This window comes from Colwellia sp. TT2012 (genome assembly GCF_001440345.1).
Classification (GTDB): domain Bacteria; phylum Pseudomonadota; class Gammaproteobacteria; order Enterobacterales; family Alteromonadaceae; genus Colwellia.
On record NZ_LJYX01000021.1, the window covers coordinates 173,014 to 230,684 of the forward strand.

A 57,671-nucleotide genomic window follows, 5' to 3' on the forward strand; every position below is an offset into this window, starting at 1 on the left:
TGTCCAACTACCGCCTTATTGGTTTTAGGCGTAGATGATGATGGGTCGTTTTCTCTCACGATGAATCCTTGGTAAGCGAGTAAGATACTACTAATGGGCTACTTGCTAGCCTTAAAAGAAGCTTGATTTTATTAACAAATGCGCATAATAGCTAATAATTTATTACCTTAGCGAGTTAAATAATATAAAGTCAGCTCTTCTTATTTATTATATGACATATTATGAAGCATTTATTGATCTTAATCGTAGCGGTGGCACTCTATTTACATTTTTACCCAAATGAAGAAGTGACTCAATTTTATAATGAGCAGAAACAAGTGTTACTTGATGGTTTCAGTGAGCTCAGTGATACCAAAGTAAGGTTAAAAGCCGATAAAATTTATCTAGATTTAGAACATGATTTGGCCGCGTTTTCAGAAAAAGAAGTGGCACGCTTAAAAGAAATCACCTCATCAAGAGAAAATGTTAAAACATTTTATTTCACCATTTGTAAAACCGAACAAAGAGATGTTGATTTTCATATCAACAATGAAAAGAAAGTCTGCTCAACCATAAATCGCTATGTCAATATGTTTTAACCACTTGAGTTAAAACACCTGCCGATAACGCTATTAACTAGCAGATAACCTCACTAATAATTTGGCAAAGTTCTCACTGGCTTGCTCTTGCTCAACATGCTGTTGAGCTCTTATCTGCCACAAACCATTTACCATTACATCAAAGACTGGATTTTGCTGACTGGCAAAAATCATACTATCTAATAAATGTTGGTTGGCATTAGCAAATAACTTAGTTTTATCACTATCTAGTACCAATAAATCAGCTTGTTTGCCAATGGCTAAACAGCCGGTATTACTATTGGTACTTTGCGCGCCACCTATGGCCGCTCGCTGCCATAAATTTTGCCCTACAGATGCTTGTTCATCTGTTGCTAAAATAGCGCGTTGCTGCTTTATCAGGCGCTGTACATATTCAAGCCAGCGTAATTCCTCAATAGGGTTCACTGAAATATGACTATCAGAGCCAATGGCAATAGTGCCCTGCTGTGCTAAAAATTCTGCAGTCGGAAAAATACCATCACCTAAATTAGCTTCCGTGGTTGGACAAATTCCGGCAATGGCTTGTTTAGCAATAATGCCTTTTATTTCTGCCTCATCAATATGAGTGGCATGAATTAAACACCAATATTTATCAAGTTCAATATTATCAAGTAACCATTGCACCGGTCTTTTGCCATAATGGTTCAAGCAATCGTCAACTTCTTTTTGTTGCTCCGCTATATGAATATGAATAGGAGCTTGCTTATCTAAACTACGAACATGCGCTACCGCACTGAGTAGTGAGGTTTTATTAACGGCACGTAAAGAATGTGGCGCGATACCAACATTGGTATTTGCATATTGTTCACTTAAGGCAAAGCAGTCACTGACTAATTGATTAAACTGCTCCGTTGAGTTGATAAAGCGCTTTTGACCATCACTCGGCGCTTGTTCACCAAAACCACTGTGTTGATATAGGACTGGTAATAAGGTTAAACCTATACCTGACTCTTTTGCCGCCTCAAAAATGGCTTGCGCCATAGTCGCAAGGTTTGCTGGTTTTTCTTCAGAAGAAATAGCGGCATAAGTTTTACCCTCATAGGTACTGCCATCAATATCATGATGTAAATAATGAAACTCTGCGACTCGGGTATAACCCATTTTGAGCATTTCAATATAGAGTTGTTTAGCAATATTTTTAGCATCAAGGACGGTTAGCTCGGCTAAAAATTGGTACATGATCTTTCGCCAAGTCCAAAAACTATCTTGCCCTTCACTGCCTTGCTCACTAAAACCGGCAAAAGCCCGTTGAAAAGCGTGCGAATGACAATTTACCATGCCTGGAATAACAGCACCTTGGGCGATTTCAGCGCCGGCAATCATGCCAGCGTCAATGGCCGTAATGATACCTTGTTCAATAGTAAGAGTTTGCTTACTGGCCCAACCATCTTTTAATAAAATATTTTCTGCGTATAGTTTCATATTGCTCTACTAATGAGGGGCTTAAATTATTGACTTAAACCCTTTACAAAAAAGACCAGCCCATGGCTAAACCAGCTAGCATTAACGTGCATATTCTTTACTTTTGCTGAGTAAAGTCAACCAAGCATTGCACAAATGCTTGTAACTTTTCTTTTACCTTAGCGGCTTTTTTTTCATTGTAACGATCACTTGGTTCATCCATATAGGTATGCTGTGATAACTCTAACTGCACCGCATGAATATTTTCTCTTGGCTTGCCATAACCTCGGGTGATATAGCCACCTTTAAAGCGACCATTTACCACACTCGTGTAAGGAGATAAATCAAGTTGTGCTATTTTATTGATCAGTTCGCTGCCGCAGCTTGCACCATTAGCATTACCAAAATTAAAGTCCGGTAATTGCCCATCAAAAAAACGTGGCACGTGTGACAAAATTGAGTGGGCATCCAATAACACCACTTTAGCAAACTGTGCTTTCATCTGGGTTAAGGTAGCGTTTAATGCTTGATGATAGGGTTGCCAGTAAAGCTCAATTCTGCGCTGAATTTCTGCCTCATTGGGCTCTTGCCCAGCTTTATATAATGGTGATAAATCAAAAGCTGTCGTGGGACAAAGCTCGGTACTATTTGCTCCGGGGTATAAATTTATGCCATCTATATTGCGGTTCAAATCGATAACATAGCGACTGTATCTAGGTTTAATAATCGCAATACCAAGACCTTGGGCAAAGTCATAAAGTTTATCCATATACCAGTCAGTATCAGCAACCTGATGGCCAATGTTTGTCATGGTGCTGGCTATACTGTCAGGGATTAATTGCCCGTTATGCGGCATGCTAATGAGCAGACCCATATTGCCCGTGACCAAGTCATAACTTCTATTCATACTATCCCTCAAAATTGGCTGCTATTCAAATTGTATATACAACTTAAGCGCTACTAATTTATCATGCGTTGGTTACTCTGAGCAAGGATAGATGGAATTTTTTATCTTAGCCAAGGTTAAGCTGAGTTTTTAATTCGTTTCTTAACAACTTAGTTAAATAGGTTTTACCTATTGTAATGATAGATTTAATGCGTTTTACTTAACTAAGTTGAGCTAGCATAATAGCTTCATCTTAACGAGTTAAGCGACTCGGCAAAAAAAACACCATTAACCCCCGAAAGGATTTTCATTATGTTTAACGATATTACCGGTCAAAAAGTCCCTGCAGTTACTTTTCCAATCATAGCTGATGACACCTGGAGTACACGTAATTACCAGGATATTTTTGCTAACAAAACAGTGGTGGTTTTTTCATTACCCGGTGCATTTACCCCAACCTGCTCATCATCTCACTTACCTCGCTATAACGAATTAGCACCGAAGTTTTTTGCCAATGGTGTTGATGAGATTATTTGTATCTCAGTAAACGATACCTTTGTCATGAATGCGTGGGCAAAAGACCAAGATGCCGACAACATTAGTTTTATTCCCGATGGTAATGGTGAGTTTACCCAAGGCATGGGCTTGTTAGTTGATAAAGCAGAGATTGGTTTTGGTAAACGAAGCTGGCGTTACGCCATGTTAGTTAAAAATGGCATAGTTGAAAAAATGTTTATTGAGCCCGATTTACCCGGCGACCCCTTTGAAGTTTCCGATGCCGATACCATGCTTAATTTCATCAACCCTGCAGCAGTGCAAAGCACAGAAGTGGCTATATTCACCAAACACGGTTGTTCACATTGTGCAAAAACCAAAGCATTATTAGCCGAGCAAGGTTTACAATATGAAGAGATGATATTAGGTGAAGACGTCAGTATTACCGCAATGCGCGCCATTACCCAAGCGGATACCACACCACAGATATTTATTGATGGTAAACATATTGGTGGCAATGATGAGCTAACTAAATACTTTAGCTAGTCGCCCTTTACTTGCTTTAAGCCTAAAGCCTTAAAGCAAGCAATACCCCAATAAAAACACAGTAATGATATACTCTCGTTATTGTGTTTTTGTTTACAGCTACTGCTGCACCTTAGCGCTAGCACGAATATTACTTATTGGAATTAATAATGGATAACCAGCCTTATAACCCGCTTCATGGTATTAATTTAAAGACCATAGTCACTGAATTAGAAGCCCATTTTGGCTTTGAGACCTTAGGTAAAACCATTAAAATAAAATGCTTTACTGACAATCCCAGTATTCAATCAAGCTTGAAATTTTTACGTAAAACTCCCTGGGCGAGAGAGAAGGTTGAGCAGCTTTACCTTAACAATAAAAATAAAATCCACACTTAAGCATAAATAATCACTCTCTTAGCCGACTAGTAGTAATAACATTAATGCAGATACTCTCTGATGACTTTTGTCAGCAATTATCAGGCCGAGCAATGAATATCCATCACTCTTTTTTACCAAGTTTTAAAGGTGCTCGCCCTTATCATCAAGCACATGCTCGTGGTGTTAAAGTCATTGGCGCTACCGCTCATTATGTTACTGCTCACCTTGACGAAGGTCCTATTATCGCTCAGGAAGTAAAACCCATTAATCACACGTTCACCATAGAGCAGATGGTACATATGGGACATGATTTAGAAGCCACGGCTTTAAGCCATGCGGTAAGGCTGCATGCTGAACAGCGAGTCTGTCTAAATGGTGATAAAACGGTAATTCTTGCTTAACTTTAGCTGAGCGAATACCTAGCGAATTAATTCGACTGTAAGTAATTATTTACAGCCGTCAACTCCCCCTGACGTATAGCAAGGCACTAAATGGCGCTAAAATTCGCCTAATTGTCCACTTTATGATTAAAATTACACTATAACCTATTTTAATAAAAGTCCTCATTATGATTAATGTTGAAAAAATTCATCACGTTGCCTATCGCTGCAAAGATGCCAAAGAAACGACTGACTGGTACAAAGATAAGTTAAACATGGACTTAGTGCTTGCTATTGCTGAAAATGAAGTGCCTTCTACCAAGGCACCAGATCCTTACATGCACATTTTTCTTGATGCGGGTAATGAGAATGTTTTAGCCTTTTTTGAACTGCCTAATTCGCCAGCCATGGACAGAGATCAAAATACTCCTACTTGGGTGCAACATATTGCCCTAAGAGTTGCTAGTTATGATGCCTTGGTATCAGCGAAAGAAGAGCTTGAAAGTAAAGGTGTTGACGTTTTAGGCCCGGTAAATCACGGCGTATTTAAGTCTATTTATTTTTTCGATCCAAACGGCCATCGTTTAGAGCTTGCGACCAATACCGGTACTGCCGAACAGTTTAAAGAACTGAATAGAGTGGCTTATGAGATGATTGAAGAATGGTCGGTAACTAAACGTGCACCTAGTCATGCGGCTTGGTTACACCAGCAAGATTAAACTGCTGTGGGAAAAATGAACTACCTTTCAGTACGGGACTCTCTTTTTAACACCGAGACCTAGCACTAAAAAGCCCCCAATTTTCACTAGCGGGCTTTTTATTTTGCCATTAGCTTTTAGCTAACTCAAGCTAAGCCTGATACTCTTTACGCAATTGCTTAGCGGCATTGACCCTATTTTCCAAGGCCAGCTTAGTTTCTGTCCAGCCACGTGTTTTTAAGCCAAAATCTGGGTTTACCCATAAAATAAATTCATTATATTCGAAATAAAACATTTAAAAACACTGACACCCCTTGCCAATACTGGAAATATCCGTAAAGCGGCGGAGGTTTTATTTAGTAGTCAATCGGCTTTATCTCATCAAATAAAAGACTTAGAGCAAAGATTAAATACGCCATTATTTATTCGTAACACTTCGCCGGTAGAATTTACCAAGGCGGGTAAACTGCTCCTGAATCTTGGCGAAGAGATATTACCTAAGATTAAACAAGTAAATGCCGTATTAAAGGCTCCGTCACTATTTCATTGTATGCGCTTAGGCGAGACCTGCATTCATAAAAAGCTCTTGCCTGAAGCGATCAAGGAATTTGCTAACTTATACCCGTTACCATTCAAAGTGCTAGATTTCAGTGGGAATTAAAATGACTTTAGGCAAGATAAATCATTGAAGCATAGTCATTCTATGGTTTCATTATTTAACGTGGTATAAAGTCATGTTAAACCCATCGAAGAAGCGTTTGAGCAACATCACTTCATCGTTGCTGTAACTCATAATGATGCTGCATGGATGCAGCTTGTTAGATAATGCAGACGGTACAGGAAGTACCTTATACGGATAATGCAGGAGCAATTATCCGGAGCATATTCTCCTGAACAACCATTATTTCATCACAGCGCCTGGAATTGAAATTGCTCAAGCACTCTGAAACATGCATATTGAATGGTAACGGGTATATATGCGAAGAAGACTTAGACAATTAAATTAAATTATTGGAGTAAGCTATGTGGCAGCAAACTGAATTAATATTAAAAGCAAGAAAGCGTGGTTTTCACTTAATCACCGAGGAGGTCCTAAGCCAGCTGCCTGAGCTAAATAAAGTGAACTGCGGCATTCTGCACCTTTTTATAAAACACAGTTCCGCTTCCATTACCCTGAATGAAAATGCTGACCCAACTGTACGCAGTGATATGGAAGCGCACTTTAATCATTTTGTCCCAGAAAGAGCACCGTATTATCAACATACTTATGAAGGTGATGATGATATGCCTGCCCATATAAAAGCTAGCCTGCTAGGTAATAGTTTGAGTTTACCCATTAGCGGCGGGCAATTAAATATAGGTATTTGGCAGGGAATATATTTAGGTGAACATAGAAACCATGCCAGTAGCCGCACTATTGTAGCGACCATCAATGGCGAGTAGCACTTAAATAGCAAAAAATTAAAGACTTTAAAACGTTAAGGCGTCATTCCCGAAATTACTTGTCGGGAATCTATGGTTTGAGAATATCAGGGGGTTAAGTTGGGAAACTAAGGGATTAACAAAATGGATCCCCGACTCAAACCGCACGGGATGAAAACTTAAAAGATAATGATTAAGAGTCTACTTATCGATATAGCATTCACCTTTAAATTGTATTGTTCAAGTTAAAGGATGGAGCACGGAATTGACGTTAGTCAATGAGTCCTTCAGACGCATAAATTGAGCTATACAATGACAAGGTGAATGTTATTCAGCTATTCATTTAGTCTTCTTCTAATACATGTGGTCCGGCGTAATTGTCAAAGCGCGAGTACTTACCTTGGAAGGTTAGTGCGATACGAGCTGAACTAGTTTATTCCATTACTTTGTTTACCACTTTGAACACACCAAGTATGACCATATTAATCTTCTTCTAATACATGCGGTCCGGCGTAATTATCAAAACGCGAGTACTTACCTTGGAAGGTTAGTGCGATACGACCAATAGGTCCATTACGCTGTTTACCAATAATGATTTCTGCCATACCTTTAAATTCACTATCATCGTTATAAACCTCATCACGGTAAATAAACATGATTAAATCGGCATCTTGCTCAATTGAACCCGACTCACGTAAATCAGAGTTAATAGGGCGTTTATCAGAGCGTTGTTCCAAGCCACGGTTTAACTGAGAGAGCGCGACAACAGGTACTTTTAATTCTTTCGCTAAGGCTTTCAGTGAACGAGATATTTCAGCAATTTCTAACGTTCGGTTATCCGAAAACTGCGGTGCGCGCATCAGTTGTAAATAATCAATCATGATCATAGAGATACCGCCATGATCGCGGTAAATCCTACGTGCTCTGGCTCGTAATTCTGTCGGCGTTAACGCAGACGCATCATCAATGAACATTTTACCTTTTTCCATCAACAAGCCCATGGTTGATGATAACCGCGCCCAATCTTCATCTTCTAGTTGACCGGTACGGATTTTAGTTTGGTCGATACGACCTAATGAGGCTAACATACGCATCATTAACTGCTCCGCGGGCATCTCCAAACTAAACACTAATGCGGGGTATTCTTGTGTCATCGCAGCGTGCTCGACCAAGTTCATGGCAAAGGTGGTTTTACCCATGGATGGACGCGCGGCAATAATAATAAGATCAGATTTTTGTAAACCAGCAGTCATTTTATCTAAGTCTGCATAGCCACTGGGGACGCCGGTAACACCACCTGATGGTGTTGAACAAAGCTTTTCAATACGGTCAACGGTTTTTTCTAAGACCGAATTTAGGCTTTCTGGACCTTGAGATTTAATGGCACGTTTTTCTGCAATAGCGAAAACTTTGGTTTCAGCAAAATCGAGCAAGTCTGCGCTGCTACGCCCTTGGGGATCATAACCCGCTTCGGCAATTTCATTGGCAACACTGATCATTTCACGGGTTACCGCTCGTTCGCGAACAATGTCGGCATAAGCGGTAATGTTCGCGGCACTTGGGGTGTTTTTCATCATCTCGGCGAGATAAACAAAACCGCCGGCATCCTCAAGTTTTTGATCGTTTTCTAAGGCTTCCGACAGGGTAATTAAATCAACTGGTTCACTTAACTCAATTAAGCTAGCGATAGTTTCAAAGATAAGGCGATGAGAGCGACTATAAAAGTCATCGGCAACCACTTTTTCCGCCACACGGTCCCAGGTTTCATTATCAAGTAACAAACCACCAAGCACCGACTGTTCAGCCTCTAACGAGTGCGGAGGTACTTTTAACTCATCAATTTGTTTATCTCTAATAAATTGCTGTTCTTTCGCAAATTTACGTGGCTTTTTGTCGGCCATTACCTTAACCCTACTCTGTTACATTACTATACTCGCGCTGGTTTTAACGCTAGCTTTAACTAGCTTTAAACAGCAATAACGAGTATCTAAAAAGGAGTGCTAATGTAGCAGAAATTGCCTTATGGGAATATAAAATATTTCCCTTAAAGGGCTTAAAGAGTAAATAGGTTATTTACTACTAACCTCGATATTACCGCTAACGGTTGACACTCTAACTAAGGCACTACCGTTTAGGGTTTGAAAATTTAACTTAGCACCCGGACCATATTCTGCATGTTCGGTTTTTGCCTTGGTAATATTATTGTCTATGTCACCGCCAACACTCGATTTTAGGGAAAAATCAGCATCAACACCTTTTTGAAAGGTGAAGGCTAAGTCGCCACTGACCGTGGATACTTTTAGTAGCGCTTTTTCAACTAAAGTGAGTTTTGCTTGTATATCGCCACTGACCGTTCTGATACGCAACTCAATAACTTCAGCTAAATTAAGCTCACTATTGCCGGAAACATTATTAAAAAAGACTTCTTTAGCTTGGCTATTAATAACAACTTCACCACTAACCGATCTAATTTCTAAACGCCCCGTAGAGTTATTATCTTGAATATCACCACTGACCGCAGCTAACGACACCTTGCCAGCTAAGTTATGACTATTGATATTGCCACTAATACTATTTAGCTCAACACTTTGTGTTAGATTTTTCGCCAAAATATCACCACTTACCGTGTTAACTTCGACACCACCATGTAAGTTTGATACCTGTATATCGCTAGAAATACTTGAAGATTTCATGCGAATATTTTTAGGCATAAAGACGATGATTTTTGAACCATCCGCGCGCCAATTATCCATTCTTGGATATTCAACCTCGATAATAACTTGTCCGCCTTTTTGTTCAAAAATAAGTTTTTCTGCATCGTCGTCTAAAGTGCCGGAAACCGATATTTTATCTTTATCCCAGCCGATAACCGTAATAAAACCACCGTGATTACTGATAGCTACGTTAGTAACCGTTTCACTGGGTAAGCTTTGCGCTATCTCGATGGCGGCGAGTAATTGGCTACTGAATAGCAGACAAGTCGCCATTGTGATGATATTGGCGCATTGATGTACTTTTCTGCTTAATCTGTTCATAGAAACCTCTTCTGTTGGGTATTTTACTGTGTTTAACTCACTCGGCTTTAAATTAACCTTGCTCGTTATTAAAGAGCCTTTAGCTAAATCACTTGATATTGGCGATATAATTGTTGTAATAACTTCAATTCTTGTTGTTGGGTAAAGTCTAATAAATTCAATAAGTCGGTATTATTTTCATCCCCTAACAGTGCTTTTCTTATGGATGCTCTAGCCTCTGCTAATTGCGTTAACTCTTGTTGCATCGCCGCTGGCAATCTATCAACCATGGGTTGGCCGTAACTGGCGAGTAATATCTGCTTTTGTTGTATAAAGTTTTGCTGCATAAAATTGACTAACTGTGCTGATGTCGGGCTAGCTTGTTTGGGTATTTTCACCAGTGCCGGCACGGTCTTTTCATTTGTCTCGGGTGAAAAAGTAAACCACGACATCAGCATAACCATGGCCATAGATGCCGCCCAAGCACTTGGCACAAAAACATTACGGTGTTTATCAGCTGATATTTGTTGTCTTTTAGCGTTAATGGCACGTTCAATACCCGGCCATAAATCTCTTTCGGGGGTCATTTCATCAGGTAACTTTGCCACCTGCTCGGCAAGTGCTTTATCTGCAAGCACCTTGTCTTGAGGTAAATGGCATTGGGATGTGTGCTTAGTCATGATTCATCTCCTGTTCACCCGATGAAAACTCAAGTTCTTTTAATGATGCTTGTAATAAATTTCTTGCTCTGTGGTATTGCGACTTACTTGAACCAACCGCCATATTCAACATGTTGGCAATTTCCTCATGGCGATAACCTTCAACGGCAAATAAAACAAACACTAAACGTGCTCGTTCCGGTAATCGAGCAATGTGCTGGTCTAACAACATTAAGGTTGAGTCATCCGTTAAACTGACACTTGGCTCGACAAAATTTGTCCCTGGCTCTTCAATACTAAACACCCGCTGCAGCCAGTTTTTGTGTTTCCGTAAATGTCCCAGTACTACATTGGTCGCTACACTATGCAGCCAGGTACTAAACTTACTTTCGCCGCGAAAGTTATTAATTTTTTGCCAGAGCACAACAAAGACTTCCTGACAAACATCCTCGGCGCTGTCTTTATCTGCCAACATGCGCCAGCACAAGGCATAAATGGGCTTATGGTGTTTTTCATAGAGACGGTAGAAAGCACTTTGACTACCTTGTTTAGCTTGTGCTATCCACACTTGCTCGCCGTCAATTACACCTAAATCCTCGGCATGATTGGCACTAAATAGCGCCTGCCCATCGATAACTTTTTTATGGTGCTTATCATGTATTACTTGGCTATCCAAATGCTAAAGCCTCTATTAGGTTCAAGGTAAATATCGAAAATAGTTATCCAATATAACTGGCTAACATAACTTGCTAAAGTGATGTCCAATATTAACTAAGATACCGAAGGTGATAAAAAGGTTTAAAGGGTATTTAATAAATTAGCTTTATAAAACTTAAAAATATTATCAGATATTTAGCTAGTCACAACACAGCTTGTCACATCTTGTTACGCTTTGCTTATTCTGCTTAGTTACTTTAGCTATAATCATGTGTAAATTAGCATAAGTATTTCAAGAACTATAACAACAGCCGCCCCTTAAGGAAATCCCAATGAAATTAACCAGTCTCGCTATCGCGCTTACTCTAGCGCTTTGCACCAGCCAATATGCATTAGCCGAAGATGATAAAAAAGAAAAATCAAAGGATGATGATAAAACCATTGCTCAAATGATAGAGAATAAAACAGCAACCTTAGGTTTGTTTGATTTTTACCAAGATAAAGAGACTGGCGAAACGTTAATGTTGCTTGATGAAAGTCAATTAGACACGCCTTTTTTACATTTTGCCCAAACTATTGATGGTCTTGCTGATGCGGGACATTTCCGTGGCGGTTATCGAGGTGTAAAAATCATTGAGTTTAGACGTTACTTTGACCGTATCGACATCATCACAAAAACACAACGCTATCAGTTTGATGAAAATAATCCCATCAGCCGTGCTAAAGATGCCAATATTAGTGAAGCAGTACTCGCCAGTATAAAAATTGAAAAAGTAGAAAATGGCAAAATCGTCTTAAAAGTCGATAAACTTTTCTTAAGTGAAGCACTGCATAAAGTTTCGCCATGGGCGCGAGTTGATGATAAAGATGCTAAAAAACGTTTTAAATTAGGTAAGTTAAACAGTAAAAAATCACGCATCCTATCCAAACGAGCTTACGATAATAATGTTGATATTGTTGTCGATTATGTTTTCAATAACCCTAACCCTAGTGTTTATGGCTCTAAAGCGGTTTCAGATCCACGTTCGGTCTCAATTAAACTACAACACTCTTTTATAGAACTTCCTAAAAATAAATTTACCCCGCGTTATCAAGATGCTCGTATTGGTTACTTTGGTCAACAATATGATCAAATGACCTCAAGTAGTTGGGCGCCTTATAAAGATGTCATTAACCGCTGGAATTTAGTCAAAAAAGATCCAAGTTCAGCATTATCTGAGCCTGTAGAGCCAATAGTGTGGTGGATTGAAAATACCACCCCTGTTGAGTGGCGTAACACCATTAGCGAAGCGGTATTAGCGTGGAATTCATCTTTTGAAAAAGCTGGCTTTAAAAATGCCCTACAAGTTAAAATTCAGCCCGATGATGCCACTTGGCAAGCTGGCGACCTAAATTACAATGTCCTACGCTGGACCTCTTCACCACAACCACGCTTTGGTGGCTACGGGCCATCTTTAGCCAACCCCTTAACCGGTCAGCTGCTCGGCGCTGATATCATGCTTGAATTTGTTTTTATGAAAAACCGTTGGATATATAATAGCTTATATAGTCAAGGCGCGGTGAGTGTTGGCTTTAGTGACGTAGAGCAATTGCATCAAGGACCGGGGTCAATCGGTGCACTCAACTGTAGTGCTGGTTATGAATTGCAACAAGGCTTGTTACTTAGCCAAGCCATGTCAAAGGGTAGCGATATAGAAAATAAAGCCGTGCTAAAAGAAGGCTTACGTCATTTGGTACTACATGAAGTAGGCCATACCCTAGGATTAAACCACAATATGAAAGCATCCATTTTGTGGGATGAAAAAGAAATTCACGATAAATCACTGACCCAGGGTGCGCTAACCGGCTCAGTAATGGATTATGCCCCCATTAATGTTGCCCCTAGAGGCACGACCCAAGGTGATTACTTTCAAACAGAGCCGGGTTTATATGATGATTGGGCCATTGAATATGGTTATTCCATTGCTCTTGATGACTCAATAGAAGAAGCCGAACGCTTAGCAACAATATTAGCGCGCTCAAATGAAAAGGGTTTAGCTTTTGGTAATGATGCCGATGATATGCGCGCCCCAGGTCGTCATATAGATCCACGTATTATGACCAGCGATTTATCATCTAACCCTGTTGCTTACGCCAGCGATCGTATGGCTTTAATCCAAAGTTTACTTAGCGAGCTAAAAGATAAAACACTTATTGACGGTCAGTCACATCAGCAGTTATTAATTTCAGTCAATTCACTTTTTGGTCAATATCGACGCCAAGCCGAGGTTATTTCACGCCAAATTGGCGGTGTTTATATTGAGCGTAACGTGGTTGATAGTAGCCAAAAACAAAGTCTGCCTTATACGCCAGTACCAAAGGAAAAACAGCAAGCCGCTATGCAAGCGCTTACTAACTATGTCTTTGCCGGTGATACCTTAGCAAGCATGCAGCCTCTTTATAACTACATGCAACACCAACGCCGTGGTTTTAATCATTTTGATAAAAATGAAGATCCGAAAGCGCACGATATGATCTTAAATATGCAAAAGTCGGTATTAAACCAATTACTGCATAAAAAGGTCTTAAAACGTATTTCGGATACTAGCTTGTACGGCAATGATTATTCATTAACAGCAGTACTGTCAGATTTAACTGCGGCTATTTTTGTGGCGAGTAAAAAAGCTAGCTCTATTAGTCGTAACATTCAAGTAGAGTATGTCGAGCGCTTAATTGCGATTGCCGGTGTTGCTAAATCATCCGCTTACGACAACCTAGCAAAAGCTGCCGCACTAGGCCAGCTTAGCGAAATTTTGGATAATAGCTCGTCAATGAGCTTTGGTAAGAGTGTAGAAGCAAAGGCACAAGATGCTTATATCAGCTTGATGATAAACAAAGCACTGAAAGTTTAATTACTTAGCACTGCTAACAACAAAGCCCAACAAACACGGTAAATAAAAAGTTTGTTGGGCTTTTTTATGGCTATTAATTTATCGGCCAGAGTTTAGCGATAAGAACTGTCCTCAACTTGCAGGCACAAAAACGCTGGTCATTTATTGCCGGGCTTTTTATCTCTAGTTTGTCTGGCTATTAATTTATCGGCCAGAGTTTAGCGATAAGAACTGTCCTCAACTTGCAGACACAAAAACGCTCGTCATTTATTGCCGGGCTTTTTATCTCTAGTTTGTCTGGCTATTAATTTATCGGCCAGAGTTTAGCGATAAGAACTGTCCTCAACTTGCAGGCACAAAAACGCTGGTCATTTATTGCCGGGCTTTTTATCTCTAGTTTGTCTGGCTATTAATTTATCGGCCAGAGTTTAGCGATAAGAACTGTCCTCAACTTGCAGGCACAAAAAAAGCGCCAGAGGCGCTTTTTACGTTTATTGCAAATACGCAGAATTTACTTCTTGCTAAGTGCACCAAAACGTTTGTTGAATTTATCAACACGACCACCGCTCTCGGCAGATTTTTGCTTACCAGTGTAGAATGGGTGACAAGCAGAACATACGTCAAGGTGAATATTTTTACTTAAAGTAGAACGCGTTGTTATCACATTACCACAAGAACAATTTGCAGTGAACTCAGTGTACTTAGGATGAATACCGTCTTTCATGGGGACCTCTATCTCTTTATGAGAATTTGGGCGCATCGCCACTCAGCCATTTCCTGTTGTCTATTTTATCATAGACGAAATGCTAAGCACCATACGTAGTTAAGAATTAATGGGGGCGAATTGTAAAGGATAGTTTCAGTAACTTCAACATAAAAGAGCGTAATTCGGCTAAAAAAAGACTTATTGGCATTATTTAGTAACAAAACAATAATGTTACTTGGCAGGCTCCATTACAGCGGGCAAAATAGCCTCAACAATTACTCGCCACATCAACTCATTAAAAGTGCCAGAACATTATATTCAAGTTGCTATTCCTGTGCCTATGCGGCAGTTATTTACTTATCAAGTACCAGAGGCACTCGGCTCGCCCCCGATTGAAGTCGGTGAACGGGTCGTGGTACCTTTTGGTCACCGCAAGGTTATTGGCATTGTTATTGATGAACAAGCACAATGTAATTTCGACGTCAGTCGAGTTAAAAGTATTGCTGAGCGCCTCAATGATAACTTTAATTTAAGTACACCATTAGTTAAATTTTTACAATTATGCGCTCATTACTATCACCACCCCATAGGTGATGTTTTTCAACAAGCCTTACCTATACTGCTGCGAAAAATAGAAAACATTACCTTAAGTCCACCCATGGTATGGCTAGCAGAATCGCGAGAGGAAAAGGCTAATGACATACTGGCTAAATTAGCCAAAAAAGCCGCTAAACAGTATGCTTTATATCAAATAATACAGAGCCACCATGGTATCAGCTGGGTAGAACTTCGCATGTTAGGCTATAATAAAGCCCAGTTAAATGCCCTACAGAGCAAAGGTTTAATCATTGAGCAAGAACAAATTGCTAGCCAATATTCTTGGCATAAGGATACCCTAAACAAAGCTGACAAGTTACGACTTTCCAGTGAACAAGCCATCATTGTCAGTGCCATTCATAACGCCTTAACACAGTTTTCTTGTCACTTGATTGATGGGGTTACCGGCAGTGGCAAAACCGAAGTATATTTACAAGCAATGGAAGCTGTACTTGCTAATAACAAACAAGTATTAGTGATAGTCCCTGAGATTGGTTTAACACCACAAACGCTAAGTCGCTTTGAACAACGCTTTAACGTGCCTATTGCTCTACACCATTCAGGGCTAAACGATAAAGAACGTTTAGCCACTTGGTTAAGTGCTCAGCAAGGCAGTGCGGCCATTGTTATTGGCACGCGATCGGCAATTTTTACCCCCCTGCACCGTCTAGGCTTGATCATTATCGATGAAGAACATGACTCGTCATTAAAACAGCAAGACAGTTTTCGCTATCATGGTAGGGATATGGCCATCCTTCGTGCCAGACAGCTAGATATTCCTATTGTATTGGGTAGTGCTACGCCAAGTTTTGAATCGCTACAAAATGCCTTGTCAGGAAAATATCGCTACCATCAATTGCTCAATCGAGCCGGTAAAAGTAATAAGGCTAAAATAGCGCTTATTGATATGAATCATCAGCAAGTTGAATATGGTTTATCCGGCACACTTAAATATGAAATAAAACAAACCTTAGCGCGCGGTGAGCAAGTACTATTATTTTTGAACCGACGTGGCTATGCGCCTGCTATCAACTGTCAAGAATGTCATTGGCTAGCTGAGTGTCAGCGATGTGATAAACCCTACACTTTACACCAAAAACAGCAGCTACTTATTTGCCACCATTGTGGTAGTCAAAAGCGTATACCTCCTCAGTGCCCTAGTTGTGGCAGTGTTCGCATCGCGCCATTAGGTCAAGGTACCGAGCAATTAGAATCTCGCTTAGAGGAGTTGTTTCCTGATACGTCTATCGTGCGTATTGACCGTGATAGCACCCGAAAAAAAGGTGAACTAGCCAAATTACTGCAGGAAGTCATCGATAAAAAACATCAGCTGCTGGTTGGCACACAAATGCTGGCCAAAGGCCATCATTTCCCCGATGTGACTCTAGTGGCGGTACTCGATGTTGATGGTGCTTTATTTAGTTTTGATTTTCGTGCCAGCGAGCAAATGGCGCAACTACTGATACAAGTAGCAGGACGAGCTGGCCGCGCCAGTAAACCTGGCAAAGTATTGGTGCAAAGTAATTATGTTGATCACCCCTTATTGCAAGATTTGGTGCATAATGGTTATCATCACTTTGCCCACCAAGCACTCACCGAAAGAAAACAAGCGCTACTGCCACCTTTTACTTTCCAAGCATTATTACGTGCCGATGCAAATTACCCTTCGTACCCAGAAAAGTTTTTACGTGCGCTTACCCAGCAGCCATTAGCGGGTTGTGAGTTTGCCGGCCCAGTACCGGCGGCAATGGAGAAAAAAGCCGGTAAATTTCGTTACCACTTAATCATTCAAGCTAAATCCCGAAAAGATTTGCACCGTGCAATTTTGCAACTCCTTAGCCAGATACCTAACAATGAATGGCAAGGCAAGGTACGCTGGAGTTTAGATATCGATCCAATCGATTTAAATTGGTAACGGCCATAGAGCAATTTTCATAAGTAAAGTAATCACTTACTCTATGGAATGGTATTAATCATGTTTTTTACTGTCAGCTCGGTTACACTAGCTAAAATTTTCCTCTAGTAACCCTCCCCTTTTCATGGCTAATCAAGATTATGTTTCCCGCACGCCTGCAAAAAATAAAAAAAAACCCCGTAACGGTAAAAGAGCAGCAAAAAACGCCAACGTACTAACACTAAAAACTAAACTAGCCAGCTTAATATTAGTGATATTAATTGGCGCGTTTTCTTATGGTTTATGGTCGTTAAAGACAGATCCTAGCACTAAAACACCCTTAGTAGAGTCCGTTAAAACAGTGCCAGCTCAAAAGGCAATAAACAAAAGTACAGCGTTACCTGAGCCACCTAAAGAAAAGTGGACTTATGTTAAAAATTTAGCAAGCAAAGAAATTGAAGTCGGTGAATATAAGGTGGTCGAAAAAGGCCCTTATAAAATGCAGTGCGGTTCATTTAGAACACAAAAGCAAGCTGAAACATTAAAAGCAAGAATTGCCTTTACTGGACTCGAAGCACAAGTCAAAAGTGTTACTGGAAAGAATGGCCTCTGGCATAAAGTTTTCTTAGGTCCCTACCCCCGTAAACGCCTTGCAGAAAAAGATAAACATAAGCTTAAACGCAACAATATAAATTATTGTCAAATATGGTTGTGGCGATAATTAATATCTTGTCTACTCCTTGAAAAAACCACAAAGACCCCAATTACATTAGCATCAATGAATTGAGTTAAAATGAGGTTAATGTGACTACTATTATTTCAGTAAGACGTAATGGCAAAGTGGCTATTGGCGGAGATGGTCAAGTATCACTTGGCAATACCGTAATGAAAGGCAATGCCCTAAAAGTTCGCCGTTTATATAATAACAAAGTACTGGCTGGTTTTGCTGGTGGCACCGCCGATGCATTTACTCTGTTTGAGCGTTTCGAAAGTAAATTAGAGCAACACCAAGGTCATTTAACCAAAGCAGCAGTAGAGCTTGCTAAAGACTGGCGCAGTGATAGAGCATTAAGAAAGCTAGAAGCTTTACTTGCCGTTGCTGATGAAACCGCCTCATTAATAATTACCGGTAATGGCGATGTTATTCAGCCCGAAAATGACCTTATCGCCATAGGTAGTGGTGGTAACTTTGCCCAATCGGCTGCCATAGCACTGTTAGAAAATACCGACTTAAGTGCCAAAGAGATAGTAGAGAAATCATTAACTATTGCTGGCAATATCTGTGTTTTTACCAACCAAGAACACACCATAGACGAACTCTAGCCTTCGCTCTTGCAAAAGAGCAACCTGATTAATATGCTGCCAGAGTATGAGTCAAACACTCCTCTGGCCGTAAAGAGGAATAAAAATGTCAGATATGACCCCACGCGAAATTGTCCATGAATTAGATAGCCACATTGTTGGTCAAAGTGATGCCAAACGTGCGGTTGCCATTGCGCTGCGAAACCGCTGGCGTAGAATGCAACTTGATAAAGATTTACGTAACGAAGTTACCCCTAAAAATATTCTCATGATAGGCCCTACCGGTGTTGGCAAAACTGAAATTGCTCGCCGTTTAGCAAAGCTTGCTCATGCACCGTTTATCAAGGTAGAAGCGACTAAGTTCACCGAAGTAGGTTATGTTGGTAAAGAAGTAGAATCTATTATTCGTGACCTTGCCGATATGGCAATAAAGATGGTTAAAGAAAGTGAGATGGAACGTGTTAAACATCTTGCTGAAGAAGCCGCTGAAGAACGTATTTTAGATGTACTTTTACCGCCTGCTCGTGACAACTTTGGTAATGATGAAGCAAGCGAAAATACCAATACTCGTCAAATATTCCGTAAAAAACTGCGTGAAGGTAAATTAGACGATAAAGAAATTGAACTAGATTTAGCCGTTCCACAAGTTGGTGTAGAGATCATGGCACCTCCAGGCATGGAAGACATGACCTCTCAGTTACAAAGCATGTTCCAAAACATGTCTAGTGATAAAACCAATAAACGTAAACTTAAAATTAAAGATGCCTTTAAAGCTTTGCAAGAAGAAGAAGCGGCTAAAATAGTGAATCAAGATGACATCAAGCAAAAGGCTATTGAAGCGGTTGAGCAAAATGGCATTGTCTTCATCGACGAAATCGATAAAATTTGTAAACGCGCCGAGAATTCTGGCGGCGGAGATGTTTCTCGTGAAGGTGTGCAACGAGACTTGTTACCCTTAATTGAAGGTTGTACGGTAAGCACTAAACATGGCATGATCAAAACTGATCATATCTTATTTATCGCCTCAGGTGCCTTTCAAATGTGCAAACCTTCAGACTTGATCCCTGAGTTGCAAGGTCGTTTGCCTATTCGTGTTGAGTTAAAAGCGTTAACGGCTGACGATTTCGTGCGTATTTTAACCGAACCTTTTGCCTCGCTAACCGAACAGTATATTGCTTTACTCGGTACTGAAGGCGTGGAAGTAACCTTTACCGATGATGGTATTAAGGCTATTGCTGATGCTGCATGGCAAGTAAATGAGAGCACTGAAAACATTGGAGCACGTCGTTTACATACCATGATGGAACGTTTGGTTGAAGATTTATCGTTTAATGCTGACCAACGTAGTGGTGAGACTATTAGCATAGACCAAGCTTATGTTAATAACATATTAAGCGATGTCATTAAAAACGAAGATTTAAGTCGCTTTATTCTTTAATTACCAGACTATTATTAAATTAATGAAGATAACTCAAAGGTTAGATACTGTACTGTTATGAATATTACCCATTTTATTATAGATAATAACCAGCACAATCTAGCTATTGAGTTTGCTGCTAGCCAGACGATAGAGAGTGCGCTACTAAGTTTTGAATATTTGCGTATTAGCTCACCAGCAAGCTCAGCTAAAAAACTAAAAACCGGGCCTGCTGCGATTACTAGTCATAAAAAGGCGGTGCGCTTAATTAAAATTGAGAGTGTCGCAAAACATGGTTATCGCTTGATTTTCGATGATGGCCATAACGCTATCTATAGTGGGCACTATATACAAATATTAGCCGTAGAATATGATGTTCGTTGGCAGCATTATTTAACTGAGCTAAAAGCCAGTGGTCACTCCCGTGAAGCCATGATTGATATTAAACAGTTATAAAGTAAATGGCTTAATCTATACAATTCGGAGCTTATGTTTTAAGCCCGATAAAAATGCCCTGACGCCAAACAGTCAGGGCATTTTTATTTAAGTCGTATAGTGGCGTGAGCTATACAGTAAATCGGCTGACTTCTTTAGTTAGCACTTGCGCCTGCTTGGACAACTCTTCACTCATATGCTCATTTTGCTTAGCTGACTCTCCGGATTTTTCGGTAACATCTCTGATCATCACTACGTGTTGGTTAACTTCTGAGGCAACGGTACTTTGCTCTTGAATAGCCGTAGCAATAGCGCTGTTCATATCCATAATCAAAGCGACATCTTGGGTTATTTCATCTAACATAGCACCAGCAGAGCTTGCTTGCTCGGCACTCTCTTCTCCTTGGCTTCGACACTCCGCCATTAACAAAACAATCTCTTGAGTACGTTTTTGTAATAAACTAATAATGGTTTCAATTTCTTGAGTCGAGTCTTGTGTTCTACTCGCTAGCGTTCTTACTTCATCAGCGACCACGGCAAAACCTCGACCCTGCTCTCCTGCTCTTGCCGCTTCAATGGCTGCGTTTAACGCAAGCAAGTTAGTTTGCTCGGCAATGCCACGAATAACACCTAAGACCGAGGCAATCGTGATACTTTCTTTTTCTAACTCTTTGACCACATTTTCTGAGTCTAAAAGTTTTGCGGAAAGCTGACCGATTCTATCTATGGTTTGCTCTACTCCTGCCTTACCTTTCTCAGCATTATTATTTGTGATCTCTGCTTTATGAGCGGCTTCTCGAGTGTTAGTCGCAATTTCATCAATAGTTGCCACCATTTCGGTGACGGCGGTTGCCACAAGATCAGTTTGTTGCATTTGGGTTTCCACGCCTTCATTAGCATTGTAGATATTTTCAGCCAAGCTGCCCGTTGCAGAATTAAGGGTATTTACTGAGTGATTAACTTCCACAATAAGTGAACGGAAGTTGGTTAACATGTGGCTAAATACCTCGGCCATATCCGATAATTCATCGCCACCACTAACGTCAACTTCAGTGGTTAAATCATTACTTTGAGCAACTTTATTCATGGTGGTTTGTAAGTTATTAATGCGTCCTAAAATACTCGTCCCTATAAACCAAGCACTTGCTAAAGCGATCACAAGTACCGCACTAAAAAGGCTATATGCCAGCGTATTAACAAAAATAATATTTTCTTTTACAATAACGTCGCTAATATTAACTACCCGTAAAAGCTCATTATCTACTTTATGTACCATATTACGCATTTTACCCATAGTGCCCATATCTTTATCATAACCAAGCTCTTTTTGGACGGCCACTAAGTTTAAGAAAGCACTTTGGTATACTTTAATTAACTTACTAACGGCTTGCCTTTTAGCTGATGAAAAATCACTGATTTGCACACTTGCTAGTAGTTTACTAACATTGCTTTGCAGCTTATCGACATATTCATCATCAAGTCGTAACATAAAATCCTTTTCATTACGCCTTAGCTGTAACATTTCACTGCGCAAACGATAGTTATTTTTCCCAATTAGGCTTTCAACGTCATGAACCGCTGTGCGAAGTTCTCCATATAAGCCGCCTTTGGCATTTAAGCCTATTTTCTTTTGTAAAGAAACTAGGCTATTAAACTGAACTTGATACTGAGCTAGAATACCCTCCATGCTGGTAATTTCAGGTACGGATAAACCAACCTCAGTAAAACCTTCTGCTAAGGCAGTGATCTGCTGTTGTACCTTGCCTATTTTTTTATTAAATTTTTCAGAATATTTTAAATCCTTACGGGAAATAAAATCTTTTTCATCTCGCCTCAACTCTAAGACTGAAGTTTTAATATTACCAATGTGATTTGCTATAGTTATATCGTGTTGTAACGATGAGCTTGCGTAGTTTAATAACACTAACATTAGGCTCATTGCGAGTACTAATATTGTGGTATTGGCGATTAGTTTATGTTTTATAAGCATAGATTTTAACCTTAAAAATGAACTTAAATAGAAAAAAAAGAACGAAAAGTGTACTTATCCAGAAGCAATTTTCAGCTTACCTAGGAGCAAAAAGTCACCTCCCACGATAACAATACAAAACACAGGGTGGTAAAAGGAGGTGTTACTTAGGTTATTTCTTTGTCTAGTATAGACTGTATCGGTAAGTATAGATTTTTTTTAATTTATTTTCACTTAAATTGACAACTTTATAATTTATGGCTAATTTTTCTATAAATTAATCGTTTTCTGGATATAAGTTAATAAGAGATAATATGGCTTTCATGGGTTATAAAGAAGTTTGTCCTAGCGTTATTTTTTTGTAAGGTAAAGTACCAGTTCATCTTCAGGCAAGGGCTTGCTAATAAAGTAGCCTTGCACAGCATCACAGCCTAAATGGCGTAATAGGTTAAGTTGCTCGACAGTTTCAACACCCTCAGCTAAGACACGTTTACCTAAACCGTGTGAAAGGTCTATCATAGACTTAACTATAGTTAGATCAGAGTCATTAATAGCCACCTCGTGAATAAAGCTACGATCAATTTTTATTTTATCAATAGGTAACTCTCGTAAGTAAGCCAGAGATGAATAACCCGTGCCAAAATCATCAATTGAAACCTTAATGCCCATGCTTTGTAATTTAACAATGCTGTCCATTGCTCGGGCAATATCAGTCATAACCACGTTTTCAGTGATTTCTAATTCTAAATAGCTAGAAGGTATACTATATTTATGCAATAAATTTTGAATATTAGTGACCAGTTGCTCATTTTGAAATTCAATAGCCGTTATATTTACCGCGATGGCAATACGACGTTGGTATAAATTGAACCAGCGCTCACTCGCTTGGCAAGCCTTGGCTAAAATATAATTATCAAATTCATTATGCATATTCAAAGCTTCAATTTCACTCAAGAATTCACTCGGAGCAAGCAAGCCTTTCTCAGGGTGCTGCCAACGAACTAATGCTTCAACACCTTCGAGTTTATTTGTTAATAAGTTTAATTGCGGCTGGTAATATAAAATAAATTCATCATGTTCTAATGCTGCTCTTAACTGCTTTTCCATGATCAACAAATGCCGTCCCTGTGCTTGCATTCCTTCTTCAAAGGCGACAGTGGCAATATTATTGGTTTCTGCATGATGCAAGGCAAGGTTAGATTTTTGCAAAAGCTCCTCTGCTTTATCCCCATCATCCGGGTAAAAGCAGTAACCAATACTACCTTGGATTGATATCTCTTGCTGCTCATAACGAAAGGTTCGTTCAATAAGTTCGTGGATATGGCTTACCGCCCTATCTACATGGGAAGCCTGCTCGAATTCAATAACAAACATAAAAGAATCACCACTTAAGCGCCCTACCGCATGAGGCATAAAAACACTGTGGTTAAGTCTGCTGGCAATTTCCCCTAGAATATAATCACCTATTTTTAAGCCGTAGGTATCGTTAACAAATTTAAATTGTTTTATATCGATTAAGAAAACCGACAGTTTTAACTGATTTTTATTAGTTTTATTTGCTTGGCTTAGCTCATGTATTTTATCGGATAACTTAGCCATTACTTGTTCGCGATTGAGTGCTCCGGTTAACGAGTCATGTTTACCTAAGTATTGCGCTCTATTAATGGCATTTATAGCGGCAAACCTCTCCGCTCCTTGCATCCAAACAAGTAAAATAAAACCAAGTATACTGTGAGCAGCAACATCGAAATATAATAAAAAAAACTCTAACTGACGAAACCAAGGCTCAGCTAAAGCCACAATAGAAATAAAAGAATGGATTAAATAACGAACACCAATAACCGCAGTAAAGTACATTAATACTTGGCTAGAAAAATAACTTGTTTTATCAAATAAAAGGTAACTGGCTAAAGCTATAAAGCTACAACCAAAAATAAAACTAGGCAGGCTAATAGTTAAATAAGAATGATTAAAAGCCTGACTGGGGTCAAAAGCAAACCACAGTGTTGTGGTTAAACAGACAACTATAATTAAACTCAGTCCAGCTATTGTTATCTTATTAGGGATTTCTTTATTCGTTTTAGCATTAAACACACCCAGCACCAGAAAAAACAAAAACAAATACTGACAAGTTTGCAGAATAAATTCTGCGGTAAAGTGCAAGTTATTACTGACTAAATCCACACTGGTGTAGGGGATAAAAGCTTTAAGAAAATAGCTAAGACTTAACATGGCTATGCTGACTAACCAATACATGACATATTTACGCAAGAAAGTGCGATAGTAAACAACAAAGACAAATGACAACACCGAAAAAACTACGGCTTGTGTCGCGAATAAAAAAGTCCGTGGTGTAATATATTCGATCATAAGAATTTTTTAATCATAACTATCAAGAGATCCACTTAAAGCCAGCCGTTGTCGAAAAATGAATTGAGATTTTAGTAGGCAAAGGTCGTGCTATTAAAAAGGCTTTTACCCTTTAATTCAAGTAATACCCGCTAAATATATAATAGGTTTTATTTTATTAATAACAATATATACTGATCTTGAATATTATCTTCAAATAAAAAGAGAGCTTGCATGCAATATAACACCTCTGAATTATGTGACTTTTATGCCGATTTAATTGATGTTGTTGATCCTATTTTTTGTAATTATGGTGGTTTCAGCTCATTTGCTGGCCAAGTTGTCACGGTAAAGTGTTTTGAAAATTTAGGGTTGATAGCTGAGTTAGTGACGCTTAATGGCAAAGGAAAGGTGCTAGTTATTGATGGTGGTGGTTCAACCCGCCGTGCGCTTATTGATATTAATATTGCCCAGTGTGCGGCTAGCAACGGTTGGGAAGGTATTATTTGTAATGGTAGTGTTCGCGATGTTGATGCTTTAGAAGACATAGATATAGGTATTCAGGCACTCGTGGCAATTCCTGTCGGGGCAAGTGATCAAAGTATTGGCGAAACTGATATTGCTATCAACTTTGCTGGCGTGACTATACTACCTGATGACCATATTTATGCCGATAATACTGGAATTATACTGTCACCTGAAGCGCTAGATATTGAATGACCTCAGGGCTAATGCTAAGGCATCAACCTTAATCCTATAAGTCGATGAGTTTAATAAATAGACGGTTTAGCTTTGGGTGGAATTGATTCTGGGTGCTGTAAGTACCAATTTTCTAGCCAAAGTTCTATTTCCTCAGGTACCACTCCTGGGTGAATAATGTCTCCCTGAATTAACTCTCCGCCCATAGCTATATAAGCTTTCGAGGCATCATGCCGGTCAATGTTAGTACCAATAAGTGGGATTTTCATGCTGCGTGTTAAGGTAACAAGTGCATTGGTAATGGCCTTATCTACTCGATTGCTACTGTCATTGCTTAATTGCTGACAATCTACCTTTAATTGATGTATGGCCATTTTACGGACATATCGTAATGATTCATAACTGCCAGAAAAGTTAGTAATAGAGATTTTTATTTCTAATGATTTAAGTTGATCTATTATATTTTTTACCCGCTGACTTGCATTAAGCATAACTTGCTCATTCAGCTCAATCATTAAATATTTACCAGCTATGCCATGCTGTTGTAGCTTTTCTTCAATAAAGTCAACTAAATCGACTTCAAACAAATTTTCACTCACTAAACTGACGGAAATACACTGATAGACACCAATACGGTGTAAAGTATCAAGCGTGGTGAAAGCTTGCTCAAACATATACTTTGTTAGGCGATACAGTTCGCCACTTTGCTCTGCGAGCGTTGAAAAGTCGGACAGTTCAAGTGGTTTATGATTACTTTGCTCATACCAATGCACATTTAATTGAAAACCAACAATATGGTAATTATTTATATTAACTTGCGGCTTTAAATAGCAAAACAACTTTTCATCTTCTATATCTTGACGAAGTGATTCCATCCGCGCCAACTGACTTTGTGTATATAAAACACTACTATTATCAAAATAACTAATCACTTGCTGGGATTGTAGTCCGTTGAGTAATGCGTCACCCGCATGGGCAATTACCTCTTCAACACTATTACCAAGCTCTCCCGAAATGGCGAGCCCAAAGGCCAGTTCAAAGTTTAAAGAAAAACTTTTAAAGCTCAAAGCATCAGGAACTGCATCACCAAGCTGTTGACACAACTCATTCAACATACTTTTATCATCGAAGCGACTATCCGTTAAATTATATACCACTAAAAACTGTAAGCTTTGCAAGCGAGCAATACGGACTGGCTCAAGGTTATGAGAAAAGTTCAATAATTTCTTATTGTTAACTATTTTTTGTCGCAAACAATAAGCAAGCTGAAGTAATAAAACATCTGAATTGTGATAGCCTAATAAACTATTTACTTGTTGAAAATTAATAGGTTGGAATACCACAGCAGCATAACGTTGCCCTACACTTGCTTTGATTGCAGATGTAAATATTTTTAATGCTTGTTGGGCGGTAGGTAAGTTAGTTGCGGGATCATGGGTATAACTAAAGAGTTCTTCGACACTGATAGTTTCATTGCTAGTATTGCTAGTGTCTGAGCTAAAGAGCTTTTGAGTAAGCAGCCAAGCGAGAGTAATGGCGATAATAATAGCAACAATATAGCCAGTTATTGCCATTAAGCCCATAGGTAATTGCTCTCGATAAAGCTGGGAAAATAGGGCTGACAGGGCTACTACGGCGATAAAAACAATAAATAAAAAAAAGTACTTGGCGTTAAAACGACTCATATTTAACCACACCCCATCCTGGTAAATATTACGAATAAAAAAACCAGCCTAATAAAAATAGAGTCTTTTGTACAGAAATTCTAATTACTTAAGCAGTAAACTTAAGAGATGCACACACTTTTTTTATTTTTTGATGATACATTATTACTCTCATCAGTAGTTAGTAATGCCTCAACTAAAAAAAGAAAACCGTTTAAATTGTCACTGGACCAATAACGCTGTAGTTGTTTATCACCCGTAACGATTAATGCGACAAATTTATTATAAGCCACACTATCATGGTTTTCAAAACACTTTTGGCTTACCGCTTTAAAGCGGCCTTTTCCTTTCAGGCATTCCCTAAAAATAATACTGTAATTATTGATTAATGGGCTAATCAACTCAAGGTGTATGATGAGCTGTTCATATTCACTTGCTGTTGCCTGCACTTTTAAACTTGCCAATCTAGCTTTAGCAAATTCTTGACCTCGGGTAGCAACGAGTATCATAGAGTCAACTAAGGCTTTATTTTCTTTGCGGGTAGCTATACTGTCGCGTTTTTGGCTTATTAACTGTCGCTGTAGCTTCTCAGCGCGAAGGAAAAAAAAGATACTAATCACTACAAAGGCAGCGGTTATAATTAAAACAAAAAACATTAAGACACCTTAGACTGATTAACTGGCTTGATGTTAACAGATTCAGCTATATGTGCCAAAAATAGATAGGGATCAATATCTTTATAGTCCGGCGTCTTTAATGAATATTTCATTGTGATGCTAAAACGACCTAAATTAGCAAAGGCTCGACTATTTAAGGCTTGTACCAGTTTATCCAGTTTCATATGCGCCTCCGCGCTACTTACGTGTTCAAACATCAATAAATACTCCCCTTGATTCAGTAAGCCAGCGTAATCAAACTCAGTTAATTGTTCATTGATTAAGCTGGCTATATCTTTAGTTACTTCCTTAATGCTTTTATTATTGAAATGAAAAGTCAACTCTTGCCAGTTTTCTACCACTAGATAGCCGACACTCAAGGGGTATTGAAATTTACGGGCTTTTTTAAAAGCCAATTGATAATCAAATTTAGTTTGCATCGGCCCAGTCATGATATAACTCGGTTTTTCAATTTCTTCATAGGCTAAATTTATTCGTTGTGTTTTTAACCTCAAGAAAAAGCCAAGTAAGGTAATCAACAATATACAAACCAGGGCAGATAAACTAATAATAATGGTGCGTTGCTTTTGGTATTTACCAACAAAACTACTCGATAGCTCACTGTTTTGTGCTAATTTAACTGCCAACTTTGTTGACTCATGCAAAGGCTCAACGATTGCCTGTGGGTCGGTAATTAAATATGATAACCCATGAGCTAAAGTGGCAGATTTTTTCATATCTTTCAGTTTAGTTAATAGTACCTTGCTATGTTTTTCCCGCCAGAGGTAAGCGCTTTGATAATTATTATCAGCAAGGTACATCTCGGCAACCATACGATAAAAGCCAGCGTACTCTAAGGAAATATCTTCACCGTCCAGTAATCGTAATACCTCAACTAACAGTGCATAACCGGCACTATTTTGTGCCATTGCTAACCTTGCGCTGGCTAAAGCGACCATACTTTCAATTTGTTCATCAAGCATGTCATTGTGCTTAAATATAGCAATAGTTGGCTCTAGTGATTCAATGGCTTCATGAAACTGCTGTTGAGAAATTAAAACAATACCTAAACCTTTACTGGCATAAGCAGCACTAATTGGCGCAGTCTTATTTTCAGCATAGCTTTTAGACTGCCAAAAAGCATTATAAGCATCATCAAAGCGCTGTAAGTAGAAATAGGCATAGCCTAAATATAAATAGGTTTGATCCAGATTGTCCAATAGCCCCATTTCAAACCTTAATTTCAAAACCTTTAACTGCATAGTCAATGATGTTTGATAATCACCCAAGTGATGATAGACCAAGGACAAAATAGTTAATAACTCAATATGTTCAGTCAATTCACTTTTGTTAATTCCTCGTGCAACTTGTTGTAAATCAGCTAAAGCAGCTTGATGTTCTCCCAGCATAGCAAACGCGACGCTACGATAACTAAGCAATAGTAATTGATGTTTTATATTACGGCTATATTCACTATTATTTACTGCCGTTTGAATCAGAATGAGTAGCTGTTGATGCTTTTCTCTGGCAACATAAACTTCCGCAAGTTTTAACAAAAGCGACAACTTTATTTTTTTATCCCTACTATTGACCGATAAGCCACTTTGAGCAAAGTCATGTACTTGGTTGATATTTGCTTGATTGCTAGCCACATTAGCCGCGAGTAAAAACACCTTGGCTAGGATATCATTGGAGTAATTTTTGCGGTTATCAAGAATTTTTTCTGATAGCTTTTTTACCGTATCAGCATTAAGGCTTTCACTATTGACTTTTAGCAGTTTCAGCACTTGATTACTCAATATGATTTGCTCAGAAGAAGGCTGAGCATAAGCATTAACTGTAAATAATGAAAACAATATGACTCGTTTAAACGTCAATATTATCAAAGAAAACAACTGCCAATTAGTCATATTCATACCGTTAGTGATTGAAAAAAAACCATTGAAAGTTATCCAATAGTATTTGTTACTATTTTTAACCTATAAAGCTAAGCAAAAGTAGCCTTTTCGGTTTACATTTATATAATTCACCCTATAATGAAGTTGAGCTTTACAGCTTGATAAGGGCAAATCTAATGAAAGTTAGAGACGCAAAGTTACCGGTCTAAAGGGAAACCTATGATAGCGGGACTACCAAGTTTAGATATAGTGGGGGCTTATCTTAATTCGATATTCTACTATCTGTTTCTTCCGTTTTCTTTGCGTGCTCCCTCTCCCTTAATTTCTTAAGGTTAGTTAAACTCCTCATTAACTGGACAAGTTACTTTTAAATTACTGATTGATTATCAATTAAGTAACTGATCGTATCGCTTTATTACCCCAGTAATCACCTCACTAAGGGACGTGTTTAAGCCGAAAGTTACCTAAGGTAAATCTGGCTATGCCCTGAGATAAATAAGCTTATTTATTTTGTTCAGTTTGCTCATCGATATACTGCATAACGACTTTATCCATCATAGATAATGGCATAGAACCATGCTTGAGCAATTGATCATGAAAGTCTCTTAAATCAAAATCTTTTCCTAATGCTTGCTCTGCTGCTTTACGCAAACGTTTAATCGTTAATTCGCCCATTTTGTATGACAATGCTTGCCCTGGCCAAGAGATATAGCGATCTATTTCTGTGGTAACATTGTGCAATGACAAAGCAGTATTACTCGCTAAAAAATCAATGGCTTGCGCTCTACTCCAGCCTTGAGTATGTATACCGGTATCAACAACTAAGCGGCACGCTCGCCACATTTCATACGTTAATCGACCAAAATTATGATAGGGGTCTTCATACATGCCTGCCTCAATGCCAAGATATTCCGAGTACAAGCCCCAACCTTCGCCAAACGCTGAAATGTAAGTACGGTTACGAAATTTTGCTACATTAACCATTTCTTTAGCTAAAGAAATTTGCAGGTGATGACCTGGCACAGCCTCATGGAGTGTTAGTGCGGTTAAGACATAAAGTGGTCGACGGTCAAGCCTATAAGTATTAACCCAATAGTTACCTGGCTGATCATCTCTAGATGAACCCGCATATCGACCCGTAGTATACTTGGGGGCAATATTAGCCGGCACAGCCATAACACCATAAGGCGTTCTTGGTAGTGTTTTAAAGAGCGCAGGTAATTTAGCATCCATTTTTTTAGCTATAAAAGCAGCCTCTTTTAATAACTCAAGTGCCGTGGTGGCATAAAACTGAGGGTCGGTACGTAAAAATTGCACAAAGTCGGCAAAAGTCCCATCAAAGTTCACTTGCTCAATAACAGCTTCCATTTCAGCACGTATACGCTTTACTTCTGCAAGACCTTGTTGATGCACTTGCACTGCTGTCATAGGCAAGGTGGTATAATGCCTCAACCTATTTTGATAATAGGCTTCGCCATTTGGTAAAGAGCTGGCGGCAATATTATCTCGGGCATTGGGTTGGTATTCATTCACCATAAAGTCATAATAAGCTTTATATGCTGGCATAACTTTAGTGCTCAAAATATGCTTAGCTTGTCGCTGTAAATCTTTTTGCTGGCTTGGCTTAATAAAGGTAGACATGTTATGAAACGGTTTATAGTAACCACTCTCAGTGACATCTTCTTTAATATAAGCGGAGATAGATTGCTCAAAGCCGGTAAGAACAATTTTAGGCTGGCTAATTCCGTATTTCAGTCCTTCTTTCATCCAGTGAGTTTGCTGTAAAAAATAGTGTGGTAATGCCGCTAAACGTGCTAAATAATCTTGGTAATCAGCCAAAGTTTTAAAATCAATTTTTGTGGAAATATTGGCTATCCAAACATGAAAACCTGACTCGGCCATGAGTGGCATGTAATGTTCTTTGTTAGTGTAACTATCTAACTGGTTTTTTAGGCTATAAGTGAGTACCGATAAATTAATCTGATTATCTTGGTTTAATTTTTCATCATCTAGGGTAATTAACTGCTGATATATAGCCAAGCGCTGTTGATATTGCCCTAATAAAGTCTCTGCTGATAGGTTGGGTAATTTAGCATTGTTACCACCTACCTCAGGCTGATTAAAAGGACTTGCTTGTAGATAAAACTCTTCATGTATTTGAATAATACGAGCTAATTTTTGCTCTTCACTATTGTGATTCTTAGCTATATTCGTGGCATTGCTGGCATTAGTTTGGCAAATACTCAGTGCAAAAAGCACTAGATAACTGATTATATTTTTCATTGGGCTTACTCAAAAAGAAAGGTGGCACGATAATTACGCTATATAATTTTTGTGCCTTAGTTTTTTGTCTGTTAAAACTATAGTTTGAAGAAGAGTTCTCTATAAACTTTTAACTCGGCAATAGACTCTTTTATATCATCGAGTGCTAAATGTGCGCCGGTTTTAACCACGGAATTTAGCACTTCTGGCTTCCAACGCCTAGCCAGCTCTTTTATAGTACTAACATCTAGATTACGGTAATGAAAATGCTCTTCGAAGTCAGGCATATACTTATTTATAAAGCGCCTATCTTGTCCGATACTATTACCACACATAGGAGATTTACCTTGCGGTACCCATTTTTTCACAAAAGCCACACTTTTTTCGGTGGCATGCGCCAAGCTTACCTCGCTATCACGGCACCTTTGTGTAAGCCCAGATTGACCATGATGTTCAATACACCATAGGTTCATATTATCTAGCACTTTATCACTTTGACTGATGGCAAATATTGGCCCTTGCGCTAAGATATTTAAATGACTATCAGTGATAATAATAGCAATTTCTAAAATAACATCGTCTTCAGGATCGAGTCCCGTCATTTCCAAATCAAGCCAAATTAAGTTACTGTCATTACCCGCCATAAAGTTCCCTTAAAAAAATGCACAGCATTCATATATAATTGTTAGTATAATACGCCAGAACTAAGTTGGATCAAATTAAATAGTATGAATAATTTACATGTCTAAATTAAAAAAACTGACCAAAGGTCAGCAAATACGTATTAAAGCTAATCATGATAAAAAGCTGCATGGGAAAAACACTAAAAGTAAAGATAAAGTGCAGTGGGATGATGGCGACCTCGGCGCTCCTGAGCAAGGAGTGGTCATTAGTCGCTTTGGTCAGCACGCCGACGTTGAAAATAACCAGGGTGAAATTTTTCGCTGCAATTTACGCCGTTCGATAGCTTCCCTCGTCTGTGGTGATAAGGTGCTATGGCGTCTAGGTACAAAAAACCAGCATAGTATTACCGGCATTATCGAAGCAGTACATGAGCGTGATACCGTGTTAAGTCGCCCCGATGTTTATGATGGGGTAAAACCTATCGCGGCTAATATCAGCCAAATTCTGATTATCTCTTCGGTATTACCGGTTTTTAACAGCGATATTATTGATCGCTATTTAGTCGCGGCTGAACAGACCGGTATTACCCCTGTCATCGTACTCAACAAAACTGACTTGTTAGACAGTATTTCCACCGACGAACAAGCCGCAATCAAAAAGCAATTACAAATCTATCATGATATTGGCTATCAAGTGCTTTATGCCAGTTGCATATCTCTTGACGGTATTGAGAAACTAAAGCTACAACTTGCTGAACATACCAGTATTTTTGTCGGTCAGTCTGGTGTAGGTAAGTCAACCTTAGTCAATGCCTTAATGCCTGAATTAGGGGTATTAACAAAAGAAGTCTCAGAAAACTCAGGTTTAGGGCAACATACCACCACAGTGGCACGCTTATATCACTTTATTGAGGGTGGTGATTTAATTGACTCTCCGGGTATTCGTGAGTTTGGTTTATGGCACTTAACCCCTGAACAAGTTTGCCATGGTTTTATCGAGTTTTCGGATTATATTGGTCTATGTAAATTTCGAGATTGTAAACATCAAGCCGATCTCGGCTGTGCCTTAATAGCCGCGGGAATGAATGAAAAAATAAACCCTGTTCGCCTAGCGAGTTTTCAGCGTATTTTAGCTAGTCTCAATGATAATACATTAACCTCACGTTTTAATAATTAAGGAAACCGAGTGTCTACAAAAAACAATCTTAGCGATAAAATTAAAATTGCCTGGCAATACATTATGCCTAAACACGCTATTTCACGTTTAGTAGGTAAGTTTGCGGCGGCAAAAATGGGTTGGTTAACTACTAAGCTTATTAGTCTATTTATTAAGGCTTACGGTATCAATATGAATGAGGCGAAATTAAAAAACGCCAGTGATTTTGACACCTTTAATAACTTTTTCACCCGTGAATTAGCCGACGGGGCTCGCCCTATTGATGATGATAACAATTCCATATGCTACCCCGTAGATGGGGCCATTAGTCAACAAGGTGATATTGTTGACGGTCAGCTTATCCAAGCAAAAGGTTTCAATTACAGTTTAACCTCTTTACTTGGTGGTGATGCCGCAACAGCAGCACCTTTTCAAGGCGGTAAATTTTCGTGTATTTATCTTGCGCCAAAAGATTACCATCGCATTCATATGCCCATGGCCGGTACTTTGCGGGAAATGATTTATGTGCCAGGGGAACTGTTTTCTGTCAATCCACTAACGGCTCAAAATGTGCCCGATCTTTTTGCCCGCAATGAACGTGTTGTCGCTATTTTTGATACCGAATATGGCGAACTGGCTATGGTATTAGTCGGTGCAACAATTGTTGCTAGCATTGAAACAACCTGGGCAGGTGTTATTACCCCACCCGCAGGCAAAGACATCTTCAGATGGCAATACCCTAAAGAGGGCATCAACGCTATTACTTTTGAAAAAGGTGATGAAATGGGCCGCTTTAAGCTAGGTTCAACGGTAGTTAGCACTTTTGCCCCGAATATGTTGAGTGAATTTGCCGCCAATGCTGGCCCAGGTACTGTAACTCGTCTTGGCGAGGTTTATGCTTCACTAGATAAATCAGCAAAATAGACCTTTTACTCAGTACGAATATCAATCAACAAAACGGTTGCTCATTTAGTGTACTCGATATAAGCTTAGACGAAATACGATTAAATTCGTAACGAGTCTAAGTATTATAAAATAATTAGCCTAATAAAAACGATCAAAAAGGAAGTGTACATGGCGCATGATAATTCTCCGGTGAAACCCACAGAGGCAGAGTTAACCTTACTCAATGTTCTTTGGAAAATGGGGCCCGCTACAGTACGACAGGTTCATGATGTTGTTAGTTCAACGCAAAAAACAGGCTACACCACCGTATTAAAAATACTGCAAATTATGCATGAAAAAACATTAGTCATTCGTGATGAAAGTAATCGCGCACACGTTTATGCTGCTGCTAATAGCCAAACACACACACAAACATCACTTATTAGAGACCTAATAAGTAAAGCTTTTGGTGGCTCTACCTCGAAACTAGTAATGCGTGCTATTGATGACTCAACCAGCACGCAAGAAATTAAAGATATTCGTCAGCTGTTAAACTCATTAGAAAAATAGTAAGACTCTACTTTAATTATGTTTGAACAATTATTTAATAGCCCTTTTTTATATAGCTTATCGTTAACCTTAGTGCACTTTTTGTGGCAAGGTTTATTGGTGGCATTTATACTAAAGTCCGCATTATTTATTATTGATAAAAACAAACCAATATTACGCTATGCCTTAGCAACATTGGCCATGTTAACAAATGCATGCCTCGCTATACTTACCTTTGTCATGGTCTATCCTGACACCAATTCAGGCATTAACAGTAACCTCAGCCCTATTCCGTTAACAAGTTTAGTCCATGAGTTAACCCAGAAGAATGCTTTATTAAATTACCATGAATTACTGCCCTCGATATTAGCTTACTCCTTGCCTTACCTGTCATTACTTTGGCTGGCGATAATTACTGCACTTGCCTGCAAGCTCTTAATTGAGGTTCGAAATGTAAATAATTTACCTATGTATGGCAGTGTTTCCCCCTCTGCTGCTTTACTAGCGCGCTTTGATGAATTAGCTCAGCAAATAAAGTTAACAAAAACCCCTAAGCTACTTATCTCATTAAAAGCCGAAGTACCCATGGCCATAGGTTGGTTAAAACCCGTAGTATTACTACCCGCTAGTATGGTCACTGGCTTAAGCTCGGCTCAACTTGAAATGCTAATTTTGCATGAACTAGCCCATATTCGTCGCCATGATTATTTAGTTAATTTTCTGCAGACACTTATCGAGTTATTATTTTTCTTCCACCCGAGTGTGCATTGGATAGGCAAACAAATACGCAATGAACGTGAATATTGCAGTGACGATATTGCGGTGCAACATTGCGGTGATGCCCTTGCCTATGCGCACACCTTAACTGATACCGCCTCGTTATGCGCTAAAGCGCATTTTCATACCATTCCAACGATGGCAATGGCCGCAACAGGTGGTGATTTAAAAGCGCGAGTACTTCGTATTGTTGATCACCATTGTGCACCGAGCAATAATGCTAGCAAATGGCTCGCTGCTATTAGTCTTTTACTGGCATTAACCTTACTGAGCATAAATCAATTACTCACCATGCCATACGCCCAGCAGCTAAATAATCATTTCCCTTGGCAAAAAAGCAATGCCTTTAGTCCGTATATTTTTCAAAAAAATGTTAGCGCAGTAGACCTCAATAAAACCCTATTCAAGCAAGAAAACACTAAAATAACCAAGGACTCAATTGCTCAGCAGCTGTTAAATCGGCAAGTGATTTCTATTAATAGTTCACCGATTAATCCTGCTAATAGTCAAAGTGATGTTAATCGAGTAAGACCTAATGATATTGTATTAGCGACTACAATTATTGAACCCTCGTTCCAACAACAAGAGCAAGTTATTGCCGAGCCCATAATAAAAATGGCAGCGGCTACTATGCCTAGCAAAATAGCTAGCAAGGATAAAGTACAAATACCTAAAAGCACTTTTGCTGATAAACAAAAAAAATCAGTTAATGTCTCGTTTAATAGCCGTATAAATAAAACTCAACATAAAGTAACTAATCCGGCAGAGGATGGCTTAAACGATAAATTAACGGCTGAAAAGGCCATACTCAGTGTTAGTGTGGTAGCACAGAGTCTAACAAAGACTAGCGCCACCATGGTTGCTCCAACGCAATCAAACTCAATAACAAAAGTGACTAAATCAACAGCAGCTGTCAACTTAGCAGCGGTATCAGCTACGCTTGATTATCCTGAGCAAGCTAATCGGCATTTCCCAGTACAATTCAATGCTAAATTTCCGAGTAAAAACAGCTCTTATGCACAGTTCTCATATCGCCAAGAGCTCAACGAATTAGCAGTACAGGATGGGCTATATACCGCATCACATGCTCTGGCTTCAACAACTGCTCTAATAAAGAAGACCAGTAAAGAAACCATAGCAACACCTAGGTCACAGGTAGCAAAGCTGTTGAATTCAATCAGCCCTGTTTATCCAAACTTAGCTAAACGCCGTGGCATAGAGATAGAAGTAAAAGTAAATTTCACCATTGATCATAATGGTAAGATAAAAGATATTCACTTTAGCCAGCAGAGTAAACTTATCTATTTCAAATCCGCTATCCGTTCAGCCCTGCGAAAGTGGCGTTTTAGTCCAGCAACTAAAAACAACCGAAATATTGACAGTAAAATGAGTAAAATATTCTCTTTTAGCTTGCATGCCTAACATGCTTTAAGGCTCAAGGTAAGGCGTAACCCTACCCCCGAAACTAGTCTATACCCGAATATACTTACCTCAACAATCACTGATTTCACCTGACTTATTAAGGTCCCACTTGAGCCAATCATCACAGTTTAACCAAGAAAAGAACCTTCGGGGTAAGCTGCCAGATGAAATAACATCTTTCTGGCAACAAGGCTTATTTCATTCATTTTCTGGTATGAATGCAGTCAGCATTCACTATGCACAATTTATTCAGCCACAAGAGCAACTGCCAACTATCGTTATAGTACCTGGGCGTGGTGAAAGTTATTTAAAATACCAAGAGCTAACCTTTGATTTATACCAGCAGGGCTATAATATTTTTATCCTTGATCACCGAGGTCAAGGTTTATCAGGGCGTTTACTGGCCAATTTAAATAAAGGCTATGTTGATAAATTCCAACACTACGTTGATGATTTTCACTACTTTATTGAAAATATCGTTACGCACCACTGTTCGGCTAAACCCTACCTATTAGCTCACTCAATGGGTGCTACCATTGCCACCCGCTTTATGCAAGACTCACCCAATGCCATTGCAGCAGCAGTAATTTCATCCCCTATGTTAGGCTTTAATTCAGGTTTATTACCTACATCTATCGCTAAAAAAATAATAGCCACTAAGCTGACACTCAATAGCTTAATCAGTAAAACACCTTGGTATTTTTTTGGACAAAAAGACTATTCTACGGTTTCATTTAGCAAGAATAAGTTGACCCACTCGAAGCCGCGCTATCAACTTTTTATCGACTTATACAAAAAAAACAACGTCATTCAACTTGGTGGGGTTACTACGCACTGGCTAGCCCAGAGCATTGTGGCGCAAAACGATATTTTAGCTAACCTGGCTCAACTGAAAACACCGATATTATTGCTGCAAGCAGGACGTGATAGCGTTGTTTGCCAACAAGCGCAAAATGATTTTTGTCAGCAGTTACATGAGCTACAACCACAATCTTGCCCTAAGGGCATACCAAGCAGGATTGATGGCGCCTTTCACGAATTATTCTTTGAAATTGATGACTATAGAAACAGCGCCTTAACCCAGACTATGACTTGGTTTAAGCAACATAAAACTGCTTCAGCATTTAGCTAACAGAGTCTTTTGACTGCTCACTTTGCACTACCGAGCTAGGATCATGATGAATAAAGACTTCACAAGGGGTAAGCAGTCGACAAATTTCATCTTCAATTTCATCGCCTATGCTATGCGCTTCAAATAATGATAAATCATCACTTAATTCTAAATGAAACTGCACAAAGCGCTTCACGCCCGACTGCCTTGTTCGTAACTCATGAATACCCATGGCTTGGCCGTTACTTAAAACAATAGCTCTTATTTGCGCCAGTTCCTCATCACATAACTCACTATCCATTAACTGGGAAACACTTTGTACCATAATTTGACCCGCGCCAAAAACAAGATAAAGAGCGACCAATATGGTGAACACACCATCAGCGTGTAACCATATACCTTGACTTAAGATAATTGCGGCTAGAACCCCTAAATTTAGCAACAAATCCGATTGATAATGCAAGGCATCTCCACGGATAATAATGGAGCCAGTACGCTTTATCACGTAGCGCTGAAAAGTGACTAAACAAAGTGTTAGGGCAATAGCGATAATCGTCACCCAAATAGCCACTTCACTTTGCACTATCACTTGTGGATTAAGTACCCGGTAGACGCCACTGAAAATAAGGATAATGGCAGAGCCAAGCACAAACGATGCTTGTACTAACCCCGCTAAACTTTCCGCTTTACCATGACCAAAACTATGCTCTTTATCGGCTGGCGCAAGGGCAAAACGCAGAATAACAATACTCATTAGCGAAGCGAATAAATCTAAAATCGAATCAGTGGTAGAAGCGAGCATGGCACTAGAGTCAGTGACCAGCCAAGCATAGAGTTTAATCACCACTAAGATCAGCGCTATTGACGTAGAAGAGATAGCTGCCCGCCGTACCCATAATGCATATTCGTCCGTTGATATTGAACTTATCGCCATAGCCAATCCTTGAAGAAAATTAAGAGTAAAAAGTCATTTGTGTTTATAGCCGCTACCAATCAAGCAGTAATTTTCACAGTGCATTTTAAGTGGTAACAAGTATATAATAACAAAATTTTTATCAGATGATGATTGTTATGCTAGATGTTGTACTTTTTCAACCACAAATCCCGCCCAATACCGGTAATATTATTCGTTTATGTGCAAACTCAGGCTTTCGTTTGCATTTGATTGAACCCTTAGGTTTTGATTTAGAGGATAAAAAATTACGACGTGCTGGTTTAGACTACCATGAATTTGCCGCAATACAACGCCATGCAAACTTCAAAGCATTTATGGATAAAGAACAGCCCAAGCGAGTATTAGCCATAACAACTAAGACCAATAATTTTTATGGCGATGTTACTTTTCAGGCGGGGGATTATTTATTGTTTGGCTCAGAGACGGCGGGATTACCCGAAGAAGTTCGTGTACAAATCCCAGATAAATATAAAATTAGAATTCCGATGTTAAAAGAAAGTCGTAGTATGAATTTATCAAACGCCGCAGCGGTAATTGTTTACGATGCTTGGCGCCAGTTAGGTTTTCCAAACGCGGTATAATAAACTGGGTATAAAGTAACGGTAAATCAGCTTTCGAGCCGATTTACCTGCTATGATCAGGTGATGAAGTTATTCAAATTTCTTATCACGGGAAAGTAAATCAGCCGCGGCTAACTTGGCATCTTTGCCACAGTAAAGTACTTGGTATACTTGTTCAACAATAGGCATTTCCACGCCATGTCGTTTGGCTAACATATAAACTTCTCTAGTATTACGGTAGCCTTCAACCACTTGACCAATATCAGTAATAGCTTGTTCAACTTCACTGCCCTTACCTAACGCTAAACCAAATCGGCGATTACGAGATTGATTATCCGTACAGGTAAGTACCAAATCACCTAAGCCGGCCATACCCATAAAAGTTGCTGGCTCAGCATTTAACGCTAAACCTAAGCGGGTCATTTCCGCTAAACCTCGAGTAATTAATGCCGTACGTGCATTCGCGCCAAAGCCAATACCATCGGATATGCCTGCCGCAATAGCAATAACATTTTTAACGGCACCACCAAGTTGTACACCAATAAAATCTTTATTCGAATAAACCCGAAATAGTTTTTCACAATGCAGTAAGTCTGATAACTCAGCAACAAAATCATCATCTTCAGATGACAAGGAAATAGCAGTAGGAAAACCTGAAGCCATTTCTCTAGCAAACGTAGGGCCGGATAGTACCGCTAAAGAGACTTTATTACCGAGTATCTTAATGGCGACATTCTGCAATAAATCCCCAGTTTCAGGATCTAGACCTTTAGTAGCCCAAGCAATTTTTTCATTGCCGGTTAACATTGGCTTAATTTGCTTAAGCATATCGGCAAAAGCATGGCTTGGTACCACAACCAATATATTATCACTCGCTTGCACTGCCTTTGTTAAATCAGCTTCTAGTACTAAAGCTTCAGGAAAAGCACAGTCCTCAAGATATTTAATATTTTGTCTATCTTGCGCCATCGTAGCGACATGATAAGCATCACGCCCCCATAACAGGGTTTTATGACCATTTCTGGCTAAGCAAATTGCTAGGGCTGTACCATAGGAGCCGGCACCGAGCACAGTAATTTTTGCAGCTAAAGACATATTCAACCCTATTTATAAGCTAATGTTATTTTCGCTTAAGTACTAATGACTAGTGTGTTTCGCTGCTTTGAGGCACGTTCTCTTTTGCTGCACGTTGCTGTACATAAGAAGCATATAAACCTTCAAAGTTAACGGGTGTTAAGTTAAATTGTGGGAAAGAACCACGGTTTACTAAGCTTGCTACCGTCTCACGTGCATATGGGAACAAGGTTGTTGGGCAAAAAGCGCCAATAGTATGCGCTAACTGTTCTTCAGGTAAGTTACCAATAGTAAAGATACCGGCTTGTTGTACTTCCGCTAAAAAGGCTGTTTGACCTTCAACGGTGGCGGTTACTGTTACAGATAACACCACTTCATAAGTATCATCAGCTAACTTAGTTGAGCGGGTATCAAGGTCTAACTTGATCTCTGGTTTCCAATCTAGCTGAAATATGGCCGGAGAATTTGGTGTTTCAAATGAGACATCTTTAGTATAAATACGTTGGATAGCGAATTCTGGAGATGGTTGTGCTGCTTCACTGTTCGCTACTTGGTTTTCTTCAGCCATGAGTGGCTCCTTTATTGTAATTGTTGTAAGTTAACATAACTGCATTGAGTATTATTATTATGCTTCTAATAACGTATCTAGCTGATTATTCATTTCTAAGGCGACTAATTGATCACAGCCACCAACATGTTCATCATTAATAAATATTTGTGGTACGGTATAACCACCATTGCTACGTTCAATCATAGCGCTACGCATTGTCATATCACCATCGATCTTAATTTCATTGTAGGCCACCGATTTACCTTTGAGTAAGGCCAGTGCATGAGTACAATAAGGGCAGTATGCTTTGGTATAAATATCAACTTTTGCCATTTTAATTTCTCTGTCATTAATTAATGATATGGGTTAGCAAAACGGACAAGCTAACTAATTATTTTGCTACCGGTAAGCCGGCACCCGTCCAACTGTTCATACCACCTTTAAGGACACTAACACGGCTGAAACCAGCCTTAAATAAATCGTTAGCTATTTGCATAGCACTCATACCGGCCGCACATACTACAATGATGGGTTTGTCTTTATATTTTTCAAGACTAGTCAGACCATTTTTATTGATTTTTTCACTAGGCAAGTTGATAGCATCAAGGATATGTCCCGCTTTAAACTCTTTGTCCTTGCGGATATCCAGAGCAACACCTGCTTCTCTATTCATTAAAAAAGTTAAATCTTGTGTACTAATTTGTTTAATTGGCGACATTAGCATTTTAATTGTCGTGAAGATAATCATTACCACTAAGGCAACCCAAACCGCGCTCAGCATGCCATTATTGCCTACAAAAGTAATTAATTGTTCCATAAATAAAGACCATTTTTATCAAATTTCGAATCGGCATATTATACGCAAATCACTTAGAATTGCGAGCATATACCGCGAGGTAAATACTTAGTAACCCATGTTGGTACATTTCTCTGTTAAATCTTTAGTGAATAACACCATCCTAGGGTGTACAATACTTGCCGATAAAATACGGTTAAAATTAACTATAATGGGGAATATAATGGCAAATAAAAAATCAATGGTACTGGTGATTCTAGATGGTTGGGGATATAGAGAAGAAACTAGCTCAAACGCAATTCATCAAGCAAATACGCCAGTATTAGATGATTTGAAAGCCAATTACCCTAATATGCTGATTGATACCTCAGGCATGGCCGTTGGCTTACCTGAAGGACAAATGGGTAACTCTGAAGTTGGCCATGTCAATTTAGGTGCTGGCCGTGTGGTCTATCAAGATTTCACCCGTATTACCAAATCAATAGCCGACGGTGACTTTTATAAAAATCCCACCCTGTGCCAAGCGGTTGATAAAGCAGTATCTGGTGATAACGCCGTACATATTTTTGGTTTACTCTCTCCAGGTGGTGTCCATAGCCATGAAGAGCACATCTTCGCCATGATGGAGCTAGCCAAGCAACGTGGCGCAAAAAAAATCTACTTACATGCATTTTTAGATGGTCGGGATACTCCGCCACGTAGTGCACAAGCTTCATTGGAAAAAGCCCAACAAAAATTTGGCCAACTATTTCCTGATACTGACACAGGTGAAGGCCAAATAGCCTCTGTTATTGGTCGTTACTATGCCATGGATAGAGATCAACGCTGGGATCGTGTTGAAGCAGCTTATAACTTGATGGTTAGTGGTAGCGGATTACACCAATATAATAACGCCTTAGATGCCCTTGCTGCGGCTTATGAACGCAATGAAAATGATGAGTTTGTTGGCGCCAGCACGATAACTAAGCCATCGGGTGAAACTATCAAAGTAAATGATGGTGACGCATTGATTTTTATGAATTTTAGAGCCGACCGAGCCCGTCAATTTAGCCGATGTTTTACCGAAAAGAACTTCGAGGGATTTCAACGGAAATGCACGCCAGCCATCGGTAGTTTTGTTATGTTAACACGGTATTCTGTAGACATTGATGCACCCTCAGCTTATGCGCCTGCCACGTTAGCTAACGTAATGGGTGAATGGTTAGCCAAACATGATAAAACACAATTACGCATTTCTGAAACAGAAAAGTTTGCCCACGTGACTTTCTTCTTTAGCGGTGGTAAAGAAGATACTTTCGCGGGAGAAGAGCGCATATTAATACCGTCACCCGATGTAGCCACTTACGACTTACAACCAGAAATGAATTCAACATTACTCACTGATAAGCTGGTCGGCGCTATTGAAAGTGGTCAATATGACTTTATCGTCGTCAACTACCCTAATGGCGACATGGTTGGCCATACAGGCAACTTTGATGCTGCGGTCAAAGCTTGTGAAGCAGTAGACACTTGTGTTGGCCGAGTTGTTGCCGCATTACAAAAAATCGGTGGTGAATGTCTCATTACCGCCGATCACGGTAATGCCGAGCAAATGGAAGATCCCATATCAGGTCAAGCACATACTGCCCATACCTGTGAACCGGTACCACTAATCTATGTTGGCCGAAAGGCTACTCCCGCAGCGTCGGGTACTTTAAGTGATATATCACCAAGTATATTGCATTTAATGGGCATGGCACAGCCGAAAGAAATGACCGGTTCAATATTAATGCCGCTAACGAAGTGATATTAAGTCAGTAATCTATTACCATGATATCTTAAGATAAAATCTTCATCTTGAGGTAACATGGCTATAAGTGATATATTAGTTTTTAACTATTATCACTATCGATTGCGAGCTTGTGTATCGACACTTATTTATCCAGTAAACACCTTCAACATCTAGGCGTAGCTAGCTTATTCATAGTAAGTTTACTGTTTGCTTTTCCCGCGTACGCTGAGAAAAGTAAGCGTAATGAAACAACACAACAACAAAACCGCGCCAAACTTAGTGATGTTCAGCAAGCCATTGCTAAACAAGAATCAAATATTTTTGATACCAATAAACAACACAGTAACCTAGAGCGACAACTAAAAACGGATGACTTAGCCATTGCTAAAGTAGCCAAAGCAATCAATGATATAGAGGTTAAACTCAGTAACACACAAGTAAAAATAGCTGCACTAGCCAGAGAAAAACAACAGTTAACCCGAGCAAAGAAAAAGCAAGAGCGTTTATTGGCACAGCAGCTTAGAGCCGCATATACCACAGGCCAGCACGATTACCTTAAATTACTACTTAACCAAGATCAAAGTGATAAAATTCAGCGTACTATCAGTTACTATCAATATTTAAACCAGGCAAGAACCAAAGAAATTGATCAATTTCAAGCAACCATAGCGCAACTACTGCAAGTAAGCACTGAGCATCAAGAGCAAGTTACGTATTTACAGCAGCTTAAAGCTGAGCAATTACAGCAAGGCACGCAATTACGAACCAGTAAAAAGCAACGCAGTAAAACCTTATCAAAATTAAGCCGCAAGTTACTTTCCAGCCAGCAGCAATTGAATAAACTTAAAGCCGAAGAAAACAACTTAAACCAAGCATTACATAAACTAGCCGCCATTATTCAGGCAGAAATTGATTTAACCGGTTTAAGCAAATTAAAACGAAAGCTGTCCTGGCCGGTTAAGGGACGTATGTTGCATCGCTTTGGCAGTCGTAAGCAGGGTTACTTAAAGTGGAAGGGGGTATTAATCAGTGCGCCAATCAGCCGCCAAGTACAAACGATTCATAATGGCACAGTGTTATTTTCTGACTGGCTTAAAGGTTATGGTTTATTAACCGTTATCGATCATGGCAATGGCTATATGAGCCTTTACGCTCATAATCAAACCTTACTCAAAGCCGTTGGTGATCGTGTTGAAACAGGCGAGCCTATAGCGTTAGTTGGCCAAAGTGGCGGCCAAGACCAATCAGGGCTTTATTTTGAAATTCGCCACCGAGGCAAAGCCCTTAATCCAAAACTCTGGTGTAAATAAGGTCTGACATTTATCCATTTAGCTAAAAGACAATATTTTTTAGTTAAATCACTGCTAGGCTTTTTACTAAATTAAATAATTATAAGGACCCCATTACCCTGTGCAAAATACTTTTTTAAAAAAAACGTCATTTATAGCTACTTTTCCCCTAGTCGTTATGATGCTAATAAGTTATCAGAGTCAAGCGCAAACGAATCGAGTTGCCATCATCATTGATGATATGGGCTATCGTTACACAGATAAACACGCATTAACGTTACCCGGCGCAGTTACTTATGCCTTTTTGCCCCATACCACCTACGGAAAAAAACTTGCTATCCAAGCGAATAACGCCAATCATGATGTACTAATCCATATTCCAATGGAGTCTAAGAATAGAGAAAAATTAGGCCCTGGTGCGTTAACTAGCGCTATGAATGAAGATGCCTTTAAAAGAAGTTTGACTAAATCCTTCGCTGAAATCCCTTTTGCAATTGGTATTAATAATCATATGGGCAGCTACCTCACACAACTTTATCAACCAATGGCGTGGACCATGGCTTTCTTAAAACAGCATGAATTACTTTTTTTAGACAGTAAAACCAGCCCTCATTCACAGGCGAAACAAGCAGCGATAGACTACGGCGTACCGGTAAAATCAAGGCAGATTTTTTTAGATAATGAATTAACTGATGAATATATTAGTCAGCAATTTAAGCAACTAATAGCGATTGCCCTAAAGCATCAAACCGCTATTGCTATCGCTCACCCACATCCTGAAACTGTGGCTATATTAACTAAGCTGATCCCAACGTTAGCCTTACATGGTATAAAATTAGTACCGTTATCACGTTTATATCAAAGTGGACGTAGCGATAAAGTCATCGCGGTTAGTGAGTAACATCGGCAACAAGCGTTTGACTAGATTGAAATGTTATTATCTCGCAGTACTTGATGTAAATACTTTACTGGTATTGCGTAAGTGATACCACTAGGATTACTAATAACCGCTTCTTTAGTGCTCTGCACAAACACTTTATTGATTATGCCAACCACTGCCCCTGTATTCATATCATACATAGCACTACCACTATTGCCCGGATATGCAGTAGCATCAAGCTGATATACTAAGTAGGGGTTGCGCATACGTTTAAGCATTTTCAAATTGATTTGTTGCGCGGATACCGCTGGTACAACTATTGGCGTGAGACTAGCGATGATACCTCGGTGAGTCACCGGGTATAAACCCAACACACCGCCAATAGGAAAACCGGTAAAAGCAATAAAACTACCATCGGCGATGAAATCACTATTTGCCAAGGTCATCGCAGGTAAAGCTGGTCCCGATATTTTTAAAATAGCTAAATCATATAAGCTGGAAGTCGCCACGATTTCAGCTTCTCTGACTTTAGCATTTTTACCTGAGCCAATAAAAACTGCCATTTTTTGTAAGAGGCTTTCGTTTAATAAAGTAGGTAATACATGGTCATTGGTGACTATGTAACGGCCATTACCAATGACAAAGCCAGTGCCCCGTAAAATATTTTGCGGGCGGCTAGTAGGTGTATGCACACCAATACCAACAACTGATGGCTTAATTTTTGCGACGACATCAACAAAGTTTGCATGAGCGTATGGCATAAATATGCACAGACAAAAACTAACAAACTGCAGGGTTGGTCTCATAATTTTTCCTCTATATTTTATGTGATATTAGTTACTGAAATAAAGTCTTCTTGATATTAAATGCATTACTTTACGCTTGCTAACAATATTTTTCGCAAAAATCGCTAACTTTGTTCATAATTAAGGCTAAAGTTTACGGGTATAAATATCAGTAGCCTTGATATCCTTTGTTATTATGGGGGTTAAATGAAAAAATCTATAGTGCCAATTTTTGCCGGTGGCGGTACCCGACTGCCAGCTCACTTAGGCGTGTTAAAAGCATTACAATTACTCGATATTGACTTTGAAGATCTTGTCGGTGTCTCTGGCGGCAGCATTATTGCCAGTTTCTATGCCGCTGGTTTAGCCTTAAATGACATAAAAAGAATTGCCTTACAAACAAATTATAACCAATTTCGAGAATTCTCCTTAATCAAACTTATTCGCCATGGTGGCTTAAGCTCTGGCGATACTTTTGAGCGCTGGGTCGATAATCATTTACAAGGAAAAACTTTCGCTCAATTAGAGAAAACTCTTCATATAGTTGCTACCGATGTTACTAACGGCAAAGCCGTCATCTTTGATGCTGAATTAACACCTGATATGAAAGTATCAAAAGCGGTAAGGTTTTCCATGTCTATCCCACTGGTTTTTAGCTTTAAAACCTATGGAAAACGTATTATGGTTGATGGCAGTATTTTATCTGAAGATGCCTTACATAGGGACTGGGATCATAAAGGCACACCCGTACTTTGTTTTCGTTTACGCGGTGAACATGAATATGATCAACTAAGTGTTAATGGCTTATTTCCTATCTTTAATTATGTCACGCTACTTATTCGTACTTTTATGACCACTATTTCCCGTGAGTATATTAACGAAGATTTTTGGCACAACACCATAGTGATAAACATAGGTGAATATTCCGCGGTTGATTTTAAGATGACGACCAAACAAAAGCATCAACTATATAAAATTGGCTTTAAAACTGCAATGGAAGTTATTCCCTTAAAAATGAATATGGAAACTCATGATATAATTAATTAAACCCTAAGAGTTTCCTTTAACTGCTACTTGCCTCTGTTATGCTTTCGAGGTCATAATAGTGTTAATAAAAACACCCCGATATTTTATTTTCAGGATGATAAATGACCCGCTTTGTTCATCAGCTCATTAGCCTTACTGCCCAGCGTTCTCCCCATGCGATTGCACTGCAAATAAATACTAACCAGCTTAGTTATGCTCAACTTGATAAAGAAGTAAAGGCAGTCGCACAAGGTTTTTTGTCCCTTGGCGTTAATCAAGGCGACCGAATAGGTATTTACTTAGCAAAAAATCAACAGAATGTGCAAAGCATGTTTGCCTGCTCATTACTCGGTGCCGTGTTTGTGCCCATTAACCCAGTCTTAAAAGCCCAACAAGTTCGCTATATTGCCAATGATTGCCAAATAAAATTGCTGATCACCAATAAGGCTAGGCTAAAGGCATTAACGCCCATTCTGGAAAAACTCACTGAGTTAGTCACTATCATAGTCATTGATGCCGAAGAGCAAGCATTAGCTCCACAGTCTTTGCCAGAGCACTTAATGATTGTCAATTGGCAAGCACTAATAGCTCAAGAAGAAAGGGCAATAACAGCGCGCAAAGGCTCTATTTCCCCTAATGATCTAGCCGCCATTTTATATACCTCGGGTAGCACAGGGCAACCGAAAGGTATTATGCTTAGTCACGAAAATATTATGCTTGGAGCAAAATCAGTTAGTCAGTATTTACAACTAACCGCTGACGATAAAATTTTATCGGTATTACCCTTAAGTTTTGACTATGGCCTAAACCAGTTAACTAGCTGCTTCCTCGTGGGCGCCACATGCATATTACTCGATTACTTAATGGCGAGTGATGTAGTGAAAGCCATTGCAAAATATGAAATTACTGGCTTAGCCGCGGTGCCGCCACTGTGGATGCAACTAAGCAAGGCCGCATGGCCGCATGGTGCGGCACAATCAATGCGTTATTTTACCAACTCAGGCGGTGTACTACCCTCAGCAACGTTAGTTACCTTACGAAAAAACATGCCCCAAGCTAAGCCCTATCTTATGTATGGCTTAACGGAAGCATTTCGCTCTAGTTTTTTATCGCCACTGGAAATAGACCACAAGCCCAACTCAATAGGCAAAGCAATTCCTCATGCGGAAATTCTAGTTTTACGAGACGATGGTAGTACCTGTGATGACGATGAAGTAGGTGAATTGGTTCATATCGGCCCGTTGGTAACATTAGGTTATTGGCAAAATGAGGCCGCTACTGCTGAGCGATTTAAAGAGACGCCTAAACAAGCAATAAATGCGCAAGGTACACCACGAGCAGTATTCTCTGGTGATTATGTAAGCCGTGATGTTGACGGGTTTCTCTATTTTATTGCAAGAAAAGACAGCATGATTAAAACGTCTGGCTATCGAGTTAGCCCAACTGAAATAGAGTCGGTACTATTACAACTACCACTGGTAGATGAAGCCGCGATAATCACCAGCCCTTCGGTAGCGCTTGGTCAAGCTATCATCGCACTGATTGTCAGTTCAAATGATAATCAAGCATTATCAACAAAAAACATTCTCAAACATTGCCAATTAAACTTGCCTAACTACATGATACCAAAAAAGATATTTTTTTTAGCAGCATTGCCTCGTAATGCTAATGGTAAAGTAGACACCAAGCTATTGCAGATGAATTATAACAACAAAAACATTCTCACTTAATTAGATTATAACTGGCAGCAACATGAAACAATCACAGACCTATTTAACGACATCACTCAAAGACATCCTGCCGACAAGTAGTGAACTCTCTATTGGCAATATCCCTTTAAGTCAAATAGAAAAACTGGTGTCAACGACACCGTTTTATGCTTATGACCGACAACTCATTATCAATAGGGTTAAGCAATTAAAAAACACCTTACCAAAAGAAATTTCTCTGCATTACGCCATAAAAGCAAACCCATACCCGAGTTTAGTGCAATTGATGGCGGAACAAGTGTCAGGTTTTGATGTTGCCTCAAAAAAAGAAATGCTCTTGGCAATTCAAACCGGAATGCCGGTAAATAAAATCAGTTTCGCTGGCCCAGGTAAAACTATCGAGGATATTGAAGCCGCCATTATCGCCGGAGTAACGCTACACGTTGAGTCAGTAGGTGAAATAGCTAAAGTAGAATTAGCGGCCAAGCAATTAAAGCTCAAAGCAAATATAGCCCTGAGAGTAAACCCTGCCTTTGAGCTTAAAGCTTCTGGCATGAAGATGTCTGGCGGAGCAAAACCTTTTGGTATAGATGAAGAGCAAATTGCTCAAGTGCTTAAAGACCTGCCGTTAAAACAAGTTAATTTACGCGGTTTTCATATTTATACTGGCTCACAAAACCTTAAGGCCGAGGCAATCATTGCCGCGCAACAACAAACATTTGCCTTAGCACAACAATTAGTTGAGTTAACAAGTAAAATAACCAATATAAAAATAGATTACCTAAATATTGGAGGTGGCTTTGGTGTGCCCTACTTTGCTAACGAGCAACCATTAGCCGTATCAGCAATTGCCGATAATTTACAGGCACTTTTGCAGCAATATAAAGCCTTGACTGACGGGGTCGAGCTGATCTTAGAGCTAGGGCGTTATTTAGTCGCCGAAGCGGGTATTTATGTCTGTAAAGTCGTTGATATTAAGGTTTCCCGCGGCACAAAGTATTTAGTGTGTGATGGCGGTTTACATCATCACCTTGCTAACTCAGGCAATTTTGGCCAAGTTATTCGCAAGAATTATCCACTAGCAATAGGCAACAAACTCAATAGCAAGGAGCTAGAGCAAGTTAACATTGTCGGGCCATTATGCACGCCGCTTGATGTTTTAGCGGACAAAATTATGCTACCTAAAGCAAGCTTAGGTGATTATGTCGTAGTCTTTCAATCTGGCGCGTATGGCGCTTCAGCAAGCCCTAAGGACTTTCTAAGTCAACCGCAATTAAGCGAAATATTACTTTAAAGCGCAATTTGACATTAATTATAGATAAACGAGGTTAACGACTATAATGGTATTAGCCTAGTTATTTACAATTTCATCTTGGAATAATAATGAATTGGAATCAACGATTTTTAAGCACACCTATTATTGCTAATATCACTAAAAAAATCGTCTCCGCTAGGGCAAGTAGAGAAGCGCATAGTATTTCAAAACATTTCACCCAATTTTTACAACCTCATGTTGCCGTAGACCAAGCATTAAAAGAAGAAGCCTTTAAAATACGTCATAATGTTTACTGCGAAGAACTCGCTTTTGAAGAGGTGAGAGAAAATGGCCAAGAAACTGATGAATTTGACGAACAATCTCTTTTCTCTTTAATTAAACATAAACCTTCGGACACATTTACCAGTTGTGTGCGCTTAGTCACCTCAAATGGTCCCGAGCAATTACTGCCCATAGAAAAGTATTGCCTAGACTCTATCACTAACGAAGCGCTTAGCCCTAAGCGATTTAACCGTGCTGAAATAGCTGAAATTTCACGATTAGCCGTTAAAGCTGATTTTCGCCGCCGTAAAGCCGATCACTACAAGGGCTCGGGCACCGGGGTAATCAGTGAAATTAGCTATTCGGAAACAGAATTACGTTGCTTTCCCTTTATTGCCATCGGTTTATATATGGCCGCAGCAACCATGGGCATGAATACGGGAATTCGTCATGTCTATGTGATGATGGAACCGAGACTCGCGCGCAGCATGAAGTTTATTGGCATATCCTTTCAGCAACTTGGCCCTACTGTTGACTACCATGGCTTACGCGCACCCTATTACATCAATCCTGAAATCTTTATGAAAGACCTTTCACCTGGCTTTAAAAGTCTTTATAAAACGATTGAAAAAGACATCTGCTCACAACTGAAGCAAATGAATCTAACTTAAATTCAAGCTAATATACATTAATACCACTCAACAGCGGCTTACCGCTAAGTGCCGGCCATGTCACCACAACTTGCTTCCCTCATTGAAAATGTCCTCGCAACAAAGTCACGTTTTTCATCTGCCCCTCAGCAACTTGCTCGATTTATGCGTGGTACAGAAGGACTCGATAACTTTGACAACAAACAACGACAGCTGATGGCCGTGATTACACTTACTGACGTTAGCGAAATTAAACTAATACTTGATTTAGCCAACCAATGTGCCAAGGATGAAAAACTCGCTTTTTCGTTGTACCCAATCAGTACCGGTAATAATTGGGGCTATGGTACTAGCCAACCGACCGGGCTAGCTAACACTATTATTCTTTTAGATTTAGGTCGCTTAACAAAGATAACTCATTTTGATAGCGAGTTAGGCCTAGTTACCGTAGAGCCAGGAGTCACTCAACAACAATTAAGTGATTTTTTACATCAGCATAATCATGATTATATGGTGCCCGTCACGGGTGCAGGGCCGAGTTGCTCCCTATTAGCGAATGCTTTAGAGCGGGGTTACGGTATAACGCCTTATACCGACCATTTCAGTGCAGTTACTAGTATTCAAGGCTATTGGGCTAACGGTAGACCCTATCAATCTGCCGTTTATGAGTTAGATGCCAGTGAGGAAAAACTGGTAGATAAAACCTTTAAGTGGGGACTCGGTCCTTATTTAGAGGGACTATTTACTCAGTCAAACCTTGGTATTGTCAGCCAAATGACCCTTCGCTTAGCGAAGATAAAACCAGATTTCACGTCCTTTTTTATTCAAATGGCCGATGATAGCCTACTTGAAGCCGCCGTACCTTTAATCAGAGAGGTGTTGCAAGATTATGAAGGTATTGTTGGTTCAATTAACCTTATGGATCAGCGGCGTTTATTGTCAATGTTTGCCAAGAACCCTAATGGTAATGATGCTCATCAAGTCATGCTCAGTAACGATATTAATAAACTAGCTAGCGAGCTAAGAGCCCCTAGTTGGACTATTGTCGGTAGTATTTACGGCAGTAGCAGAGTTGTTAAGGTGGTAAAAAAAGAAATAGACGACATTTTCAAACAACTACCATGTAAGCGTATTTACTCAAATAGCCTAAGCATTATCCTAGCAAATAAAACTATCAATATTTTGCCCCCATGGTTAATCAATAAAGTACCCATGTTAACTACGATCGCTGAGCAGCTAGATTCTTTTAATAAAGGTAAAGAAATAATGCTAGGAAAACCCAATAAAGTTGCCTTGAAATTGGCGTATTGGCGTCATAAAGACGCTGATGGCTTTGATAAAGATAAGCTATCACCAGGGCAAGATGGTTGTGGTTTACTTTGGTATGCGCCATTAATACCCATGAAAGCAAATAAAATGCGGGAGTTTGTTGAGTTTATTAGAGCAACATGTCCAAAATTTAATATTGAACCTTTTATTACTTTTACCAATTTAAAACACGACTGCGTTGACAGTACCATCCCAATAGTCTTTGATTTAAGCAACCCTAAAGCCGTTAACGATGCCCATAATTGCTTAAAAATGTTGGTAGAACAAGGCCTAAAAAAAGGCTTTGTACCTTACCGGCTTAATATTGATCAGCAACAATGGCTACTCAATAAGGACAGTGATTTTTGGCAAACGGTTAATCAGCTAAAAAGCAGCTTAGATCCAAATAATATTTTGAGCCAAGGACGATACAACCCAAACTAATACCCGATAAACGGCTATTTATCGGGCTTTATGTATATACCCGTTATAGGGCAAACGGGTTTAAATTAGGCAAAAATAAATCTTCATAAAAGAGGAAGAAATGACTAGTTATTCACTTCTGTAGAATATTTCTTCCAGAAGACGCCGTACATATGTCCCTATAGGCTTGGCTTTGCCATCCTTGGCAAAGACACTTCTTCCAGAGATACCCTACATCCGTTAATTTGCTGTTATTTGTTTATTAAACTTTCAAATAGTGAATGATTTAAACCCGTTACCATTAAATGGTTAAAGTAACTAAAAACTAGTAAAGCATAGCGGAGCTAGGGTTTAATATCATTAATAAACTTAAGCGCTCTAAAGCACAATAATCAACGGCATTTTCTAATATCTGTTTATCGATGCAAAGTAGCTCTAATTGCTCTTTTGTTAACAAGTCACTGTAATCTATGCTTTGCCCTTTAAACAGCTGGTTTTTACTCATCACACGTTTAGCAACATATAACAGCTGTGTTTCGGTACTGTATTGACTTAAGTCGTCAACATCTTGGTCACGAATAGGGGCAAAAATGCTATACGGTAATTGCCACTTTTTTAGTAGCGCGGCTGAGCACTCCCCGTAAGTAAAGCCAAGCACCTCATATTGCTTAATCCAAGGTAATAAATTGATATCCTGACTTTCGCAAGCTCTCTGCTTATCGGCGGTCATTTGGTTAACCACCAATTCACCTAAATTATGTAGCAAGCCTAAAATAAATAAGCGCTCGGCATGGGCAATACCCAAGCTAGTACCTAAAAACTTCATCAGCAATGCACAATCGATACTTTTTATCCAAAAGTCCTCAAGGTAATCTTGATTGGCATCAATATTCTTAAAAGCTTCTGTGGTGAAAAAAGCAATGACTAGGTTATAAACTTCGGTGATCCCTAACACTAACACGGCTTTAGAAATGGTATCTATTTTACCTGGATAACTAAAAAATGGACTATTCGCTAATTTTAAGACCGTACCAGCCAGCGCGGGATCAAGCAGAATAACTTCTGAAATATCATCTATGGTTGAAGCTTCATCATCAATTAACTCCCTGATCCTAATAAAAGAATCAGACAAAACAAAAATTTCACTCGCTTGTTGTACATAATCATCTGCGGTCATTTTTTTCCCTTAAATACTACAGTCTAAAATTCCGACATCTTAAGTTGCTTAGCCAATAATACCTTCGCTCTTTGGCTAATTATAGCTAGATGTAACTATATGTTACATCTATTCTCAAATTCAAGTCACTAATAGTCAATACTTATTTGATATGAGCTAAATTTCCGCATGTTAATTACGCCCTTATCAAAAATCAAATATTGACCTTTAATGCCCATGAGAACTCCGCTAACAGTGGCAGTTTTATCAAAATTAAAAGAACTTATTTTTGTTAAATACTCACGCACGGGGAAATGAATATCTTGCACACTCTCATTTAACTCGATAACCGCATCACTACCAAATTGAAGCCTAAGTTCCGATAAGCGAAAACTAATCTCTGGAATTAATTCTTCTGCTTTTGCTTTAAGATCTAGAGGCTCTGGCTGCCCTTTTAACATGGCGCGCCAATTAGTTTTATCACTAATAAATTCAGCTAGTGCGGTCTCGACCAGACCTGACTGCAAGCGGGTACTCACTTTAAATATAGGTAAGGCTTGGCAAGCACCTTGGTCTATCCAGCGAGTGGGCAGCTGAGTGTGTCGGGTTATACCTACTTTTAAGCCCGAGCTATTCGCTAAATAAACATAATGATCGACCATACAGTGACTTTCACCCCACTCAGGCTCGCGACATGTGCCTAAGTGAAAGTGGCAAGTTTCTGGTTTCATAATACACAAATCACACTGGGCAAGTTTACTCATACATGGGTAACAATAACCCTGCGAATAACTCTTTTTGGTGCGTTTACCACAATGTTTACACGCTATATTACCGGTAAAATGTAAGCTGATGGTTTTACCTATTAATGGATTTAAGGCAATACTTTGTTTAGTTCCATCTCTGCTAAGACTAGCTAAAGGCAGCTGATACTGTACTAAATTATTACTATCAAGTTGCGCGGTAAGTTTTTCTATCGCGCCGACTTCACTCATTGGCATAATTGCTCTCTATTTTTTATCTGCTATTAGGTTTTTTTATTTTTTTTCATCAAGGACGTTTGATTTTTTTGCTGTGCGACCGCAAAGACTTACCTGCTTTTAGTCAGGGAAATTTAACCGGGTTTATCTGACACTAAAATTGCACTTTTTTTCGTGTTTGTTTAACGACTTTTCGATTTGCTTTACCAGCTAAGCGCCTCTTCACCGAACCTTTGGTTGGTTTGGTCGCTCGTCGACGTTTTTGAATGACCATCATTGCAAGAATAAAGTCTTTTAAACGCGCTAGGGCATCCTCTTTATTCATTTCTTGGGTACGAAATTTTTGTGCTTTAATGATAACAACACCCTCTTTGGTTACACGACTATCTTTAGAAGTAAGTAAACGCTCCTTATATATTGTTGGTAACGAAGAACGCTTAATGTCAAAACGTAGGTGAATTGCTGTGGCGACTTTATTCACACGCTGACCGCCATTACCCGTCGCACGTATTGCACTCAGCTCTATTTCCCAATCCGCTAGGCTGACATTATTTGATATTTCAAGCACTTTTATTTACCATGATTACTTTCTTTGCAGCTAATTATTGCTTTATATGACAGAAGATAAAAAAACGACAACTTGGTGGGTTTATTTCCTCCGCTGTAACGATAATAGCTTATATGCTGGTGTTACCACTGATATTCTCCGCCGAATTTCTGAACATAATAACAGTAAACTGGGCGCAAAATATACCCAAGCAAGACGACCCGTGAGCTTGGCTTACCTTGAAACAGCTGACAATAAAAGCTCTGCTTGCAAAAGAGAGTATCAAATTCGCCACCTTACTAAAGCCAAGAAAGAACAGCTTGTCAGTATTTACAACCAAAAGTAACAGGTCTGCTCAGTTAGAGAAATACACCTTTTTTCGATTTAAGGTAAAACTACTGTTAGACTGCGGGGATCGAATACGTTTTACTCAAAATGAAGTTGTACTGATGTCTATTAAAGAAATGTTTATTGAAAATTATTGCCCAATTAGCGCTGATAAAATCAGCTTTACCCGCCAACAAGCCAGTGACTTTGCCAAGCAGGTAGCCGATGACTTTAACCCTTTACACAATATAGATGCTAGACGTTTCTGTGTGCCTGGTGATTTACTGTTTTCAATCATTATTGCCAAATCTGGACTTCATCAAAAAATGACTTTCAACTTTTCCGGCATGGTTAACGACAAAGTTCACCTAACATTTCCACAGGAAATTGATAATAGCTTCGATATCAAAGATGATAATGGTAAAACCTACTTAACGATTAGTGCTAGCGGTAATAAAACAATGAACCCTATATTAATCAATGCACTAACAAAAGCATATGTGGATTTTTCTGGCCGCACTTTCCCTGATATTTTAGTTAAGTTAATGGCTGAAAATAAAGTCATGATCAACCCTGCTCGTCCTATGGTCATGTATCAATCAATGTCTATTGACTTACATACCTTAGAGGCTGAATCAGTCACTTTACAACTGGCTAAAACCAGTTTATCTATAGATGGTAAACGCGGTAATGCTTGGCTTGAATTTGATTTATTATCAAACGGTGCTGTTATTGGTCACGGTAAGAAACACATGTTATTAAGTGGCTTGCGTGCTTATGAACAAGAAGTTATTGATGCTATGGTTAATCAATACCATGCAAGTAAAACAAACTACCAAGCTTAAACCGGTCACTAAATCACCTGTTGTACTTTTGCTCAAATACACCTTGCTGTTGTTGTTTATCTTCACTGCAATAAGCAAAAATGTTGAGGTTTTTGGGACGCTGGCATTTAATGGGTTGCTGATAAAACGCCAACCAAGCCCATTTC

55 protein-coding genes, 1 pseudogene and 1 riboswitch (2 of these 57 only partly in view) are annotated in these 57,671 nt (G+C 39.3%); of the genes and pseudogenes, 30 read left to right on the forward strand and 26 right to left on the reverse strand.

Annotated features, from left to right (window positions below):
* Positions 1-59 carry the beginning of a cytochrome c oxidase accessory protein CcoG gene (gene ccoG, locus ASU03_RS14800; protein ID WP_157465923.1) on the reverse strand. The gene continues 1,405 nt to the left of window position 1, outside the view, so 59 of the gene's 1,464 nt are visible here — the first part of the coding sequence; the start codon lies at positions 57-59; its stop codon lies off the left edge, out of view.
* A gap of 162 nt (positions 60-221) precedes the next feature.
* Between ccoG and ASU03_RS14805 the strand changes: the two genes are divergently transcribed.
* The gene (locus ASU03_RS14805) at positions 222-578 is read left to right on the forward strand and encodes a hypothetical protein (RefSeq protein WP_057832562.1); all 357 of its coding nucleotides are present in this window, start codon (positions 222-224) and stop codon (positions 576-578) included.
* 33 nt (positions 579-611) lie between these two features.
* Here the strand turns inward: ASU03_RS14805 and ASU03_RS14810 are convergent, their stop codons facing one another.
* Together ASU03_RS14810 and hutG are read right to left on the reverse strand one after the other, a co-directional pair.
* Positions 612-2,021, reverse strand: a complete 1,410-nt coding sequence (locus tag ASU03_RS14810) for a formimidoylglutamate deiminase (protein ID WP_057832563.1) — start codon at positions 2,019-2,021, stop codon at positions 612-614.
* 97 nt (positions 2,022-2,118) lie between these two features.
* A complete protein-coding gene (hutG, locus tag ASU03_RS14815; RefSeq protein WP_057832564.1) occupies positions 2,119-2,907 on the reverse strand; it encodes an N-formylglutamate deformylase in 789 nt (262 codons plus the stop codon).
* Positions 2,908-3,198: 291 nt separating this feature from the next.
* On the opposite strand from hutG, the gene ASU03_RS14820 reads away from it, so the two are divergent.
* The 4 genes from ASU03_RS14820 to ASU03_RS14835 all read left to right on the forward strand — a co-directional run bounded on the left by ASU03_RS14820 (position 3,199) and on the right by ASU03_RS14835 (position 5,385).
* The gene (locus ASU03_RS14820; protein WP_057832565.1) at positions 3,199-3,927 is read left to right on the forward strand and encodes a glutathione peroxidase; all 729 of its coding nucleotides are present in this window, start codon (positions 3,199-3,201) and stop codon (positions 3,925-3,927) included.
* A gap of 149 nt (positions 3,928-4,076) precedes the next feature.
* Complete coding sequence (locus tag ASU03_RS14825; RefSeq protein ID WP_057832566.1) at positions 4,077-4,304, forward strand: VF530 family DNA-binding protein; 228 nt, start codon at positions 4,077-4,079, stop codon at positions 4,302-4,304.
* A 35-nt stretch (positions 4,305-4,339) separates the two neighbouring features.
* Positions 4,340-4,687 carry a formyltransferase family protein gene (locus ASU03_RS14830; protein WP_269433035.1) on the forward strand — a complete coding sequence of 116 codons (348 nt, stop codon included), beginning with the start codon at positions 4,340-4,342 and terminating at the stop codon, positions 4,685-4,687.
* A gap of 167 nt (positions 4,688-4,854) precedes the next feature.
* Complete coding sequence (locus tag ASU03_RS14835) at positions 4,855-5,385, forward strand: VOC family protein (RefSeq protein ID WP_057832567.1); 531 nt, start codon at positions 4,855-4,857, stop codon at positions 5,383-5,385.
* A 130-nt stretch (positions 5,386-5,515) separates the two neighbouring features.
* On the opposite strand, the pseudogene ASU03_RS20830 reads toward ASU03_RS14835, so the two are convergent.
* Positions 5,516-5,629 (reverse strand): annotated as a pseudogene (locus ASU03_RS20830) (hypothetical protein); the annotation flags it as partial.
* A gap of 66 nt (positions 5,630-5,695) precedes the next feature.
* Here ASU03_RS20830 and ASU03_RS21555 point away from each other — a divergent pair.
* Positions 5,696-6,025 carry a LysR family transcriptional regulator gene (locus ASU03_RS21555; RefSeq protein WP_231731621.1) on the forward strand — a complete coding sequence of 110 codons (330 nt, stop codon included), beginning with the start codon at positions 5,696-5,698 and terminating at the stop codon, positions 6,023-6,025.
* 362 nt (positions 6,026-6,387) lie between these two features.
* Complete coding sequence (locus ASU03_RS14840; protein ID WP_057832568.1) at positions 6,388-6,807, forward strand: secondary thiamine-phosphate synthase enzyme YjbQ; 420 nt, start codon at positions 6,388-6,390, stop codon at positions 6,805-6,807.
* A 461-nt stretch (positions 6,808-7,268) separates the two neighbouring features.
* Here the strand turns inward: ASU03_RS14840 and dnaB are convergent, their stop codons facing one another.
* From dnaB to ASU03_RS14860, 4 genes are all read right to left on the reverse strand, one after another.
* Positions 7,269-8,687, reverse strand: a complete 1,419-nt coding sequence (gene dnaB, locus ASU03_RS14845; protein WP_057832569.1) for a replicative DNA helicase — start codon at positions 8,685-8,687, stop codon at positions 7,269-7,271.
* A gap of 168 nt (positions 8,688-8,855) precedes the next feature.
* Positions 8,856-9,821 carry a DUF4097 family beta strand repeat-containing protein gene (locus ASU03_RS14850; protein WP_057832570.1) on the reverse strand — a complete coding sequence of 322 codons (966 nt, stop codon included), beginning with the start codon at positions 9,819-9,821 and terminating at the stop codon, positions 8,856-8,858.
* A gap of 83 nt (positions 9,822-9,904) precedes the next feature.
* Positions 9,905-10,480, reverse strand: a complete 576-nt coding sequence (locus ASU03_RS14855; RefSeq protein WP_057832571.1) for a hypothetical protein — start codon at positions 10,478-10,480, stop codon at positions 9,905-9,907.
* A complete protein-coding gene (locus ASU03_RS14860) occupies positions 10,473-11,042 on the reverse strand; it encodes an RNA polymerase sigma factor (RefSeq protein WP_057832962.1) in 570 nt (189 codons plus the stop codon). The genes ASU03_RS14855 and ASU03_RS14860 overlap by 8 nt, the downstream gene beginning before the upstream one ends.
* A gap of 406 nt (positions 11,043-11,448) precedes the next feature.
* Between ASU03_RS14860 and ASU03_RS14865 the strand changes: the two genes are divergently transcribed.
* Positions 11,449-14,007: a zinc-dependent metalloprotease gene (locus ASU03_RS14865; RefSeq protein ID WP_057832572.1), complete on the forward strand. Its 2,559-nt coding sequence runs from the start codon at positions 11,449-11,451 to the stop codon at positions 14,005-14,007.
* A 490-nt stretch (positions 14,008-14,497) separates the two neighbouring features.
* Here ASU03_RS14865 and rpmE read toward each other — a convergent pair whose 3' ends face one another.
* Positions 14,498-14,710, reverse strand: coding sequence for a 50S ribosomal protein L31 (gene rpmE, locus ASU03_RS14870; RefSeq protein ID WP_057832963.1), 213 nt, complete (start codon positions 14,708-14,710; stop codon positions 14,498-14,500).
* Positions 14,711-14,927: 217 nt separating this feature from the next.
* Between rpmE and priA the strand changes: the two genes are divergently transcribed.
* The 5 genes from priA (at position 14,928) to ASU03_RS14895 (ending at position 20,358) form a co-directional block, all read left to right on the forward strand.
* The gene (gene priA / locus ASU03_RS14875) at positions 14,928-17,204 is read left to right on the forward strand and encodes a primosomal protein N' (RefSeq protein ID WP_231731596.1); all 2,277 of its coding nucleotides are present in this window, start codon (positions 14,928-14,930) and stop codon (positions 17,202-17,204) included.
* A gap of 124 nt (positions 17,205-17,328) precedes the next feature.
* The gene (locus ASU03_RS14880; protein ID WP_057832573.1) at positions 17,329-17,904 is read left to right on the forward strand and encodes an SPOR domain-containing protein; all 576 of its coding nucleotides are present in this window, start codon (positions 17,329-17,331) and stop codon (positions 17,902-17,904) included.
* An 83-nt stretch (positions 17,905-17,987) separates the two neighbouring features.
* A complete protein-coding gene (gene hslV, locus ASU03_RS14885) occupies positions 17,988-18,506 on the forward strand; it encodes an ATP-dependent protease subunit HslV (RefSeq protein ID WP_019027112.1) in 519 nt (172 codons plus the stop codon).
* Positions 18,507-18,591: 85 nt separating this feature from the next.
* On the forward strand, positions 18,592-19,923 hold the full coding sequence (hslU, locus tag ASU03_RS14890) for an ATP-dependent protease ATPase subunit HslU (protein ID WP_057832574.1): 1,332 nt from the start codon (positions 18,592-18,594) through the stop codon (positions 19,921-19,923).
* 57 nt (positions 19,924-19,980) lie between these two features.
* Complete coding sequence (locus tag ASU03_RS14895; RefSeq protein ID WP_057832575.1) at positions 19,981-20,358, forward strand: gamma-butyrobetaine hydroxylase-like domain-containing protein; 378 nt, start codon at positions 19,981-19,983, stop codon at positions 20,356-20,358.
* 109 nt (positions 20,359-20,467) lie between these two features.
* Here ASU03_RS14895 and ASU03_RS14900 read toward each other — a convergent pair whose 3' ends face one another.
* Together ASU03_RS14900 and ASU03_RS14905 are read right to left on the reverse strand one after the other, a co-directional pair.
* The gene (locus ASU03_RS14900; protein WP_057832576.1) at positions 20,468-22,327 is read right to left on the reverse strand and encodes a methyl-accepting chemotaxis protein; all 1,860 of its coding nucleotides are present in this window, start codon (positions 22,325-22,327) and stop codon (positions 20,468-20,470) included.
* Between the two features lie 330 nt (positions 22,328-22,657).
* Positions 22,658-24,676, reverse strand: a complete 2,019-nt coding sequence (locus tag ASU03_RS14905) for a putative bifunctional diguanylate cyclase/phosphodiesterase (RefSeq protein WP_057832577.1) — start codon at positions 24,674-24,676, stop codon at positions 22,658-22,660.
* A gap of 213 nt (positions 24,677-24,889) precedes the next feature.
* On the opposite strand from ASU03_RS14905, the gene rraA reads away from it, so the two are divergent.
* On the forward strand, positions 24,890-25,375 hold the full coding sequence (gene rraA, locus ASU03_RS14910; protein WP_057832578.1) for a ribonuclease E activity regulator RraA: 486 nt from the start codon (positions 24,890-24,892) through the stop codon (positions 25,373-25,375).
* Between the two features lie 50 nt (positions 25,376-25,425).
* Here rraA and ASU03_RS14915 read toward each other — a convergent pair whose 3' ends face one another.
* From ASU03_RS14915 to orn, 5 genes are all read right to left on the reverse strand, one after another.
* Positions 25,426-27,039 (reverse strand): EAL domain-containing protein, encoded by a 1,614-nt coding sequence (locus tag ASU03_RS14915; protein ID WP_057832965.1) that lies wholly within the window; start codon positions 27,037-27,039, stop codon positions 25,426-25,428.
* A gap of 101 nt (positions 27,040-27,140) precedes the next feature.
* Positions 27,141-27,674: a hypothetical protein gene (locus ASU03_RS14920; protein ID WP_057832579.1), complete on the reverse strand. Its 534-nt coding sequence runs from the start codon at positions 27,672-27,674 to the stop codon at positions 27,141-27,143.
* On the reverse strand, positions 27,674-29,530 hold the full coding sequence (locus tag ASU03_RS14925) for a tetratricopeptide repeat protein (RefSeq protein ID WP_231731597.1): 1,857 nt from the start codon (positions 29,528-29,530) through the stop codon (positions 27,674-27,676). Before ASU03_RS14925 ends, ASU03_RS14920 begins: the two co-directional genes overlap by 1 nt.
* 198 nt (positions 29,531-29,728) lie before the next feature.
* Positions 29,729-29,811: riboswitch (cyclic di-GMP riboswitch) on the forward strand.
* 262 nt (positions 29,812-30,073) lie between these two features.
* Positions 30,074-31,855: a DUF885 domain-containing protein gene (locus ASU03_RS14930; protein ID WP_057832581.1), complete on the reverse strand. Its 1,782-nt coding sequence runs from the start codon at positions 31,853-31,855 to the stop codon at positions 30,074-30,076.
* A gap of 77 nt (positions 31,856-31,932) precedes the next feature.
* Positions 31,933-32,478, reverse strand: a complete 546-nt coding sequence (gene orn / locus ASU03_RS14935; RefSeq protein ID WP_057832582.1) for an oligoribonuclease — start codon at positions 32,476-32,478, stop codon at positions 31,933-31,935.
* 97 nt (positions 32,479-32,575) lie between these two features.
* Here orn and rsgA point away from each other — a divergent pair, with 97 nt between their 5' ends.
* The 5 genes from rsgA to ASU03_RS14960 all read left to right on the forward strand — a co-directional run bounded on the left by rsgA (position 32,576) and on the right by ASU03_RS14960 (position 38,378).
* On the forward strand, positions 32,576-33,634 hold the full coding sequence (gene rsgA, locus ASU03_RS14940) for a small ribosomal subunit biogenesis GTPase RsgA (RefSeq protein WP_057832583.1): 1,059 nt from the start codon (positions 32,576-32,578) through the stop codon (positions 33,632-33,634).
* Between the two features lie 63 nt (positions 33,635-33,697).
* Complete coding sequence (asd, locus tag ASU03_RS14945; RefSeq protein WP_057832966.1) at positions 33,698-34,537, forward strand: archaetidylserine decarboxylase; 840 nt, start codon at positions 33,698-33,700, stop codon at positions 34,535-34,537.
* 150 nt (positions 34,538-34,687) lie between these two features.
* A complete protein-coding gene (locus ASU03_RS14950) occupies positions 34,688-35,068 on the forward strand; it encodes a BlaI/MecI/CopY family transcriptional regulator (RefSeq protein ID WP_057832584.1) in 381 nt (126 codons plus the stop codon).
* An 18-nt stretch (positions 35,069-35,086) separates the two neighbouring features.
* The gene (locus ASU03_RS21830; RefSeq protein ID WP_057832585.1) at positions 35,087-37,246 is read left to right on the forward strand and encodes a M56 family metallopeptidase; all 2,160 of its coding nucleotides are present in this window, start codon (positions 35,087-35,089) and stop codon (positions 37,244-37,246) included.
* A gap of 109 nt (positions 37,247-37,355) precedes the next feature.
* Positions 37,356-38,378: an alpha/beta fold hydrolase gene (locus ASU03_RS14960; RefSeq protein WP_057832586.1), complete on the forward strand. Its 1,023-nt coding sequence runs from the start codon at positions 37,356-37,358 to the stop codon at positions 38,376-38,378.
* Here ASU03_RS14960 and ASU03_RS14965 read toward each other — a convergent pair.
* Positions 38,371-39,291 (reverse strand): cation diffusion facilitator family transporter, encoded by a 921-nt coding sequence (locus tag ASU03_RS14965; RefSeq protein ID WP_057832587.1) that lies wholly within the window; start codon positions 39,289-39,291, stop codon positions 38,371-38,373. The genes ASU03_RS14960 and ASU03_RS14965 overlap by 8 nt on opposite strands.
* Before the next feature lie 137 nt (positions 39,292-39,428).
* Between ASU03_RS14965 and trmL the strand changes: the two genes are divergently transcribed.
* The gene (gene trmL, locus ASU03_RS14970; protein WP_057832967.1) at positions 39,429-39,893 is read left to right on the forward strand and encodes a tRNA (uridine(34)/cytosine(34)/5-carboxymethylaminomethyluridine(34)-2'-O)-methyltransferase TrmL; all 465 of its coding nucleotides are present in this window, start codon (positions 39,429-39,431) and stop codon (positions 39,891-39,893) included.
* Positions 39,894-39,962: 69 nt separating this feature from the next.
* Here trmL and gpsA read toward each other — a convergent pair whose 3' ends face one another.
* The 4 genes from gpsA to ASU03_RS14990 are packed head-to-tail and all read right to left on the reverse strand — an operon-like array spanning position 39,963 to position 42,313.
* Positions 39,963-40,967, reverse strand: a complete 1,005-nt coding sequence (gene gpsA / locus ASU03_RS14975; protein ID WP_057832588.1) for an NAD(P)H-dependent glycerol-3-phosphate dehydrogenase — start codon at positions 40,965-40,967, stop codon at positions 39,963-39,965.
* Between the two features lie 49 nt (positions 40,968-41,016).
* Entirely contained in the window at positions 41,017-41,514 is a 498-nt protein-coding gene (secB, locus tag ASU03_RS14980) for a protein-export chaperone SecB (RefSeq protein ID WP_057832589.1), read from the reverse strand.
* Positions 41,515-41,571: 57 nt separating this feature from the next.
* Positions 41,572-41,829, reverse strand: a complete 258-nt coding sequence (gene grxC, locus ASU03_RS14985; RefSeq protein WP_057832590.1) for a glutaredoxin 3 — start codon at positions 41,827-41,829, stop codon at positions 41,572-41,574.
* Positions 41,830-41,887: 58 nt separating this feature from the next.
* Positions 41,888-42,313, reverse strand: coding sequence for a rhodanese-like domain-containing protein (locus ASU03_RS14990; protein WP_057832591.1), 426 nt, complete (start codon positions 42,311-42,313; stop codon positions 41,888-41,890).
* A gap of 202 nt (positions 42,314-42,515) precedes the next feature.
* Here ASU03_RS14990 and gpmI point away from each other — a divergent pair, with 202 nt between their 5' ends.
* From gpmI to ASU03_RS15005, 3 genes are all read left to right on the forward strand, one after another.
* Complete coding sequence (gene gpmI / locus ASU03_RS14995; RefSeq protein ID WP_197411260.1) at positions 42,516-44,078, forward strand: 2,3-bisphosphoglycerate-independent phosphoglycerate mutase; 1,563 nt, start codon at positions 42,516-42,518, stop codon at positions 44,076-44,078.
* A gap of 113 nt (positions 44,079-44,191) precedes the next feature.
* The gene (locus tag ASU03_RS15000; RefSeq protein ID WP_057832592.1) at positions 44,192-45,373 is read left to right on the forward strand and encodes a murein hydrolase activator EnvC family protein; all 1,182 of its coding nucleotides are present in this window, start codon (positions 44,192-44,194) and stop codon (positions 45,371-45,373) included.
* A gap of 100 nt (positions 45,374-45,473) precedes the next feature.
* Positions 45,474-46,253: a divergent polysaccharide deacetylase family protein gene (locus ASU03_RS15005; RefSeq protein ID WP_057832593.1), complete on the forward strand. Its 780-nt coding sequence runs from the start codon at positions 45,474-45,476 to the stop codon at positions 46,251-46,253.
* Between the two features lie 20 nt (positions 46,254-46,273).
* Here ASU03_RS15005 and ASU03_RS15010 read toward each other — a convergent pair whose 3' ends face one another.
* Positions 46,274-47,038, reverse strand: coding sequence for a S1 family peptidase (locus tag ASU03_RS15010; RefSeq protein WP_057832594.1), 765 nt, complete (start codon positions 47,036-47,038; stop codon positions 46,274-46,276).
* A gap of 186 nt (positions 47,039-47,224) precedes the next feature.
* Between ASU03_RS15010 and ASU03_RS15015 the strand changes: the two genes are divergently transcribed.
* The 5 genes from ASU03_RS15015 to ASU03_RS15035 all read left to right on the forward strand — a co-directional run bounded on the left by ASU03_RS15015 (position 47,225) and on the right by ASU03_RS15035 (position 53,691).
* On the forward strand, positions 47,225-48,064 hold the full coding sequence (locus tag ASU03_RS15015; RefSeq protein ID WP_057832595.1) for a patatin-like phospholipase family protein: 840 nt from the start codon (positions 47,225-47,227) through the stop codon (positions 48,062-48,064).
* Between the two features lie 101 nt (positions 48,065-48,165).
* Complete coding sequence (locus ASU03_RS15020) at positions 48,166-49,773, forward strand: acyl-CoA ligase (AMP-forming), exosortase A system-associated (RefSeq protein WP_057832596.1); 1,608 nt, start codon at positions 48,166-48,168, stop codon at positions 49,771-49,773.
* 22 nt (positions 49,774-49,795) lie between these two features.
* Entirely contained in the window at positions 49,796-51,046 is a 1,251-nt protein-coding gene (locus tag ASU03_RS15025; RefSeq protein ID WP_057832597.1) for a pyridoxal-dependent decarboxylase, exosortase A system-associated, read from the forward strand.
* Between the two features lie 89 nt (positions 51,047-51,135).
* Positions 51,136-51,960 (forward strand): PEP-CTERM/exosortase system-associated acyltransferase, encoded by an 825-nt coding sequence (locus tag ASU03_RS15030; RefSeq protein ID WP_057832598.1) that lies wholly within the window; start codon positions 51,136-51,138, stop codon positions 51,958-51,960.
* 57 nt (positions 51,961-52,017) lie between these two features.
* Positions 52,018-53,691 carry an FAD-binding protein gene (locus ASU03_RS15035; RefSeq protein WP_057832599.1) on the forward strand — a complete coding sequence of 558 codons (1,674 nt, stop codon included), beginning with the start codon at positions 52,018-52,020 and terminating at the stop codon, positions 53,689-53,691.
* A gap of 304 nt (positions 53,692-53,995) precedes the next feature.
* Here ASU03_RS15035 and ASU03_RS15040 read toward each other — a convergent pair whose 3' ends face one another.
* The 3 genes from ASU03_RS15040 to arfB form a co-directional block, all read right to left on the reverse strand.
* Positions 53,996-54,847, reverse strand: coding sequence for an HDOD domain-containing protein (locus tag ASU03_RS15040; protein WP_057832600.1), 852 nt, complete (start codon positions 54,845-54,847; stop codon positions 53,996-53,998).
* A 128-nt stretch (positions 54,848-54,975) separates the two neighbouring features.
* Positions 54,976-55,827: a DUF2797 domain-containing protein gene (locus tag ASU03_RS15045; RefSeq protein ID WP_057832601.1), complete on the reverse strand. Its 852-nt coding sequence runs from the start codon at positions 55,825-55,827 to the stop codon at positions 54,976-54,978.
* A 133-nt stretch (positions 55,828-55,960) separates the two neighbouring features.
* Positions 55,961-56,374 carry an alternative ribosome rescue aminoacyl-tRNA hydrolase ArfB gene (gene arfB, locus ASU03_RS15050; protein WP_057182420.1) on the reverse strand — a complete coding sequence of 138 codons (414 nt, stop codon included), beginning with the start codon at positions 56,372-56,374 and terminating at the stop codon, positions 55,961-55,963.
* Between the two features lie 46 nt (positions 56,375-56,420).
* Here arfB and ASU03_RS15055 point away from each other — a divergent pair, with 46 nt between their 5' ends.
* Positions 56,421-56,699, forward strand: a complete 279-nt coding sequence (locus tag ASU03_RS15055) for a GIY-YIG nuclease family protein (RefSeq protein WP_057832602.1) — start codon at positions 56,421-56,423, stop codon at positions 56,697-56,699.
* A 103-nt stretch (positions 56,700-56,802) separates the two neighbouring features.
* The gene (locus ASU03_RS15060) at positions 56,803-57,525 is read left to right on the forward strand and encodes a DUF3581 family protein (RefSeq protein WP_157465926.1); all 723 of its coding nucleotides are present in this window, start codon (positions 56,803-56,805) and stop codon (positions 57,523-57,525) included.
* Between the two features lie 13 nt (positions 57,526-57,538).
* On the opposite strand, the gene ASU03_RS15065 is transcribed toward ASU03_RS15060, so the two are convergent.
* Positions 57,539-57,671, reverse strand: partial view of a hypothetical protein gene (locus ASU03_RS15065; RefSeq protein WP_057832603.1) — the 3' end only. Its footprint extends 416 nt past the window's final position; only the last 133 of its 549 coding nucleotides appear in the window; its start codon lies off the right edge, out of view — the gene reads right to left on this strand; it ends in the stop codon at positions 57,539-57,541.

Coding starts and splice junctions, on each gene's coding strand:
- ASU03_RS14805 (WP_057832562.1), top strand. CDS start 222: ATGAAGCATTTATTGATCTTAATCGTAGCGGTGGCACTCTATTTACAT.
- ASU03_RS14810 (WP_057832563.1), bottom strand. CDS start 2,021: ATGAAACTATACGCAGAAAATATTTTATTAAAAGATGGTTGGGCCAGT.
- hutG (WP_057832564.1), bottom strand. CDS start 2,907: ATGAATAGAAGTTATGACTTGGTCACGGGCAATATGGGTCTGCTCATT.
- ASU03_RS14820 (WP_057832565.1), top strand. CDS start 3,199: ATGTTTAACGATATTACCGGTCAAAAAGTCCCTGCAGTTACTTTTCCA.
- ASU03_RS14825 (WP_057832566.1), top strand. CDS start 4,077: ATGGATAACCAGCCTTATAACCCGCTTCATGGTATTAATTTAAAGACC.
- ASU03_RS14835 (WP_057832567.1), top strand. CDS start 4,855: ATGATTAATGTTGAAAAAATTCATCACGTTGCCTATCGCTGCAAAGAT.
- ASU03_RS14840 (WP_057832568.1), top strand. CDS start 6,388: ATGTGGCAGCAAACTGAATTAATATTAAAAGCAAGAAAGCGTGGTTTT.
- dnaB (WP_057832569.1), bottom strand. CDS start 8,687: ATGGCCGACAAAAAGCCACGTAAATTTGCGAAAGAACAGCAATTTATT.
- ASU03_RS14850 (WP_057832570.1), bottom strand. CDS start 9,821: ATGAACAGATTAAGCAGAAAAGTACATCAATGCGCCAATATCATCACA.
- ASU03_RS14855 (WP_057832571.1), bottom strand. CDS start 10,480: ATGACTAAGCACACATCCCAATGCCATTTACCTCAAGACAAGGTGCTT.
- ASU03_RS14865 (WP_057832572.1), top strand. CDS start 11,449: ATGAAATTAACCAGTCTCGCTATCGCGCTTACTCTAGCGCTTTGCACC.
- rpmE (WP_057832963.1), bottom strand. CDS start 14,710: ATGAAAGACGGTATTCATCCTAAGTACACTGAGTTCACTGCAAATTGT.
- ASU03_RS14880 (WP_057832573.1), top strand. CDS start 17,329: ATGGCTAATCAAGATTATGTTTCCCGCACGCCTGCAAAAAATAAAAAA.
- hslU (WP_057832574.1), top strand. CDS start 18,592: ATGTCAGATATGACCCCACGCGAAATTGTCCATGAATTAGATAGCCAC.
- ASU03_RS14895 (WP_057832575.1), top strand. CDS start 19,981: ATGAATATTACCCATTTTATTATAGATAATAACCAGCACAATCTAGCT.
- ASU03_RS14900 (WP_057832576.1), bottom strand. CDS start 22,327: ATGCTTATAAAACATAAACTAATCGCCAATACCACAATATTAGTACTC.
- ASU03_RS14905 (WP_057832577.1), bottom strand. CDS start 24,676: ATGATCGAATATATTACACCACGGACTTTTTTATTCGCGACACAAGCC.
- rraA (WP_057832578.1), top strand. CDS start 24,890: ATGCAATATAACACCTCTGAATTATGTGACTTTTATGCCGATTTAATT.
- ASU03_RS14915 (WP_057832965.1), bottom strand. CDS start 27,039: ATGAGTCGTTTTAACGCCAAGTACTTTTTTTTATTTATTGTTTTTATC.
- ASU03_RS14920 (WP_057832579.1), bottom strand. CDS start 27,674: ATGTTTTTTGTTTTAATTATAACCGCTGCCTTTGTAGTGATTAGTATC.
- ASU03_RS14930 (WP_057832581.1), bottom strand. CDS start 31,855: ATGAAAAATATAATCAGTTATCTAGTGCTTTTTGCACTGAGTATTTGC.
- orn (WP_057832582.1), bottom strand. CDS start 32,478: ATGGCGGGTAATGACAGTAACTTAATTTGGCTTGATTTGGAAATGACG.
- rsgA (WP_057832583.1), top strand. CDS start 32,576: ATGTCTAAATTAAAAAAACTGACCAAAGGTCAGCAAATACGTATTAAA.
- asd (WP_057832966.1), top strand. CDS start 33,698: ATGCCTAAACACGCTATTTCACGTTTAGTAGGTAAGTTTGCGGCGGCA.
- ASU03_RS14950 (WP_057832584.1), top strand. CDS start 34,688: ATGGCGCATGATAATTCTCCGGTGAAACCCACAGAGGCAGAGTTAACC.
- ASU03_RS21830 (WP_057832585.1), top strand. CDS start 35,087: ATGTTTGAACAATTATTTAATAGCCCTTTTTTATATAGCTTATCGTTA.
- ASU03_RS14965 (WP_057832587.1), bottom strand. CDS start 39,291: ATGGCGATAAGTTCAATATCAACGGACGAATATGCATTATGGGTACGG.
- trmL (WP_057832967.1), top strand. CDS start 39,429: ATGCTAGATGTTGTACTTTTTCAACCACAAATCCCGCCCAATACCGGT.
- gpsA (WP_057832588.1), bottom strand. CDS start 40,967: ATGTCTTTAGCTGCAAAAATTACTGTGCTCGGTGCCGGCTCCTATGGT.
- secB (WP_057832589.1), bottom strand. CDS start 41,514: ATGGCTGAAGAAAACCAAGTAGCGAACAGTGAAGCAGCACAACCATCT.
- grxC (WP_057832590.1), bottom strand. CDS start 41,829: ATGGCAAAAGTTGATATTTATACCAAAGCATACTGCCCTTATTGTACT.
- ASU03_RS14990 (WP_057832591.1), bottom strand. CDS start 42,313: ATGGAACAATTAATTACTTTTGTAGGCAATAATGGCATGCTGAGCGCG.
- gpmI (WP_197411260.1), top strand. CDS start 42,516: ATGGCAAATAAAAAATCAATGGTACTGGTGATTCTAGATGGTTGGGGA.
- ASU03_RS15010 (WP_057832594.1), bottom strand. CDS start 47,038: ATGAGACCAACCCTGCAGTTTGTTAGTTTTTGTCTGTGCATATTTATG.
- ASU03_RS15015 (WP_057832595.1), top strand. CDS start 47,225: ATGAAAAAATCTATAGTGCCAATTTTTGCCGGTGGCGGTACCCGACTG.
- ASU03_RS15020 (WP_057832596.1), top strand. CDS start 48,166: ATGACCCGCTTTGTTCATCAGCTCATTAGCCTTACTGCCCAGCGTTCT.
- ASU03_RS15025 (WP_057832597.1), top strand. CDS start 49,796: ATGAAACAATCACAGACCTATTTAACGACATCACTCAAAGACATCCTG.
- ASU03_RS15030 (WP_057832598.1), top strand. CDS start 51,136: ATGAATTGGAATCAACGATTTTTAAGCACACCTATTATTGCTAATATC.
- ASU03_RS15035 (WP_057832599.1), top strand. CDS start 52,018: ATGTCACCACAACTTGCTTCCCTCATTGAAAATGTCCTCGCAACAAAG.
- ASU03_RS15040 (WP_057832600.1), bottom strand. CDS start 54,847: ATGACCGCAGATGATTATGTACAACAAGCGAGTGAAATTTTTGTTTTG.
- ASU03_RS15045 (WP_057832601.1), bottom strand. CDS start 55,827: ATGCCAATGAGTGAAGTCGGCGCGATAGAAAAACTTACCGCGCAACTT.
- ASU03_RS15055 (WP_057832602.1), top strand. CDS start 56,421: ATGACAGAAGATAAAAAAACGACAACTTGGTGGGTTTATTTCCTCCGC.
- ASU03_RS15060 (WP_157465926.1), top strand. CDS start 56,803: ATGTCTATTAAAGAAATGTTTATTGAAAATTATTGCCCAATTAGCGCT.